Origin of the sequence: Myceligenerans pegani, from assembly GCF_014892515.1 — a bacterium.
GTDB classification, from domain to species: domain Bacteria; phylum Actinomycetota; class Actinomycetes; order Actinomycetales; family Cellulomonadaceae; genus Myceligenerans; species Myceligenerans pegani.
Genome location: NZ_JADBGR010000077.1, coordinates 1 through 56,361, shown reverse-complemented (window position 1 = coordinate 56,361; position 56,361 = coordinate 1). Strand labels below are relative to the sequence as shown.

Below are 56,361 nucleotides of genomic sequence, written 5' to 3'. Positions count from 1 at the left end.
CCGCGCTCGGCGACCGCGCCGGAGCCGAGTCCGGCGACCACGTCCTTGCCGCCGCCGGCGTACGTCCGGTGCCGCGCGGGGCCGAGCGCCGTCTGCAGCACGACCTGGTTACGGCGGAACGTCGTGTCCCCGTCCCAGAACCCGGGGCCGGCGTAGACCTGCGGGGGCGGCGGGACGACCGCGGGATCGGTCCGGTAGAACTCCCGTGCCGCGTGCTCGACGGCGGGCAGCCGGGGATCGGCGGGATCGGACGGCGACACGCGCGGCGTCGTGGCACCGACGGGCGTCGTGGTGTCGTCCTGCGCCGTCGTGACGTGGGCGCTGAAGTCCGGGCCCAGCGCCGTCGGCCTGATGTCCGAGGTGTAGATCACGAGCTTCGACACGGTCACGTCCTCGTCGATCACGTGCAGGCGCAGCACGTGCGCCCCCTCGCCGAGGTGGGGGAGCCGGACGGTCAGCCGCTCGACGTTGTCCTGGATGCCGCGCTCCCAGTCGCCGCGGTGCTCGTCGGTGATCGGGCTCGACACGACCGTGGGGGAGTGTCCGTCGACGCCGACGCCCACACGGATGGTGCCCGTTGCGTTCAGCGTGGGCAGGCGATGGAGCTCGAGGAGGTGGGCGCCCGCGGTGCGCAGGTGGAAGCGGTGCTCCAGCCGGGCGGGCTCGCCGTCGTCCCCGGGCGTCGTGCGACGCGCCTCGACCGCGGCGTTCCCGTACCGTCCCAGGTGCGGCACGACGGCCCACGCCGAGCCGGTGCCGTCGACGACGGCGTCGGCTCGGGACGGGTCCAGGCTGACCCAACCGTCCGCCTCGACCGCGCCGGTGAAGCCGTCCTCGAGCGCCGGGGCGGAGGCGACCGCGACCGTGACGGTCACCTCGTCGCCCGTGTCGGGGCGGCGGACCCGCACGGTGCCCGAGCGTCCGGCCTCCTGGGCGGGGGCGGGGACCCGCACGGCGATCCGCTGCTCGGTGCGGGTCGCGCCCGATCGGGGCGACACCTCGATCCACGGATCGGCGTCGATCGTCCAGGCGAGTTCGCCGCCGCCGGTGTTGAAGACGTCGATCCACTTGTCGGTCACGCCGTGCGGCCAGAACGTCAGCGCGGGCGCCGGCGAGGGCAGGTCGTCGCCCCACACGGCGACCCCGAGGCCGGGCGCGTCGTCGAGGCGCAGCGCCGGCGTGGCCGGGGGATGGAGCGGCATGACCGGGGGTGGGAAGTCCTCGGGCGTGAACATCCCGTCCCACGCGCCGTCCGACATCGTGCGGTTGTAGTAGTGGATGAGCGCGCGCTTGTACTCGTCGAACCGGCGCGAGACCTCGAGATGGTGGTCGGCGGCCGCGAGTCGCCCCTGGCGGTGGGCGAGGGTGCTGCGATCCGCATGGGCGAACTGGGCGTTCAGGAGGTACGCCATGTGGATCTTCACCGCGAACAGCTGGAAGAAGGCGTCGCGCTGCTCCGGTGGCAGCGCCGCGAGGATGTCGTTCGTGCGGTCGAACAGGTCGCGCAGCGCATCCAGACGCCGCTGCGACTCGTCGCCGTACGCGGTCTGGGAGAACACGCCGGACGTGAGGTGCTCGATCTTGCGCTGGTTGTTCAGCTGGTAGTAGGCGGTAGAAATGGCTGCGGCGGCGCGCCCGTGCCCGCCGGTGAACTTCTCGTCGATCCAGGCCGCCGTGAACTCCTGGACGTCCGCGGTGCGCGACTCCTTGCCCGCCTCCCACGCACTGCGCAGGAAGAACTCCGTCTCGAGCTCGAGCGGCTTGAGCCCGCCGATGTTGTCGACCCACAGCGTGCGGATGCCGCGCTGCCATGCCTTGCGCAGTTCGGACTTCATCAGTGCCGGCGGTGTCGAGGACGTGGCCAGATAGCTCGTGGTCATGTTCGACCAGTACGACGAGTGGTAGTAGAGGCCGTGTCCGCCGGACCGTGCCCGCTCCGCCTCCGACGGGAACCGGCGGATGTAGCCGAAGTTGTCGTTGGTCCACACCAGCGTCACGTCGTCGGGGACCTGGAGGCCGGCGTCGTACAGCGGCAGGACCTCCTTGTAGGGGACGAACAACTGCGGAGGCGAGGCCGGATCCGTCTGCAGGACGTCGCCGAGGAGGGAGCGCTGGTCGTCGATGACGGTCTGCAGCAGCTCGACGCGCGCGCGGAACTTCTGCTCGTCGTCGAGCGAGTCGTCCCCGTCGATGGCCGCGGTCCGGAAGCCGGTGTCGTGCACGCCGCGCATCCCGACGGTCCACGTGACCTCGTAGTCGCGATTCTGCTCGACGCTGCCGCGCCAGTACTCGCGGAGCTTCTCGCGGTTGCGTCCCGGCAGGGAGTAGTCGTACTCGACCGGCTCCGGCTGCCGTGCGGCCCACGGCCGGAACTCGTGCTCGTTGCTGCGCAGCAGCATGTCGCAGTGGCTGGTCCCGATCACCACGCCCATCTCCTCGGCGAGGCGGCCGTTCTCCGGATCGTGGTTGAACGCGCCCACGTGCATCGCGGGCCACAGGTAGTTGCCCTTGAGGCGCAGGATCAGCTCGTACACGCGCCGGTAGGTCTCGGGGCCGATCGTGCCGTCGCCGGTGTGGGCGCGCGCCCAGTGGAACAACTCCTCCTCGTCGTTCAGGAACACGCCCCGGTACTGCACCGACGGCCAGTCGGCGTGGTGCGTGCCAGGGGCGACCGTGACGTGGTCACGGCGTCGTGGCTCCACCTTCCCCCACCAGTGCCACGGCGACACCCCGACGCTCTCGGCGAAGTCGTAGATCGCGTAGATCGTGCCGCGCCGGTCGGATCCCACCAGGTAGAGCACGTCGTCGCGCACCGTGACGAGGAAGGCCTCCCAGCGCGGTGCTCCGTCGCGGTCGCGCAGCGCGGCGACGTCGATGGTGCCGTCCGCCACCGCGGCGTCCACGGCCGCCGATCGCCCCAGCGTGCCCACGACGACGCGTGCGGACGAGGGGTGGTCGACGACGGTCGCGCGGGCACCGCAGACGGTGGCGAGATCGGCCGCGAGATCCTCCGCAGCCCGGTGAACTGCGGCGGTCTCGGCCCCGTCGACGGCGATTCCGACGGCGTGCCCGCGCTCGGCGACGGTCACGCCGCCGCCGGCGTCGTCCATCAGGTACCCGCGCGAGGAAGAAGAAGGAGGGATCATGGCCTGCTTTCAGGTGCTTCGCCCGCAGCGGGCGACCGTGACGGGTCGTCGACAGGAAAAGTGTGATCGTTCACTATAGCGTAGTGATCGATCACGTTTTGTGTCAATCGCGGTGGATCGGGCGCGTGCGGGCACGCGCGCGGGGCAACGCCCGCGCAGGTTGTCAGCGCGGCGCGGCCGTCGACTCGCGCCAGATGATCCGGTTCAGGGGCTCGTCGTCGAGCCGTGGCTCCTCGTCGCGGAGGGTCGCGATGAGGCGCGTCATCGCGCGTGCGCCGATCTGCTCGAGGTTGACGTCGACGGTCGTCAGCGACGGCGTCATGAACAGGCCGATCTGGTTGTTGTCCCAGCCGGTGACGCTCACGTCTCCCGGGACGTCCCAGCCGCGCTCGACGGCTCCGCGCATGACGCCCGCCGCGACCAGGTCGTTGGCCGCGATGATGGCGGTCGGGGCGCCGCGGGCCGGCAGGGAGCGCACGGCCTCGATGCCGGATTCGCCGGTCCAGTCGCCCTCGTGGACGCCGACGTTCTCGAGCCTCAGGCGCTCCACCGACTCGCGGAACACCTCGGCACGCGCGCGGGCGGACGCGAACTGCGCCGAACCGCTGACGTGGAAGAAGCGCCGGTGCCCGAGTTCGGCGAGGTGCGTGACCATCTCGGTCACCGGGGCCGCGTCCGCCAGCACGCCGATGCTGCGCATCTCGTCGTCGAAGTCCTCCGAGACGACGACGGGGATGTCGGAGGCCAGTTCCTCGATCCGGGCGCCGTGCACGGGGGACAGGGAGACGATGCCGTCCACCTGGCGCGTGTCCGCGAGCTCCAGGATGCGATCCGTGCGCGCGGCGGCGCCGCCCTCCGGGCTGATCACCTCGACGCTGTAGCCGGCCTCGTGCGCGGCCGAGGTGGCGCCGGCGAGCATGCGCGCGGGGTTGAACGCCGGCGTCGGGATCAGGACCGCGACCCGGCCCGTGGTCCGGGTGCGCATGGAGCGCGCCAGCAGGTTCGGGCGGTAGTTCAGCTCGTCGATCGCGGCCTCCACCCGCTCGCGGGTGACGGGCTTGAGGCCCTCGCCGTTGAACTTCAGGTACCGCGACACCGTCTGGTGCGAGACACCCGCCAGGCGCGCGACCTCCATGATCGTGGCTCGCCGCGTCGAAGATCGTGTCACGTCGCTCCCTGTCCTCATCGCTTCTCGGTCGGCCTTCTCATCGCTCATGTTGACACACGTGGTGATCGTTCACTAAGTTGACCGGCAACCTGATTAGTGAACGATCACTAGTCGCGCTGATCCGACGGAGTATCACGTGTCGAACCTTATGCCAGCCTCCGCCGTACCCGCGGCATTTCTGCCTGTTCCCGCGGCGCCCGAGCTCGCGGCCCGGTCCAGGGACGCCGGACGCTGATGGCCGTCGTCGAGGAGTTCCGGCATCTGCGCGACGCACGCGGCACGCGCGGCCCCCGCCGCCGGCGCACGGACGCGGAGCGCAAGGAGGAGCGCGCGGCGTGGAGTTTCCTGTTCCCCTGGTTCGTCGGCATGGTCCTGATCACCCTGGGCCCGATGATCGCCTCGCTGGTGCTCTCGTTCACCGACTACAACCTGCTGCGTGAACCGTCGTGGGTCGGAGTGGAGAACTACGAGCGGATGCTCGGCGACGCCCGGCTGCACAAGTCGCTCGGCGTGACCTTCACCTACGTCCTGGTCGGTGTTCCGCTGCAGCTCGCGACCGCGCTGTTCCTCGCCATGGTGCTCAACCGCGGCCTCAAGGGGCTGGCGTTCTACCGCTCCGTCTACTACCTGCCCTCGCTGCTCGGCGGATCCGTCGCGATCGCGGTGCTCTGGAAGCAGCTCTTCGGCGTCAACGGCCTGATCAACCAGGTGCTGGGCTTCTTCGGCGTCACCGGCCCGGGCTGGATCTCGAACCCGGAGACGGCCCTGGGCACGCTCGTCCTGCTGCACGTGTGGACGTTCGGCTCGTCGATGGTCATCTTCCTCGCCGGGCTCCGGCAGATCCCCGACATGTACTACGAGGCGTCGGCGATCGACGGTGCCGGCCGCTGGCGGCAGTTCCGCAGCATCACGATCCCGCTGCTGACCCCGGTGATCTTCTTCAACCTCGTGCTGCAGATCATCAACGCCTTCCAGTCCTTCACCCAGGCGTTCGTGGTCAGCGGCGGCACCGGGGGGCCGGTCGACTCCACGCTCTTCTACACGCTGTACCTCTACCAGCGCGGCTTCACCGACTACCAGATGGGGTACGCGTCCGCGATGGCCTGGCTGCTCCTCCTCATCATCGGGGCCTTCACCGCGATCAACTTCCTCGTCTCGAAGTATTGGGTCCACTATGACGACTGACGTCAAGAACACCGGCAGCGTGGTCGCGCCCCGTCGTGCGCCCGGAGAAAGCCTGCGGCAGGGACGACGGCGGCGGGGCGGGGTGCGCAAGGTCCTCCAGCACGCGTTGCTGGTCGTCGTCGGCGTCCTGATGATCTACCCGCTGCTGTGGATGCTGGTCGGATCCTTCAAGCCGAACGACCTGATCTTCCTCAGCCCCGGCCTGATTCCCGAGGAGATCACGCTCGAGCACTACACCAACGGCTGGAACGGGCTCACCTACCCCTTCGGGCGGTACATCCTGAACTCGGCGATCATCGTTCTCGGCGCCCTGATCGGAAACCTGGTGTCGTGCACCACGGCCGCCTACGCGTTCGCGCGGCTGAGCTTCCGGGCGAAGCCGGTCCTGTTCTCGGCCATGCTGCTCACGCTCATGCTGCCGATCCACGTGCTCATCGTGCCGCAGTACATCATGTTCACGTCGATCGGCTGGGTGAACACCTTCCTCCCGCTCATCGTCCCGAAGTTCCTGGCCGTCGACGCGTTCTTCGTGTTCCTGATGGTGCAGTTCTTCCGCGGCATCCCCAGGGAGCTCGAGGAGGCGGCGCGCATCGACGGCGCGGGCTACTGGCGTACCTTCCTCCAGGTGATGCTCCCCCTCACGGTCCCGGCGCTCGCCACGACCGCGATCTTCACCTTCATCTGGACGTGGAGCGACTTCTACACGCAACTGGTGTTCCTCACCAAGCCCGAGACGCAGACCGTCTCCGTCGCGCTGCGGAACTTCGTCGACGCCACGTCCGAGTCCAACTGGGGCGCGCTCTTCGCGATGTCGGTCGTCACGCTGATCCCGCTCTTCGTGGTCTTTCTCGTCGGTCAGCGATTCCTGGTCAAGGGCATCGCGACGACGGGCCTCAAGTAGACATGCCGGCCCTTCCGGCCGGCGTCAGGAAAGGAATACAGAGTGTCACGGAACAACATGCAACGAGGCATCCGGGCGGCGGCGCTCCTGACCAGCGTCTCCCTGGCGCTCGCCGGGTGCGCCGGCGGCGACGAGGGGACCGGCGAGGGTGGCGACGACGGGCAGGTCACCCTGCGCTTCGCGTGGTGGGGAGTCGACTCCCGGCACGCCATGACCGAGGAGATGATCGACCTCTTCGAGGAGCAGAACCCGGACATCACGGTCGAGACCGAGCCCGGTACCTGGGACGCGTACTGGGATGCGCTGGCCACGAAGGCCGCGACCGGCGAGATGCCCGACGTCGTCCAGACGGTCGACCCCTACGTGCTCGAGTACGGCCGCAACGGCCAGCTCGCCGATCTCACGCAGTTCGGCGACGTGCTCGACCTGTCCCCCTACGGCGAGGCGATCCTCACCGACAGCTCCGAGGACGGCAAGGTCTGGGGCGTGCCCGGCGGCCTCACGACCTACTCGGTCTGGACGAACCCCGACGTGGTCGAGGAGGCGGGCCTCGAGATGCCCGACGACGACACGTGGTCGTGGGAGGACTACGCCGAGCTCACGACGGAGGTCCCCGAGGCCGTGCCGGACGCGGTGGGCTCGGGCCAGATGTCGTTCTACGCGGAGCCCTTCACCCTCTTCGCCCGCCAGCACGGCGAGCAGTTGTGGAGCGACGACGGCGGGCTGGGCTTCAGCAAGGAAACCCTCGTCGAGTGGTGGGAGTACGTCGCCGACCTCACGGAGAGTGGCGGCATGCTGTCGCCCGAGCGCTCGATCGAGGAGAACACCCACGACGGCGACGCGTTCGCGCGGGGCGAGATGGCGTTCAAGCCGGGGTGGGCGACCCAGCTCGGCCAGGTCGGCGCGCTCAACGACGAGGTCGACCTGCAGCTGCTGCGCATGCCGGGGGAGGACGGCGCGGAGGCGCGCGGCGACTGGGTGAAGCCGTCGATGCACTACTCCATCGCGGAGAGCTCCGAGCACAAGGAGGCCGCGGCGAGGCTGATCGACTTCATCGTCAACTCGCCGGAGGCGGGCGCGATCCTCGGCGCGGACCGCGGCCTGCCGCCGAACCCCGAGGTGCTCGCCGAGATCCAGGGCGACCTGGGCGTGGCCGACCAGAAGGCCGCGGCCTACCTCGCCGAGCGGCTCGCGGAGCCGGAGAACCCGCGTCCGCTGCCCCCCGAGGGGGCGAGCGAGATCAACGCCATCTTCCTGCGCCTCTCGCAGGAGGTCCTGTACGGCAACCTGTCACCCGACGCGGCGGCCGACCAGCTCATCGCCGAGACCGAGGCGGCCATCGGCTGACCTGCCCCCTCACGAACACGTGGTGCCGGGGTCCCGGATCCCGGCACCACACCCTGACAGGAAGGCTGATCCCCGCATGACCGGCAGCCCGGACGAGGCCCTGATCGTCAACGGCGTCCCCTGGTTCGACACCGACGGCCGTCCCGTCAACGCGCACGGCGCGTGCATCGTCGAGGAGGGCGGCGCGTACTACCTCTTCGGCGAGTACAGATCCGACGACTTCAACGCCTTCATCGGGTTCAGCTGCTACTCCTCCACGGACCTGGTCACCTGGAAGTTCGAGCGGATCGTGCTGCCGCAGCAGCCCGGCGGGCTGCTCGGGCCGGATCGCCTCGGCGAGCGCGTCAAGGTGATGCGGTGCCCGTCCACCGGCCGGTTCATGATGTACATGCACACCGACGACCGCACCCACACCGACGCCTGGATCGGCCTGGCCAGCTGCGACTCGATCGCCGGGGAATACACGTTCCACGGCGCGCTGCCCTTCGAGGGAGCACCGCTGCCCGGCTGGGACATGGGCACCTTCCAGGACGCCGACGGTACCGGCTACCTGCTGCTGCACGAGGGCGACGTCTTCCGGCTGAGCGACGACTACACGCACGCCGAGGAGAAGGTCGTCTCGGGAGTCGCCGAGGGCGGCGAGTCCCCCGCGATGCTCACGCACGACGGAACCTACTTCCTGCTGTTCTCGAACAAGACGAGCTGGGAGAGGAACGACAACTACTACCTCTCCGCCCCCGCGATCACCGGGCCGTGGACGTCTCGCGGACTCCTCGCGCCCGCCGGGTCCCTCACGTTCAACTCGCAGTGCACCTTCGTGCTCGACCTGCGCCTCGACGGCGCCGTCGTCCACCTGTACATGGGCGACCGCTGGTCGTTCCCGCGTCAGGGATCGGCGGCCACGTACGTGTGGCAACCCCTCACGGTCGACGGCGACACGCTGACGCTGGGCTCCTACCTGCCGTCCTGGTCGCCGCGGACCGGCGCGCCGGCCGACCTGGCGGGCCGGGCCGCGCCGCTGGCGTTCCGGAGCAATCGTGCCGGGAATGCCGCCGAGGCCGTCTTCACGGGCCACCGCGTGGCCGTGGTGGGCGACTCGGACGAGCGGGGCGGCTACGGGCGGGTCGAGATCCTGGACGGAGAGCGGGGACAGGTGCTGCATTCCCTGCTGGTCGACTTCTACAGCAAGGCTCCCGACCACGGCCTGCGCTACGTCAGCCCGCCGCTGCCCGCCGGGCGCAAGGTCGTCCGGGTCACCGCCACCGGAACGTACCCGGAGTGGTTCGACAAGGCGCGCCACCGCTACGGGGCACTCGACGCGTTCGTGACGACGACGGAGGTCATCGACCTCGGCTGAGCGGGCGACGGGCCCGCCGCCCCGGCCGGCGAGAACAGTTCTCCGATAATGTCGGACGCGCAGCCCTTGTGCCGGCGTCGTGACGGAGGAAGCGTGTTCGATATCAGCCCACTCACCTGGGCCCTGACCATCGGTCTGATCATCGTGCTGCTGGCGGTGGATCTGGTCCTCGCCGCCGCCCGCCCGCACCACGTCGGGTTCAAGGAGGCCACCGCGTGGTCGGTGTTCTACATCGCGGTGGCGATCGGGTTCGGCGTCTGGTTCGGACTGCAGTACGGGAACGCGGCGGGCACGGAGTACTTCGCGGGCTACATCATCGAGAAGAGCCTGTCGGTCGACAACCTGTTCGTGTTCGTCATCATCATGAGCACCTTCGCGGTCCCGGACGTGCACCAGCACAAGGTCCTCGTCTTCGGCATCGTGCTCGCCCTTCTCATGCGCGCCGTCTTCATCGCCCTCGGCGCGTCCCTCATCAGCCTGTTCTCGTTCACGTTCCTGCTGTTCGGGCTGCTGCTGCTCTACACGGCCGTGCAGTTGTTCCGGCACCGGAACGAGGACCCCGACATCGAGAGCAACCTCATGGTGCGCGGCGCCCGGCGCTTCCTGCCCGTCAGCGACGGCTACATCGGGGGCAGGCTCTTCGCCAGGGAGAACGGCCGCCGGGTCGTCACCCCGCTGTTCATCGTGCTGATCGCGATCGGCAGCGTGGACCTGTTGTTCGCGCTCGACTCGATCCCCGCCGTCTTCGGCGTCACCGAGTCGGCGTACGTCGTCTTCACCGCGAACGCCTTCGCGCTGCTGGGGCTGCGGGCGCTGTTCTTCCTCGTCAAGGGCCTGCTCGACCGGCTCGTGTACCTCTCGGCGGGACTCGCGCTCATCCTGGCGTTCATCGGCGTCAAGCTGATCCTGCACTGGGCTCACGTCGACATCGACGAGTCCATCCCGGAGATCCCGACCTCGCTGAGCCTCGGCGTCGTCCTCGGCATCCTGGCCGTGGTGACCGTCGCGAGCCTCGTCAAGACCCGCGGTCTCGCGTACGAGAAGGCCCACGCCGGATCGCTCAGCATCACGAGCGTCAGGAAGAAGGACGAGACGCCGCGATAGCGGCGCCCCGTCGTCCCACCGACAACGGAAGCAGGGGCGCACATGTCCGCACTTCGCGTCGGCGTCGTCTGGAACCCCGCCAAGACGAACCGGGAGGACCTCGAGCGCGCGCTCGGGGCAGCGGGCTCCTCGGCGTCGCCGGCGCCCGCAGCCCTGTGGGTGGAGACGAGCGAGGACGATCCCGGCCAGGGCGCCACGGCGCGAGCGCTCGAGGAGGGTGTCGACGTGATCGTCGCCGCGGGCGGCGACGGCACGGTCCGGGCGGTCGCCGAGCGTCTCGCGGCGGCGGACGCCGAGGTGGCGCTGGGGATCGTGCCGCTCGGCACGGGAAACCTCCTGGCGAGGAATCTCGGCGTGCCTCTCGGGGACGTCGCGGGCGCCTTCGCCCGGGTGCTGGCCTCCGAGCCGCGGGCCGTCGATCTGGGCCGGCTCGAGATCGACCTCCCCGGTGGCACCGAACGTCACGCGTTCGCCGTCATGGCCGGCTTCGGCCTCGACGCGCACATGATCACCGAGACCGACGACGACCTGAAGGACAGCGTCGGCTGGCTGGCCTACGTGGAGTCGATGGGGCGTGCGCTCTCCGCCAGCGACACCCTCGACGTCCGGATCACCGCCGACGGCGGGCGGCCCCGCCACGAGCACGTGCACACGCTCCTCGTCGGCAACTGCGGAACCCTTCAGGGCGGGATCAACCTCCTCCCGGAGGCCGACCCGGGCGACGGTGAGCTCGACCTGCTCGCCCTGAGCGCGGCCGGCGCCGCCGGATGGGCCGACACGCTGCGCAACATGGTCTGGGACAACGGCATCAAGCGGCTCGTCACGGGACGGTCGGCGGCCGAGAGCAGCGCCAGCGCCGTGCACGTCCGCCTGCGCAGCCTCGAGCTGGAGCTGGCGGAGCCGCGGGTGGTCGAGATCGACGGCGAGGAGCTCGGCGAGACGACCCGGTTCCGCGTCACCGTCCAACCAGGTGCGGTGCGCGTCCACTGAGTTCGCAGGCAGGCCCGCCCGGTCGCGGCGGGATCAACCGATCGGGCGACACGGGATCATCCGATCGATGCCCGTCTGGTTGATCCCTGTTCGCCCGGGCGCGGCCACGCTGGACGCCATGACGACACCCCCGGACCAGGTCCTGCCCGCCCGCACGGCCGTGGCCGCCCCTCCCGTCGCCGGTCCGCCGTCCGCCGCCGCTGCGCCCGCGCCGCGTCTGGCGTGGATCGACAACCTCCGCATCTGGCTCACCGCGCTCGTGGTGCTGCACCACGCCGCGTTCACCTACGCCCCCTTCCCGGCCTGGCCGTACCGGGAGCCCGATCACGGGCCGGGCGGTGACCTCCTCCTACTGTTCGGAGTGCTCAACCAGATGTGGTTCATGAGTGCCTTCTTCTTCGTGTCCGGCCTGTTCGTGCCCGGTTCCTACGAACGCAAGGGCGCTCGCCGGTTCGTCGTCGACCGCCTGTGGCGGCTCGGCCTGCCGTTGCTGCTGGTCGTCGTGGCGCTGCGCCCGCTCGTGGACGGGCAGAGGTACCAGGCGGCCCGGGACGCCGCCGCGGCGGGGACCGAGTTGTCGCCGGCCGCGTTCTACCTGGAGACGGCTCGGCCGATCTGGATGTGGTTCGTCGAGGTGCTGCTGATCATGTGCGTCGTCTACGCCGCCTGGCGAACGGCGCGCGCTCGCCGCGCCTCCGCCGAGCCGCACGCGGCCGGTGCGCGTTCCCACGGGCGTGCGCCGGGAACTCCCGGCCCCGTCACGCCCGAGCCGGGTGCGAGCAGCGCCGTCCCGGGCGCGTGGACGGTCGTCGCACTCGGCGCCGGCCTGGTCGTCGTGACGTATCTGTGGCGCATCGTGGTGCCGTCCGGCACGTACTGGCCGGTCGCCGGGCTCCCCACGCCGGACCATCTGCCGCTCTACGTCGCGTTCTTCGTGCTCGGCACGCTCGCGCTGCGTCGCGGCCGGCTCGCCGCCCTGACTCCCCGTGCGGGCTGGATCGGTGCGGGGGCCGCGGTCGCCGGCGCTCTCGTCCAGCTCGCCGTCATCGCCGCTCCCGAGGCGTCCGGCGGCGGGACGTGGCAGTCGTTCGTGGTCGCCGCCGGGCTCGTCCCCACGGCGATCGGGACGACGGTCGCCGCCCTCGCGCTGTTCCGCTCCCGGTTCGCGAGGCAGGGAGCCTTGCTGCGGTTCCTGTCGGCGCACACCTATGCCGTGTACGTCGTGCACGGCCTGGTCCTCGTCGCCATCGGCAGGCTGCTCGCCCCGCTCGATGCGCCGGGACCGGCGAAGTTCGTGCTGCTCGCCGTCGCCGCGCTCCCGGTGTGCTGGGCCGTCGCCTGGGCGGTCCGGAGCATTCCCGGGGCCAAGCGGGTGTTCTGAACGGTGTGCCCGCGCGGCAGGATGGGACGGTGAGCGACACGACGGCACCCGACGCCCCGGCCGTGTCCGCGGCGCCGGCCTGGCCCACCGACCGGGCGGCGCCGCGGCGGTGGTCGGTGCGGCAGTGGCGTGCGGACCTCACCGGTCCCGACTGGAGCGTGCGGTTCGAGGCCGCACTGGTCGCACTCCCGTGGATCCTGCTCGCGGTTCCGCTCGTGCTCGACCAGACGCTCACCGGCGGCGACCTCACCACCCGGCTTCTCGGCGCGGGCCTGACCGCCGCGGCCGGCGCATGGGTCTACCTGGGCCACACGCGGGTGGACCCCTCCCGGCGCACCGTGCCCGGTGCCGCCGTCCATCTCGCCGGGCTGCTGGCGCTGTCCGCGGCCCTGATCCGGTACGACGACCTCTACGTGATCTTCGCCATCACCGGCTTCTTCCACAGCTACCACCTGCGTCCATGGCCGCTCACCGGGGCGGCCGTCCTCGCCACCTCGTTGGTCGTCAACGGGATGACCTTCTCCCCGCTGGATCCGGTGCCGCATTCCGTCGGCGTGTTCGTGACCGTCGTCCTGGTCCAGTCCGCCGCGATCACCGGGGGCTACGTCTTCTCCGCCAAGGAGCTCGAGCGCCACGACCGGCAGGCCGACACCGTGCGCCGGCTCGCGGCGGCGCTCGCCGAGAACGAGCGCCTGCACGTGCTGCTCGTCGAGCAGGCCCGGGAGGCCGGCGGCGCGGACGAGCGCCGGCGTCTCGCCGGGGAGATCCACGACACGCTGGCCCAGGGCCTGACGGGTATCGTCACCCAGGTGCAGGCCGCGCAGCGCGTGTGGGAGGACCCGGGGCGTGCCCGGCCGCACGTGGACCGGGCGCTGGCTCTCGCCCGCGAGTCCCTCGGCGAGGCGCGCCGGTCGGTCCAGGCGCTGCACCCGGCCGAGCTGGTGGAGAGCCGGCTCCCGGAGGCACTGATGTCGCTGACGGACCGCTGGTCCGCGGACCACGACCTCCCGGCCGCATTCGAGGTCACCGGGACGCCGGTGATGCTCCCGCCCTCGGCCGAGATCGCGCTGTTCCGCACGGCCCAGGAGTCTCTGACGAACGTGGCCCGACACGCCCGCGCGGCCCGGGTAGGGGTCACCCTGAGCTACACCGAGGACACGGTGCTGCTGGACGTGCGGGACGACGGTACGGGGTTCCGTAACGCGGACACGGCCCGGCCGGCGGAGCCCGGGGAGGCCGGCGGCTTCGGGCTCGCCGGGATGCGGCGACGGCTCGCCGGCGTGGGCGGCTCCCTCACGGTCGAGACGGCGCCGGGCGAGGGCACGGCCGTCAGCGCGGCCGTCCCGGCGGGCCCGGGGAGTCCCGGCGGGGCATCATGACGGACGCCGACGCCGACGCCGACGCCGACGCCGACGCCGACGCCGCGCCGCGAACGCCGATCCGCGTCCTGATCGCCGACGACCACCCCGTGGTCCGCAACGGCCTGCGCGGGGCGTTCGCGGACGACCCCGGCGTCACCGTGGTCGGCGAGGTGTCCGACGGTCGCCAGGCCGTGGCGCGTGCGCGCGAGGGGGACGTGGACGTGGTGCTCATGGATCTGCGCATGCCCGTGATGGACGGCGTCGAGGCGATCGCCGCGCTGCGCGAGCTGGCCCCCGACATCCATGTCCTGGTGCTGACCACGTTCGACGGCGAGGCGGACGTGCTGCCCGCCGTCGCCGCGGGCGCCACCGGCTACCTGCTCAAGGACGCCTCGACGGACGACCTGGCGCGCGCCGTGCGCGCGGCCCATCGCGGCGAGGCGGTGCTCGCGCCGTCGGCGGCGGGCCGGCTCATGGGGCAGGTGCGACGCCCGGCGGCCGCCGTGCTCTCGGCACGTGAGCTGGAGGTGCTCGCCCTGGTCGCCGACGGCGCCTCCAACCGGGAGGCCGCCCGGCGCCTGTTCATCAGCGAGGCCAGCATCAAGACCCACCTGCTGCACGTGTACGACAAGCTCGGGGTGCGGGACCGGGCGGCGGCGGTCGGCGAGGCGTACCGGCGGGGGTTGCTCCCGACGCGATGAGCCCGGGACGCCGGTCGGCCTCGGCGGCCGGGCCGGCGCGCGGCCCTCGCCAGCTTACGTGACGCATGTTAACGCAAACATCGTGACCATTTCGTGACCCCAGGCTGTTGTCAAGCGATTTTCCCGACGGTTAGTTTTAGCCGCATTGCAACCAGGCGGCGCCGGCGACGAGGCCGGTGCCCGACCGCAGAGAGGCGGCTTGCCGTGGTGATGCAGGCGAGCGCGGCGACGCGCACCGACGTCGAGGAGCACGACCCCGTGCCGACCCGGCCGCGGGCGTCGCTGCTGCGACGGATCGGCCGGAACCGGACGCTGCTCCTCATGTGCCTTCCGGCCATCGCGTTCTTCGTCGTCTTCAGCTACGCCCCGATGCCGGGCGCGTGGATCGCGTTCACGAACTTCAACTACCGGGACGGCATCTTCGGGAGTCCGTTCGTGGGCCTGAGGAACTTCGAGTTCCTCGTCCAGTCCGGACAGCTGTGGCTGCTCACCAGGAACACGGTCCTCTACAACCTGGCCTTCATCGTGCTGGGGAACATCCTCCAGATCGCGCTGGCGATCATGCTGAACGAGATCAGGGCGAAGTACTTCAAGAAGATCAGCCAGGCCGTCATGTTCCTGCCGTACTTCATCTCCGTCGTCCTCATCGGCGTCATCGCCTTCAACCTGCTGAACTACGACACCGGGTACGTCAACGCGCTCATCCAGCAGACCGGCGGGGATCCGATCAAGATCTACAGCATCGCCGGCGCCTGGCCGATCATCATCGTCCTGTTCCAGCTGTGGCAGAGCACCGGGTACGGATCCATCGTCTACTTCGCGGCGATCATGGGCATCGACAACTCGCTGTTCGAGGCAGCGGCGATCGACGGCGCCTCGGCGTGGCAGCGCATCCGGTACATCATCCTGCCGAGCCTGAAACCCACGTTCATCATCCTTCTGCTGTTCTCGCTGGGCGGGATCATGAACGGCAACTTCGGGCTGTTCTGGAACCTGATCGGGAACAACGCGGCGCTGTTCTCCACGACCGACATCATCGAGACCTCCGTGTACCGGATGATCCTGTCCCAGAACAACTTCACGTCCTCCACGGCGGTCGGGCTGTACCAGTCCCTGTTCGGGTTCGCGCTCGTGCTCCTGGCCAACTGGATCGTGCGACGGATCAACGAAGACTATGCGCTCTTCTGACACCATGCGCTCTTCTGACGCAGAAAGGCACGAGATGAGTCACGTCGCCGCGGCAAGGGCGCCGCGCAAGGTCAGGCTCGACCGGAGCGACTACGTACTGCGGGGCATCTCGTACCTCACGGTCACGCTGTTCGCCACCTTCTGCACGCTGCCCTTCGTCCTGATCCTCTCGGCGTCGCTGTCCAGCGAGACGGCGATCATGCGGGACGGCTTCGGCCTGCTGCCCAAGGAGTTCACGTTCGCCGCCTACGAGTACATCTTCCGGGCTCCGCGGCAGATCATCGGCTCGTACGTGGTCACGATCGTGATGACGGTCTCGGGCACAGCCATCGGGCTGTTCATCATCGCGATGACGGGGTACGCCCTGAACCGCAGGGACTTCCCGTTCCGCAACGGGATCTCCTTCTTCATCTACTTCACGACCCTGTTCTCCGCGGGGCTCGCCCCCACGTACATCTGGGTCTCGCGCTACCTCGAGCTGAGGGGCAGCTATCTGGCGGTGTTCCTCCAGCTGCTCATGACCCCGTGGCTGATCATCCTGATGAAGAACTTCATGCGCTCGATCCCGTACGAGATCGTCGAGTCCGGGAAGGTCGACGGGGCGGGGGACTTCCGGATCTTCCTCCGGCTCGTCCTGCCGATGATGAAACCGGCGCTCGCCACGATCGGGCTGTTCCTGGCCCTCGCGTACTGGAACGAGTGGTACCTGTCCTCCCTGTACCTCGGCAGCACGGTGGAGTTCAAGCCCCTGCAGTACCACCTGTACAACATCATCAATACCGCGAACGCACTGAGGAATTCCGTGGCCGGCTCGAACGTGAGCATCACGGAACTGCCGAGCAACACGCTGAAGATGGCGAGCGCCGTGGTGGCGACAGGGCCGATCGTGCTCGTGTACCCGTTCGTCCAGAAGTACTTCGTCAGCGGGATCACGGTCGGGGCGGTCAAGGGCTGACCGGCACTTCAAGGAACATTTCGACGAACCTTTCGGATCACGTTTCGAGCAATATTTCAAGGAACGCAGTACCCAACACATCGATGGAGTCTCAATGATGAGAAATCGACTCGCCAGGGCCGCGGCCGCGGCCCTCGCCCTGGCCGTGACCACGACGACCCTCGCCGCGTGCGGCCCGAGCGACGGCACCGAGTCCGGGGAGCCGACGACGATCACCATGCTCGTGCTCGGTGACAAGCCCACCAACGGTCGCCTCGAGGCGATGCTGGAGGAGCTGAACCCGCTGCTCGAGGAAGAGGTGAACGCCAACCTCGACCTGTTCTACGTGGAATGGGCCGACTGGCAGACCCAGTACAACACCCAGCTCCTGGCGGGCGACGACAGCATCGACCTGATCACCACGGCGACGGACTGGCTCTTCGCCTGGGAGAACGCGGAGAAGGGTGCGTTCCTGCCGTTGTCCGAGGAGATGCTGCAGGAGCACGCGCCGCGCACCTGGGAGCAGGTGGACGCCGAGGGGCACTGGGAGCTGACCAAGCTCGACGACGGCCAGATCTACTTCATCCCCGAGGACAACTTCACGCAGTGGACGAACCACGGCTTCTTCTACCGTGGTGACTGGGCCGCCGAGGCCGGCTTCGAGGACGGCACGATCACGAGGTTCGAGGACTTCACCACCTACTTCGAGTGGGTCAAGGAGAATCAGCCGGACGCCTACCCCTGGGACGTCGCGGGAGCCAACGAGGCCGCCCTGATCGGGTACCTCCAGGGCCACACCGACGGCCAGACGATCGGACAGCTCACCGCCGGCAACTACTTCCCGTTCCAGACCACGGAGGCGGACCCCTACACGGTGACGTCCTGGTACATGGAGGGCGACGAGCTCCTCGAGGCTGCCGAGCTCGCGAAGGAGTGGAACGAGATCGGTGTCTGGCGCGAGGACGCGCTGAACTACGACGGCCAGACACGTGAGCAGTTCTTCGCGGGCCTGTCCGGCGTGGACCAGCACCACACGCAGACGTACGTCGGCACGATCGTCGACAACATGACGAAGAAGCAGCCCGGCTCGGACCCGAAGTTCTTCTACTGGGGCCAGGAGAACGGGAACGTCTTCCGGGACATCCTCACGCACGGCGCCATGGCCGTGAACGCCACCTCGAACAACCCCGAGAAGGCGCTCGAGGTGTACGACGTCATCCGGAACGACCAGGAGGCCTACATGCTGCTCACGGCCGGCATCGAGGGCACGGACTACGTCATCACGGAGGACGGCGAGCTCGGCTACCCGGAGGGCTACGACTCCTCCACGGACGCCCTGGGGTCGAACTTCTGGGCGGGCCGCATGGACGAGTTCGAGCTGGACCGGGTCACCGATGCCCCGAACAAGCAGGAGATCTACGACGGGCTCGACGCGGTGGCGAAGGAGTACCCGTACTCGACGTTCGTGCCGAACAAGGACCTGATCGATCCCACGCTGGCGGCCATGGGGGGCGTGCTGTCCGAGTACATCCCGCAGCTCCAGTACGGCAAGTTCGACGACCCGGCGGCCGCGATCGACGAGATGCGGCAGAAGCTGCTCGACGCGGGCTACGAGGACGCGCGGGACTCCATCCAGTCCGACATGGACGCCTGGGCCGAGGAGCGCGGTCTGAAGTAACCGACCGGTTCAGCCGTGCGGGCCCGTGCGCAGAACGCCGGGCCCGCACGGCCCCGTCCGTGAGAGAAAGGGGGAGGCGTGAGCGGGATCTTCCACGCGGACTCGCCGCTCCTGCGGTTCCTGACCAGGGTCGCCGACCTGATGATCCTCAACGTGGTGTTCCTCGCCACGTCCCTCCCGGTCGTCACCCTGGGCGCGTCGCTGACCGCCCTGAACTACACCGCCATGAGGATCGCGGCCGACGCGCACGAGTCGGTGACCGGTGACTACCTCCGGTCGTTCCGCGAGAACTTCCGGCAGGCGACCCTGCTGGGCCTGGCCGTGGGATTCCTCGGGCTGGTCCCCGCCGCCTGGTACGTGGCGGTCGAGGTCCTCGACGTCTCCGTCGTCGTCCGGTTCGTCCTGCAGGCGACCTGCTACCTGATGGCGTTCCGGGTGGTGCTGGTGGCGCTGTACGCGTTCCCCTACCTGGCGAAGTTCGAGAACACCGTGCCGGAGGTGCTGAACAACGCGCGCAAGATGTCGATCCGGCACCTGTTCGCGTCGCTGGCGATCCTCCTCGTCACCACGCTGCCCGTCGTCGTCACGGTCTTCTACCCGGCGGCCACGGCCTACGGCCTGGCCTGGTTCCTCATCGGGTTCGCGGGGATCGCCTTCGTGAACGCCCGCGTGTTCACCAGCGTCTTCGGCACCTACATCCCGCCCGCCGACGCCGAATCCGCCGCTGCCGCCGCACCCGCCGCGGCCGACCCCGTGGAAAGCGCAGGTACGACGTGACCGAGACGACCGCGACCGCCGTCTCCCTGGGCCCCTCCGGGCTCGTGCTCGACGGCGGCGAACGGGTGCGCCTGTGCGCCTCCCTCTTCTACTTCCGCGTCCCCCGCGAGTCGTGGCCCTCCCGCCTGGCGGCCGTGCGCGCGTCGGGCTACGACCTCGTGGACGTCTACGTCCCGTGGAACTTCCACGAGATCGCCCCGGGCCGGTGGGACTTCGAGGGGCGCCGCGACGTCGCGGCGTTCCTCGACCTCGCGCACGCCGTCGGGCTGAAGGTGGTCGCCCGCCCCGGCCCGTACATCTGCTCGGAGTGGGACGGCGGCGCCCTGCCCGCGTGGCTCGCCCTCGAGGAGGGGCTGCGGCTCCGGCAGCACGAGCCCCGCTACCTCGCCCACGTGGAGGCGTGGTTCGACCGGATCCTGCCGCTGCTCGCCGCGCGCGAGCACGGCCGCGGCGGCGCGGTCGTCGCCGTCCAGCTCGAGAACGAGCTCGACTTCTTCGACTGCGAGGACCGCGCCGGGTACGTCGGCCGGCTGCGCGACCTCGCCCTGCGGCACGGCATCGGCGTCCCCCTCGTCGCGTGCGCCGGGCAGGGCGACCTGACCGGCGCCACCGGCGACGTGGACGGTGTCGTGCCCGCCGTCAACTTCTACCCCGACGACCGCTCGCCGTTCGTCGAGCCCGAGGTGCGGCGCTACGCGGATCTCACCGCCCGCCGCAGGCTGCCGCTGCTCGTCACCGAGACGAACCGGCGCCACGCCACGCTCCGGCGGCTGGTGGTCAGCGGCGCGAAGGTCGTCGCGCCCTACCTGCAGGCGTCGGGCTACGACTTCGGCTGGACGCCCTCGGTCGGCAACTGGGGCGACCCCGGCGGCTTCATGTCGCACGACTACGACTTCGGCGGCTACCTCGACCCCGTCGGCGCCCCGCGCCCCGAGCACGCGGAGGCGCGCGTCCTGTCCGCGGTCCTGCGGACGCTCGGCCCGGCGCTCGCCCGGGCCACGCCCGAGGCCGCACCCGGGGCGTACACCACCGACGTCGCCACGAGCGCGTCGCCGTCGCGCCTCGTGCTCGACGGCGGCGGCGAACTCCTCGGCGTCCCGAACCTCACGGAGGAGTGGGGGACCGTCACGCTGCCTGCGCCTGCGGAGGGGGACGCGGCCCGGAGCATGCCGGCGTCGGAGAACGGTTCGGCGCCGGTGGCCGAAGACGGGTCGGTGACGGTCCCGCTCCCGCCGGCATCCTGCCTGCTCGTCCTGCGCGACCTGCCGCTGGCCGGCTTCGGCCTGCCCGGCACGCTCCGCCTCACCACCGCCGACCTCGTCGGCGCCGGCCCGGACGGCCTCACGCTCTCGGCCCGCGGCACCAGTGCCCTCGTCCTCGATGCAGTCGAGGCGGTCGAGACGCTCGATCGCGGGACCCGTTCGGCGTGGCGCCGTGCGGCGACCCCCGGCGCCGCCGCGTCCGCCGAACTCGCCGCCCCCGCTCCCGGCACCCCGGTCCGCACCACGCTCACCGCCGCGGGCGCGACCTGGCCCGTCATCGTCCTCCACCCCGACGACGTCGGCGAGGCGTCCGCCACCGCGCCCACCGGGAGCGACCCCACCGTCGTCGAGACCGCCACCCGGCTCGACCTCGCCACCCGGACCGGCACGACCACCCGGCACGACCTGCCGCCGTCGTCCGAGGCGCTCGGCGTCTTCCGGGGCCGCACGCACTACGGCGCCGACATCGGCGGCCTGGCCGAACTGCTGCTCCAGGGCACGTCGGACATCGCGGACCTCACGCTGGACGACGACGCCCGGCCCGCCCTCGCACGATTCGGCGCCACGACCCTGGTGCCCGTCGCCGGCGCGCGCCGGCTGGAGGCCACCGTCGAGACCTGGGGCCACGCCAACTTCGACGACGTGCGACTGCCCGCGCTGCGGATGGGCTCGCTCCGCGGGATCGGGCGGGTGTGGTCCGTCACCGGGCGCACCGACGTGTCCGCGCTGTGGGAGGTGACAGGGCCGGGAACCTGGCCCGGCGACCCCGCGCCCCTGCGCGGCCTCGCGGGCTGGAGCAGCACGCGAGCCGGCACACCCGTCACCTACCGGCGCGGCCTGCCCACGGACGGCGCATCGCACCACGCGCTGCGGCTCGACGGGCTCGACGGCCCGGCCGACGTCGCCGTCGACGGCGTCACGCACCTCGTCACGGCCGACGAGCCCTGGCTCACCCTCGCCCCCGGCGAGGGCTCCGACGTCGCCGTCACCGTGCCGCACCGCCCGGGCGCCGCGCTGCGCGCCGAACTGCTCCGGCTCGAACCCGTGCGCGGCTGGGACGTCGAGCCGCAGCCCGACGACGCCCTCCTCGCCCTCGCCGCGACCGCCGCCACCGGCGAACGGGTGCGCCTCCCGCTCGACCTCGCCCCCGGCGACGAAGCCTGGTTCGACGTCGAGGTCCCCACCGGCGGACTCTCGCTCCGCCTCGAGGGCCGGCAGATCCGCGTCAGCGCCTTCGCGGCCGGCGAACTCCTCGGCCGGGTCTGGCTCGACGACCCCGCCCGGCCGCGCTTCACCGGCGGCGACTCCACCCGGATCTGGCTGCCCGCCGCATGGAATACTGGGGCGGTCCGATTCATGGTCCGCGCGACGCGAGGGGAGGAGTCCCCGCAGCTCGGACGCGTGCGAGCCACCGCGGTGAGTGAGTGAACATGACTACCCCCAGGCGGACGTCGCGCGACATCCGCAGCGAGTCCCGGCTCGACGTCCTCCACGCGGTCCTCGTCGCCGGAGAGACCACACGGAACGAGGTCACCAGGGTCACCGGGCTCAGCCCGTCCACCGTCGCCACCGTCGTCGGCGAACTCATCACCGAGGGCATCGTCGCCGAGACGAAGCGGACCGCCGGACGAGTCGGGCGGCCCACCGCGACCCTCACCATGAACGCCGCCCGGGGCCGGGTCGTCGGCATCGACGTCGCCGAGACCTACGTCCGCGCCGTCCTGTTCGACGCCGCCCTCCACCAGGTCGCGTCCGTCGAGGAACCCCGGGACGAACACGTCCTCGACCCCGGCACCGTCCTGGACGGGATCGCGGGCGCCCTCGACCACGTCCTCGAGCAGGGCGGCGTCACCCGCGACGACGTCCTCGGCGTCGGAATCTCCCTCCCCGGGCTCGTCCGCGGCACCTCCGGCACGTCCGTCGTCGTTCCCCACTGGACCTGGCACCGGGTCGAGCTCGAACGGCTGCGGGAACGCGTCGGCCTGCCGCTCATCGTCGACAACCCCCTCAAGGTCATGGCCACCGCCGAGCTCTGGCTCGGCCGCGGCCGGTACTGCTCCAGCATGGTCACCATCAACCTCGGCACCGGCGTCGGCGCCGGCATCGTGCTCGAGGGCCGCATCCTGCGCGGTGCGACCAACTCCGCCGGCGAATGGGGCCACTCCCTGCTCGTGCTCGACGGCCGCGAGTGCCGCTGCGGTCGGCACGGCTGCGTCGAGGCCTACGTCGGCGCACCCGGCATCCAGCAGACCCTCCGCGAGATCCAGCCCGCCCACCCCCTCGCCGACCTCGCCATGCAGCGCGACGTCATCGAGGCCATGGCCGAGGCCGCGGCCCGGCCCGGTGCCGACCCCGCCGTCGAGCGCACCATCGAGCGCACCGCCTACTACCTCGGGTCGGCGCTCGCGGACCTCGTCGCGGTCATCAACCCGGAGGTCGTCACGCTGACCGGCTGGACCACGTGGGCGCTCGGCGAGCACCTGCTGCCCGCGACGCGCGCCCGGCTGGTCGATCAGGCGCCCGGCCGGTCCGCCGACGACGTGCGCCTCGAGGTCTCGACCGTCCGCGGCAACATGGTCGCGACGGGCGTCGCGGCGATCGCGCTGGAGCGGTTCCTGACCGACGTCGGCCTCCTGACGACGCGGATCCCGATCACGCTCTGACCGTGGTGGATCCCGTGGCGGCGCCGGGTCCGGCGTGCGTCGCGCGCTCCTGGCCGACGTGGCCGCCGGCGGGGGCAGGAACCGCGTCAGGGCACGTCGTGCTGGAGGCCGCGGATGGCGGAGCGGGCGTGGGCGCGCATGAGCCGCTCGGCGGCGTCCTCGTCCCCGGCCTCCAGCGCGTCGGCGATGGCGACGTGGTCGGCGAGGCGTGCGGAGATCCACGCGGGGTCGTCGGCATGCGCCTCGGCCCGCGCGAGGCGGTAGTCGCCGTAGATGGCGTAGCTGTCGATCAGGCTGCGGAGCGCGGCGTTGTCGGCCGCCCGCGCGATCTCGGCGTCGAAGAGCTGCGCGAGCTCGAACCGTTCCCGCAGGGTCAGGTCGTCGCCGCCCGCGAGGTGCTGGTCGAGGTATCCCCGCAGCCGGGCGACCCCTTCCGGGGTGATCTTGCGCGCCGCGAAGCGCGCCTCCGCCCCGCGCAGCATGACCTCGACCTCCATGAGCTCCTGGAGCGTCTCGGCGGGGTGGTCGACGACCTGCAGGCGGCGGGCGCCGACCCGCTCGAGGAGTCCCTCGTGCTCGAGCTTGCCGATCGCCTCGCGCACGGGCGTCGGGCTGACGTCGAGCGCCTCGGCGAGCTGCCGTTCGGTGACCCGGCTGCCCGGAGCGAGCCGCCCGTCCGCGATGCTCGCCCGGACGGAGTGGTAGACCTGCTCGGCGAGCGAGCCGACCCGGGACACGCGAGGCAGTGAGTCCTGAAGGTTCACGGTCCTCGCTCTCTCGTCCGCCCGGCGTCGTCCGCCGTCCGTCGCTGTTACCTTACCTCCGGCCGCCTCCGCCCCCTGCCGAGACCCTTCCGGGACGGCTGCCCGCCACGACGTTCCGGGGCGGTTCGCCGGCGCGCAGGCGGCGTACCTGCTCGACGACGACGCGGTCGATGCGTTCGTCCATCGCGTCGGCGTCGCCACCGGCATGCGGGGTGATCAGGACGCCGGGCAGGTCCCACAGCGGATGGCCGGGCGGGAGCGGTTCGGGGTCCGTGACGTCCAGCGCCGCGCGCAGTCGCCCGCGTCGCAGCTCGGCGACGAGCGCGCCGGTGTCCACGACCTCGCCGCGGGCCACGTTGACGAGCAGCGCCCCGTCCCGCATTCTCGCGAGGAAGCCGGCGTCGACCAGCCCTCGTGTCTCCGCGCGGAGCGGGACCGCGATGACGACGACGTCCGCTCCGGCGAGGAGTCCGGGCAGGTCCGCCGGGCCGTGGACCCCGGCGCGGGGCGTGCGGGCGACCAGGTCGACGTGCGCGTCGAACGGCGCCAGGCGCCGGGCGAGCTCGGAGCCCACGCCGCCGGCGCCGACCACCAGCACGCGCTTGCCGGCGAGCCCGGGACGGCGGCGATGGTGCCACCGGCCCCGATCGGCGTCGCGGACGGCCTCCGGGATGCCGCGCTGCGCCGCGAGAACGAGCGCTACCGCGAGCTCCGCGGTGGAGCCCTCGTGCACGCCGACCGCGTTGCAGTACGCGATACCGGCCGGCAGGTGCTCCGCGACGTGGTCGTACCCCAGGGTCTGGCTCTGCACGACGGACACACGCAGCTCCGCGAGGGCCCGGAGCTCGGCGGCCGGGATCATGTAGGGCAGGACCAGCAGGTCCACGGGGTCGGCAGGCGGCCGGGGCGCGCCGGGCCGCCACACCTGGATCCGGGTGTTGTCCAGGCGCGGCTCGAGTCGCCGTCGCAGGTCCTCGGTGGGCAGGACGAGTGACATCATCGCGGGCTCCTTCTCGGGTCGTGGTCCGGTGGGACGGGCGGGTCGCCCGGCGGACGGCCGCGCCGCAGCGCCGGGTCGGTGGCGGTCAGCAGCAGTGCCGCCGCGGCGAGTGCGGTGATGATCCAGCCGACGACGTGCAGGTCCGCGTCGGTGGCACCGCGGCCGAAGAGGGGGCCGATCACACTGGAGGCCGCGATCGCGCCGAGCTGGACGGCGGTGCGGGACATCCCGGCGGACACGCCCATCTGCCTGTCCGGCGCCTGGCGGTACAGCGCCACCTGGTTGGACACGGCGGCGAGGCCCTGCGGCGGCCCGAACAGGGCGATCGCGGCGAGGATCACCCAGGTCGGCGAGTCGTGGGAGAGCGTCGTGAGGAGCAGCCCGCCGGCGGCCGGGATCGCGGCGGCCAGCAGCAGCGGGAGGCGGATGCCGCGGCCGCGTGACACGAGCGCGGCGGCGACCCCGGCGAGGACCACGGCGGGCAGCTGCATCCAGCCGGCGGCGTCGGCGGTGTAGCCCGCCGTGGCCTGCAGCCACTGCGTCATGCCGTAGATCACGAGGTACATGCACGAGTACACGAGGAAGAGCCGCGCGTACGTGCGCACGAGTGCCGGGCGGGCGGTCAGCGTACGGACGTCCAGGAACGGCTCGGGATGCCGTCGTTCCCAGAAGACCAGCGCGGCGACCGCCACGGCGGTCACGGCGGGCAGCCAGTACCGGCCGGGCCACAGGCCGAGGGCGAACACCAGCGCGGTACCGACGGCCACGGCGAACAGCACCAGTCCGGAGACGTCGAGGCTCCCGCGGCCCCCCGCGCCGCCGTCGGCCACTCGCGGCCGATCCCGGTCCCCGGGCAGCCACCGCAGCGCGAACGCGATCGCGGCGACGCCGTACGGCGCGTTCACGACGAAGATCGCCGGCCAGCCGAACCCGGCGACGAGGACACCACCGAGAACGGGCCCGACCGCGGCGCTCGTGAGGCTCGAGACCGACAACGCCGAGAACAGCTCACGCGGCGGTTCGCGTCCCACGCGCGTCGCCTGTACCCGGATCGAGGCCATGGCCGCGGGATAGGCCGCCGACGTGCCGACGCCGACGACGATCCGTGACACCAGCGCCCCCGCGAACGTCGGTGCGAACAGCGGGACGAGACCGGCGAGCGCGGCGAGGGCCATCCCGGTGACATAGATCTTCCGGGGGCCGTAGAGGTCCACGAGCTTGCCCATCACGGGCTGCGCGACCGCGCTGGCGAGGTAGAGGCCGGCGACGAGCAGCACGACCTGGGAGACGGAGGTGCCGGTCGCGTCCGCGATGGGCACCAGCGCGACCGAGATCATCGTCGTGTTGATGGAGTTCAGTGCGGGCCCGAGGACGAGCGGGAGCGCGAAACGGGCGCCGAAGCCGTCTGCCGGACGGTTCATGCCGTGAGCTCGCCGGCTGTGGGGTGATCGTTCCCGGAGCGGGCACGAGCTCCTCGGCGTCGGCGGCTCACCGGGCCGGTGCGGCGGGGCCCGCGTCGGCGGTGCCGTAGGTGCGCTGCCGGCGGTAGCCCGCCAGGGTGAAGTCCGGGCCCTCGATGTACGCGAGGTCACGGGCCTCGCCGTCCCGTACACGTTCCACCGCGGCCGGCAGGTCCGCCAGCGCGTCCCACGGCACGACGACGAGGCCGTTCGCGTCGCCGTGCAGGATGTCGCCGGTCGCGATCCGCTCGCCGTCGAGGAGCACGGGATCGCCCACCCGGGTCAGCTCGAAGTTGGCGTGCGAGGCGACGGTGTAGCGCGAGAAGTAGTGGATGCCCTTGGCGCGGACCTCGGCCACGTCGCGGAGCGCGCCGTCGGTCACGAAGCCGACCGCGCCGAGGCGCTGACCGAGCGTGGCCATGATCTCGCCCGCGTAGGCGACCCGGCTCGGGGTGGTGCTCGCGTCCTTCATGATGATCACGACGGGTCCGGTCATGGCGTCGAGGCGTTCCCAGAGCTCCCAGTAGCCGTCCTGTCGCGCGGGCCGGCCGATCGCGTCGGACACGGTCACGGTCAGTGCCCGGCCCACCATGGTCCCGAGCTCGGGGAAGTCGCACCGCACCCGTCCGCCGACGTAGCCCGTGCCACGGTCGCGCAGTTCGAGTCGTTCGACGGCGTTGGCGATCGTCGGGCTGTCGACCCCGGCGAGGAAGTCCAGTTCGGTGTCGGTCAGTGTGCGTGCGTCAGTGGTCATGATGGCCCGGGCCTCCGGCGTCGTCGCGGTCGGTGGGGGCGAGCCCGGCCACTCGTGGGACGGGTGGTTGCCTTCGGGCTGCGCCTGACCTACGTTACGCTATAGCAAATAGCAAAGGCGGACAAGGAAGTCCGCGGACAAGGGAGTCTGATGAACACCGTGATCCCGGAGCGGCCCGCCGTGCGCACGAGGCTGAACACGCGCGCCGCGATGCTGGTCGCGCTGGCCGTCTTCGCGCAGGAGTCGGTCTGGAACTTCTACGACGCGCAGGTGCCGGCGTCGATCGCCGAGTACACGACGAGTGCCGCCCTCATCGGGCTGCTGATGGGCGTCGACAACGCGCTCGGGATCGTGCTGCAGCCACTGGTCGGCCATCTCTCCGACCGGACGCGCACACCATGGGGGAGACGCGTCCCCTACCTCGTCATCGGCGCGCCCGTCGCGGCGGTGTTCTTCGCCCTCATCCCGTTCGCGGGCTCGTTCGGCGCGCTGATCGTCTGCATGTTCCTCTTCGCCGTCGTCGCCAACGCGTTCAAGCCGCTCACCGATGCGCTGACCCCCGACTTCCAGGCCCCGGCGCGCCGCAGCCTCGCGAACGGCATCGCCAAGATGGCGACGAGCCTCACCATCATCGTCTCGGCGCTCATCAGCCTGCTCGTGGTCGACCGCAGCCTGGAGCTGGCCTTCGCGATCCCCGCGGTGATGATGGTCTGCGCCATGGTGATCGTCGCCCTCACCATCCACGAGACACGTTCTCCCGGGTACCGCCGCGCGGTCGCGGAGGGCGAGGCCGACGACGGCGGCGGATGGAGCTTCCGTCGTGTCGTGGGCGAGCTCTTCCGCGACGCGGACCGCAGCAGGATCTTCCTGCTGTTCGGGATCGTGGCGACGTCGGGCACCTGGGCGGCGATGCGCTCGCAGCTCACGCCCTACGCCATGGAGGTGCTCGACGTCAGTCGCGGCACCGCCGGATCCCTCACCCTCCCCGCGGGCCTGGCGTTCATCGCGGCGGCGCTCCCGCTCTCGTTCGTCTCGGACCGGGCGGGCCGGCGCAGGATGATCCGCCTGGGCCTGATCGTCATGATCGCCGGCTGCCTGATCGCCTTCACGCTGCCCAGCCTGCCCACGACGATCGCGGGGATCGTCATCGCGTCGATCGGCTACGCCGCGTTCTCGGTCAACGGCGTCGTGCTGATGTGGAACCTCGCCCCCAGCGGTTCGGTCACCGGTGCCTACAGCGGGTTGTACGCGGTGGCCGCCGCCGTCGGCGCGTCGGCCGGTCCGGCCCTGATCGGCGGCCTGGTCGACCTGACGGCGTGGAGGTTCCTCTTCCTCCACTCCAGCCTGGTCGGCGTCGTGGCGCTCCTGCTCTTCCTGCTCGTCCGCCGGGAGATCAGCGACGGGCAGCTGGCCGAGGGAGGGACGGCATGAGACCGGTGCGACTCGACGACTTCCCGCCCGGGCATCCCGCGTGGGACCTCCTGCTCGGCGCGACCCCCTTCCAGGCGAGCGCCGCGGAACCGCGGCTCTCCTTCACCACCTACGTCCCGGCGTCCTACCGCGACCGCACGGAACCGCTGCGCCTGCTCGTCGCCGTGCACGGCACCGGCCGCCGCGTGGAGGAGACCCGCGACCGGTACGCCGCACTCGCCGACGAGCAGGGCCTGGCGGTCCTCGCGCCCCTGTTCCCCTGCGGACTCGGCGGTCCGGACGACGTCCACAACTACAAGGAGCTGCACCACGGCGGCCTCCGGTTCGACGAGGCACTGCTCGCGATGGTCGACGAGGCCGCGCGGCGCTGGCGGATCGACACCGAGAGGTTCCTGCTCGCCGGCTTCTCGGGCGGAGGGCAGTTCGCCCACCGGTTCGCCTACCTCCACCCGCACCGGCTGCGGGCGGTGTCCGTCGGGGCTCCGGGGCGCGTGACCCTCCCGGACGACGCGCCGTGGCCCCTCGGCCTCGGCGGCGTCCGCGACCGGCTCGGGACCGAGGCGTCTCCCGCGGGTCTGGCGGACGTGCCCTACCAGGTCGTCGTCGGCAGCGCCGACCTCGCCGGGGACCTCCTGGCCGCCGTCGCCGACGACCCGCGCGAGGCACGCGCCGGAGCCACCCGCGTGGACCGGGCGCTGCGCCTCGCGGGGGAGCTCATCGAGCTCGGTGTCCCCGTTGAGACGGCCGTCGTGCCCGGCGCGGGCCACGACGCGGACGCCGTCGCTCCGGCCGTGACCGACTTCCTGCGCAGGGCGCTGCACGCGCCGGACCCCGCCCGCTGAGAACCGCCCAGAACCGCCCGTCCAGAACCGCCCACCGAGAAGAACCGAGAAGAAGAGAGCAGACGTGTCGACCACCACCACCGGATCCACCCGCGAGTCGGTCAGGGTCTTCGTGCCGATCGGAATGCTGGGCGGAGGCTTCGCCGAGTCCGTCGTCGAACGCGGCCTCGAGCTCGGCCCCGACGTCATCGCCGTCGACGGCGGTTCCACCGACTCCGGACCCCACTACCTCGGTTCCGCCACGGCGAAGTCGCCGGCGGCGTCCATCGCGCGCGACCTGCGGCTGCTCCTGCGGGCGGCCGCCCGCGCCGACATCCCCCTGATCGTGGGATCGTGCGGGACCAGCGGCACGGACGCGGGCGTCGACTGGGTCGCCGGGATCGCCGCCGCGATCATGGCCGAGGAAGGGCTCGACCTGCCGGTCGCGCGCATCTACAGCGAGCAGCGCGCCGAGGACCTGCGACGGCATCTCGCGGCCGGGCGCATCCACCCGCTTCCGCCGCTCGGCGAACTGGCGCCGGAGACGCTGGACTCCTGCACCCACATCGTCGGGTTGATGGGACACGAGCCGATCGTCGAGGCCCTGGAGAACGGGGCGCAGGTCGTGCTCGCCGGCCGGGCCACCGACACCGCCGTCGCCGCGGCCGTCCCGCTCCTGCGCGGTATGCCCGCCGGGCCGACCTGGCACGCGGGCAAGATCGTCGAGTGCGGCGCGCAGGCGACGACGAACCCCCGCACCGGGGGCATCTTCGCCACGATCGACCATGCGGGCTTCACCATCGAGGCCGTCGACCCGGACACCGCCTGCACGCCGACCTCCGTCGCCGCCCACATGCTCTACGAGAACGCCGACCCGTTCCTGCTGACGGAGCCCGACGGCGTGCTCGACGTCCGGAACGCGACCTACCGGGCCCTGGACGACCGGCGCGTCCGCGTCGAGGGCTCGGAGTTCCACCACGTCGACCAGCACACGATCAAGCTCGAGGGCGCGCGGATCGCCGGATACCAGACCGTGTCGTTCGTCGGGGTCCGGGAGCCGCTCGTGCTCGCCGACCCCGAGCAGTGGGTGGAGGTCCTGCGCAAGTACCTCTTCCTGCGGGTCGAGCAGGCGCTCGGGATGACCGAGGAGCAGTTCGACTTCGACCTGCGCCTCTACGGGCACAACGCCGTCCTCGGCGAGCTGGACCCGGGCCGCGGCGCCCCGCGCGAGCTCGGCGTCATGCTGATCGTCAGCGCCGCCGACCAGGAGACCGCGACCGCCGTCGCCAAGGCCATGAACCCCTACCTGCTGCACATGCCGACGCCGGACATGGACTACCTGCCGAGTTTCGCGTTCGCCACCTCGCCGTCGGAACTGGAGCGCGGCGCCGCCTACGAGTTCGTCCTCAACCACGTGGTCGACAGCCCGACGCCGACCGCGCTGTTCCGTATCGAGAACGGAGCCCCCGCCCATGCCTGAGAACACGCTCACCCTCGCCGACGTCTGCCACGAGGTCCGCTCGAAGAACGCCGGCCCGTTCTGGGTCACGATCGACATCTTCGTGAAGGACGGCGAGATGTTCGAGGTCGTCGCCGACGAGTCGTTCCTGAACGAGCGGACCGTCGCCGACCTCTACCGTGTCGACCTGGCGACCATCCGCATGTTCCGGCTGCCCGACCTGAACGTCGTGAAGATCTCCTTCCCCCGCCCGGTGCCGCAGGGATCGCTGCACGACCGGGACATCCACGCCGGCCAGCACCACGTGCCGCTGGCGGTCCTGCCCGTGCCGCACGGTCGTTGACCCCGGTTCCGCCTCACCACCTCTCGCCGCGACGGTTGGGTTCCTCGACGGGTGCGGCGTCGACGAAGGTGCGTGCCCGCACGGAACCGTCGTCGTCGACCAGCCAGAGCCGGAGCCGGGCCGGGCCGCCCGGTGCCGGCACCGTGACGGAGACGGCCGGACTCAGCACGAACGGCTTGGCCTCGACCGGTCCCGACGCCCCGTGGTGCGCCACCGGCGCGGCGCCGAACGGGGCGCCGGCGGGGACCCATGCCGCCCGGATCCGCCCCGTCACCGGGCCGGATCCGTGGTGGGAGACGTGAACGTCGAGGGTGAGCTCGTCGTCCGGCACCGGGAGGTCCGCGCCGGCGTGGCGGGGGACGAGGTCGACGACCAGGACGGTGTCGGCGTTGACGTCCCGGGGGTCGAGCCCGCCGCGGTCCTTCGGTCGCCGGTCGGCGTCGAGCAGCCCGGCCATCTCGTGCTCGACGTCGGTGAGCTCGGTGTAGACGTAGCCGGCGAACCGGTCGTGGCGGCGGAGCTCCTGGGTCTGCCACCGCAGGTGCCAGGCGCGCTCGAGGCTGGTGAACCCGGCGCCGTACTCGCTGTTGAGGAGCGGGAGCCCGGTGCGGGGGTGGGCGTCGGTGGCGTAGAGCGCCTTCCTGGCGAGGAAGTCGGGGGCGAGCCGGACGGGAAAGTCCTCCCGCGTGCCGTCGGCCAGCGCCGCGACGTTGGCGGCCCAGGCGGCGGGGTCCTCGTCGTAGTAGTGCCAGTCGACCAGGTCGGTGCGCACGTGGGCCCAGCCCGAGTTCTCGACGACGGGACGCGTGTCGTCCTCGCGGCGCAGCAGGTCGTAGGCGGCCCGGGCGGCGTCCGCCCGTTCCGGGCTGCCCGGGATGTCCCAGTCCAGGCCCCACTCCTCGTTGTAGAGGCCCCAGATGACGACGCCGGGATGGTTCGCGTCGCGCTCGACCATGGCGGGGAGCTGCGCCTCGAACGCGGCGGCGGCCTCGGTGCCGAACCTGCTCGGGCCGGGCGGCTCGGCCCAGACGAGCATCCCGGTGCGGTCGGCGTGGTGGAGCCAGCGGGGCTCCTCGAGCTTGAGGTGCTTGCGCACCAGGTTGTAGCCGAGTTCCCGGGCGTGGTCGAGATCGGCGACGAGGGCGTCGTCGTCGGGTGCGGTGAGGCCCGACGTCGGCCAGTAGCCCTGGTCGAGGACGCCGCGCAGGTAGATCCGCTCGTCGTTGAGGAACAACTGCTCGCCGCGCGCCTCGAACCGGCGCAGGCCCGCGGTGACGTGCACGACGTCGGGGGCGGCGTCGTTCCCGGCGGCCGCGACGGTGACGGTGACGACGTACAGATGGGGGTCCGCCGGGCTCCACGGCCGCGGCTCGGTGAGGGGGAGGCGTCCGACGGCGGTGCCGCGGCCGTCGGCGACCAGGTCGATCCGCTCGTGCGCGCGGGACCCGGAGGTCACCTCGACGGTGATCGTCGCGCCCGCCGGGGCGTCACCGGACAGCTCGACGCCGACGTCGAACCCGGTGAGCGAGTCGCCGGTGAGGTCGATCCGGCGGGCGTACGTCCGGCCGCGGGCCTCGAGCCACACCGGCTGCCAGATGCCGGACGTGGGGGCGAAGGACACGCCGTCGTAGTCGTCCCGCGGGATGGACCGCTGCTTGCCGTGGGGGATGGCGCGCTTGTCGGCGGGCGCGTGGACCTCGACCTCCAGCAGGCCGTCGGCGCCCGGTTCGAGGACGCCGTCGAGGTCGGCCTCGAACGGGGTGTGGCCGCCGGTGTGCTCGGCGATCACCCGCCCGTCGACCCGGACGACGGCGTGGTGGTGCACGGCGCCGAAGCACAGCACGGCGCGGTGCCCGTCCCAGCCGGCGGGGACGGCGATCCGGCGTCGGTACGTGGCGTGCTCGAGCCACGTGCGGCCGACTCCGGAGGCGGCGGTCTCCCACGCGAACGGGACGGTGACCGGCACGACGCCGTCGGGCAGGTCGAGGTCCCAGGTGCCGTTGAGGGACAGCCAGCGGGCCGACCGGTCGCGGTCGGGTCGGGGGTACCCGGCGCGCGGGACGGCGGGACGGGTCTGCTCCGGGCCGGAGTTCTCGGTGCCGGAGTTCTCCTGGCGTGGCAGCGGGGCCGATGTCATGGAGATGCCTTTCGGTGGTGGGAGGGCTCAGCCCTTGACGCTTCCGGCGAGGATGCCGTTGATGAAGTGCTTCTGGAGCGCGATGAAGAGGATCAGGAGCGGGACGAGGGCGACGGACGCGGCGGCCAGGAGCTCGCCGGTGACGGTGGCGTAGTCGGCGCCGATGCGGTTGCCGGTGATGTTCTGCGCGAGGGTCGACAGCACGACCTGCAGCGTGGCCATCCGCTCGGAGCTGGCGGCGACCACCGGCCAGACGAAGTCGTTGTAGATGTTCATGACGGTGAGCACCGCGAGACCGGCCATGGCGGGGCGGATCACGGGCAGCACGATCCGGGTGAAGATGCCCAGCTCGCCGCACCCGTCGACCCGTGCCGCGTCGATCAGTTCGTCCGGCACGGCGGCGATCACCTGGCGCATCCAGAAGATCGCGAAGGCGTCGACCGCCCCGGGCAGGATCAGTGCCTGGTAGGTGTTCACCCAGCCCAGCGCCTTCATCTCCAGCAGCAGCGGGATGATGAGCACGATGGTGGGGAGCATGAGGGTGATCAGCACGGTCCCGAAGAGCAGCTCGCGGCCGGCGAACCGGTACTTCGCAAAGGCGTAGGCGGCCAGCGGCGCGCAGAACAGGGTGAGGCTGCCCTTGGCCACCAGAACGACGGCAGTGTTGAGGAAGCCCTGCCCGATCGGGACGTCGGCGAACATCCGCCGGTAGTTCTCGACCGTGAGCGTCGTGACGTCCAGCCCCAGGGGGTCCGAGACGATCTCGGCGGCCGGCTTGAAGGCCGAGACCAGCGCCCACGCGATCGGGGCGAGCGCGGCGACGGCCAACAGGAGCAGGAAGCCCTGGGCTCCCGCGGCCCTCAGGACGCGGCCCATGAGCGGGGCGGGGGCACGCGGCGGGGCGACGCGGGGCGCGACGGCGGGGTCCCGGCGGGCCGTGGTCGTGGCGGTCATGTCAGTCCTCCGTCCGCAGCAGCCGGACGAACATCAGGGAGAGCGCCATCACGATGATCACCAGCAGGAACGAGTTCGCCGATCCGGTGCCCAGGTCGGCGCGCGTGATGTGCTCGTACAGGTAGAGGCCGGCCGTGGTCGTGGAGTTGTAGGGCCCGCCGTCGGTGACGACGAACGGCTCCGCGAACATCTGGAAGACGGCCAGGGTCTGGATCACGATCGAGAACATGAGGGTGCGCCGGACCAGCGGAACGGTGATGCTCCACAGCTGGCGCGCCCGCGAGGCGCCGTCGATCGCCGCGGCCTCGTAGACCCCCGCGTCGATGGACTGCAGGCCGGACAGCAGGATGATCACGATGAACCCGGTCGTCTTCCAGCCGAACAGCAGCGCCAGGGTGGGTTTGGCGAACTCGCTGGTGGTGAGCCAGCCGACGTCGGGCAGGCCGACGAGGTTCAGCAGGCCGTTGACGGCGCCGTAGTCGCGGTCGAAGACGACGACCCAGATCTGGGCGACCGCGACGAGCGGCGTGACGAACGGGACCAGGAAGGCGATCCGGTAGAACGACCGCATCCGGATCCTCGCGCTGTTCAGCAGCACCGCGACCAGCAGCGCCAGCACCATCTGGGCCGGCACGACCAGCAGCCACATCACCCCGGAGTTGGCCAGGGAGCCCCAGAACATCTCGTTGCCCAGCAGGTAGGCGTAGTTGTCCCAGCCGACCCAGGTGGCCGCGCCGGAGCCGCGCCAGTCGGTGAAGCTCAGGCGCAGCGTGAAGAGCATCGGGTAGACGCCGAAGGCGCAGAACAGCGCGACGAACGGCGCGACGAACAGGTACGGGGCGACGCGGCGGGGCAGCCGGGGCCGCGTGAGCACACGGCCCCGGCTCGGTGGCGCACCCAGGACGAAACTGCTCACGGCCGGATCGCTCACTGCCGGTCGACGAGGTTCGTCCGGATGTCCGCGTCGGACTGCTCGATGACCTCGTCCGGGGTCATGTCGCCGTCGTACATACGCTGGAGGTTCGTACCGAGGTAGTCGACCGCCCCGGCCCACCAGGACGGGGTCGGGGCGCCGCCGGGGATCTCCGCGCCCGCCTCCACGGCGGTGGTCCACAGGTCCTGGCCGCCCAGCCCTTCGACGGGGCCGAACAGCGGCGTGGCGGGATCGGCCGCCGGGATGTAGGCGGGGATCGACGTCGCCAGGCCGTTCGGATAGGTGTCGTTCGCGCCCCACACCGCCGACCAGCCGTCCTCGTGGAACATGAGGAACTCGTAGAACAGCCAGGCCAGATCGGCGTTCTCGCCGGCCCGGGGCAGCACGAAGGACGAGCCGCCCATGGCGCCGGACCGGGCGCCGCCCTCCTCCCACGCCGGCAGGGGCATGGCGCGCCAGTCGCCGCTCGTCTTCGTGAGCTGCTGCTCCGGGGCAAAGCTGAACCAGATCGCCCACGGGTAGAAGACCTGGTCGCCGGACTCCAGGGCGCCGACGTCGCTGGGGGAGAGGTACTCGGCGCGGGTGCCCAGGCCCTCGTCGTCGACGGTGTCGAGCCAGCCGAGGATCTGCCGGTACTCGTCGCTGTCGAGGCGCAGCTCCCCGTTCTCGTCGGCGAGGCTCGTGCCGAGCTGGCTCGCGTACATCTCGAGCTGGAGCTGGCCGAGGAACGGGCTCTGCTCCAGGTGGATCGGCGCCGAGCCGGGGTTCTCGTCCTGGTAGGCGCGGGCGGCGTCGAGCAGGTCGTCGTAGGTCTCGATCTCCGTGGCGTCGATGCCGGCCCGGGTCAGCGCCTTCTCGTTGTAGTAGAGCAGCCCGGGGTCGAGATCGAACGGGACGCCGTAGATGCCGCCGTCGAGCGAGTTGACGTCGACCTTCTGCGGCGCGATGTCATCGAGGTACGGCGCCATGACGCCGGACAGGTCCCAGAGGTGGTCGGCGAAGCCGGCGACCTTGGCGTCGTCGAGGAAGACGCCGTCGGGCACGTCGGTCTCGGTGATCAGGGTGTTCTGCAGCTTCGCGTCGATGTCGACGGCCTCGTGATGCACGACGACGTCCGGGTAGACCTCGTTGAAGTCGTCGATGACGGCGTCGAACACGTTGAACAGGTCGCCTGAGCGGTCCCAGATCGTGATCTCGCCCCGCGGCGACTCCTCGGCCGGAGCCTGGAGCCGGTCCGCGGCGGCGGTGTCCGACGCCGTGCCCGGCTCGCCGCTGGAGATGGCGGGGCCGCAGGCCGTCAGGGCGGACGTCGCGGCGAGGATCCCGGCCGCGACACCCGCCGCGCGTCGCCGGGTGGCGGCTGCGCGCCGCCGGGGGGTCTTCGGGTGCATGGGCACTCCCTTGTGCGTGCCCGGCGCGGCGTGCGCCGAGCGATTTGCCAACGTGTGCAAACTAGCCCTGTTTTGCGCACGTTGCAAGGCCTATCCTTGGAACACGTCGACACGAGGAGGGAACGTGCCGGTCACACTGCGCGACGTCGCTCAGAGGGCCCAGGTCTCGGTGAGGACCGTTTCGAACGTCGTTGCGGGGTACACGCACGTCAGCGAGCGGACGCGGCGCCGGGTCGAGGAGGCGATCGCGGAGCTCGACTACCGGCCCAATCCCGTGGCGCGCACCCTGCGCACCGGGCGGACGGGCGTTCTGGCGCTCGTCGTGCCGGAGATCGACGTGCCGTACTTCGCCGAGCTCGCGCGCGAGGTGATCGAGGCGGCGGCCGCGGTCGGATACCGCGTCATGATCGACCAGACCGGCCACGACCACGAGCGCGAACGGCTCCTCCTGACCGGGGCGGACCGCACGATGCTCTTCGACGGCATCCTGTTCAGCCCGCTGGTCACGCCCGACGAGCTCGGCCAGATGGAGCCGAGCACCTCGATGCCCCTCGTGCTGCTCGGTGAGCACGACTTCGACGGCCGGTACGACCATGTCGCCATCGACAACGTCCAGGCCGCCTACGACGCCACCGCTCACCTCGTCGCGACCGGCCGCACCCGGGTCGCGGCCATCGGTGCGCAGCCGGCCGAGGACTACAGCACCCCGCGCCAGCGGACCGTGGGTTACGAGCGCGCGCTGCGCGACGCCGGGCTGACGCCCGACCCCGGACTCCTCCGGCCCGCCGCCCACTACAGCCGCGCCGACGGGTACGCCGCCACGACCGCGCTGCTGCGGCTGCCCGATCCGCCCGACGCGATCTTCTGCTACTCCGACCTGCTCGCCATGGGTGCGATGCGCGCCGTCTTCGACGCCGGCCGCAGCGTGCCGGACGACGTCGCCGTGATCGGCATCGACGACATCGACGAGGGCAGGTACGCCCACCCGAGCCTGTCCAGCGTCTCGCTCGACACGCCGTTCATCGCGCAGCAGGCGATCGCCCGGATCTCGGCCCGGATCGCCGAGCCCGACACCCCGGCGATCCAGGTCAAGGCGCCGCACATCGTGGTGGAGCGGGAGAGCACGAGCCGCCGCTGAGTTCCGTCCTGGGTCTTGCAACGTGCGCAAATGCCTGCGACAGTTCTTTGCAACGTCCGCAAACGGACGGTTGTCCCCTGCGCATACGCACGACGAGGAGGTCTTGCGAGATGACTTCGCACGACAGGACCAGGCGCCTGCTCGCCACCCTGGCGGCCCTGGCGTTCGCGGTGGTGGGCGTGCCCGCCGCCACCGCGGCGCCCGAAGCGGCCGCCGCGGAACCGGGCGACGTGCTCTACAGCCCCGACCTGAACCAACACCCCTCCGGCACGGCCGGGTACCCCCGGGCGATCCGCCTCGACCACGACCAGAGCCCCGACCCGACGATGCTCGCGACGTTCGCCCGGGCGGGGGTCGAGCCGAACACGGTGCTGCCCGTCTACCGCAGCACGGACGGCGGCCAGAGCTGGAACCACGTCTCGACGCTCGGCTCGAACACCCCCGGCTGGGACCTCGAGGCCCCCACCCTCTACGAGGTCCCCCGCGACATCACCGGACTGAACGCCGGCGACATCCTGGCGGCCGGCACGGCCTGGGACGTCGGCGACTACAGCGCCCAGAAGGTCGAGGTCTTCCGCTCGACCGACCAGGGCGCCACCTGGCAGTACCTCTCGGTCTGCACCCAGACGTCCGGACTCCCGGACACCTGGGGACACGGCATCTGGGAGCCGGTCTTCCTCGTCACCGACGACGACCGGCTGGCGTGCTTCATCTCCGACGAGCGCCCCGCCGGCAGCCCGACCAACAACCAGGTCATCGGCCACTACACGTCGTCGGACGGCGGTGTCACCTGGAGCCCGGACATGACCGTCGACGTCTCGTTCCCTGGTGACAACCTGCGCCGGCCCGGGATGCAGACCTTCGCGGAGCTGCCGAACGGCGAGTACGTCATGGCGTACGAGATGTGCCGCGACGCCACCGACCCGGACCATGCCTGCGAGGTGTACGTCAAGCGCAGCGCGAACGGCTACGACTGGGGCGCCGCGGGAGACGCCGGAACCATCGTCCGGACCGCCGACCAGCGCGAACTGCTCCACACGCCGTACATCTCCTGGATCCCCGGCGGCGGGCCGGACGGGACGGTCCTTCTCTCCGGCCAGCGGGTCGTCTCCGGCCCGACGGGCGGCAAGACGGTGCTCGAGGAGTCCGGGACCGTGCTGTTCGCGAACACGGCCCTCGGGACGGGGGCCTGGACGGAGGCCGCCACGCCGGTGACCGTCGACCCGACCGGCGGCTACGCGCCGGGCGTGCCCTCGTGCCCGGGATACTCCACCCCGGCGATCCCCCGCGAGGACGGCACCAGCTACCTGTATCTCGCCGCCACCTGGCTCGGCACGGGCAACCAGTGCGAGGTGCGCTTCGGGATCGGCGCCCTGCCCGGTCCGACCGGGCACATCGAGGGCCCGGACGGTCTCTGCCTCGACGTCGACACCAACACGGCCGCCAACGGCAACGCGGCACAGCTGTGGACCTGCAACGAGGCGACCGGGCAGTCGTGGTCCATCGGCGGGGACGGAACCATCCGGGCGTTCGGCAAGTGCCTGGACGTGGACGCCAACGGCACCGCCAACCACACCCCGGTGCAGCTGTGGGAGTGCAACGGCTCCGGCGCGCAGCAGTGGCAGGCGGGCGACAACGGCTCTCTCGTGAACCCGCAGTCGGGCCGCTGCCTCGACATCCCCGAGGGCAACGCCGTCGTGGGCACCGACCTGCAGATCTACGACTGCAACGGGCTCTGGACCCAGACCTGGACCCTTCCGGCGCCCTGACCCGGCACACTCCGGACAAGTCCTCGCGGGACGTCGCCGGGCGGGCTGTCACCCGCCCGGCGACGTCGGCCCCGCCGTCGTGGCGCCGGGCCGTCGCCGGGGCCACAGTGCGATGACGAGACCGGCCACGGCACTGAGAGCGTGCAGCCAGTTGTCGGCGGTGTTGATGTTGAGCACGTTGATCGCCGGGTCGTTCACCGCGAACAGGCCGTAGACGAAGGCCGCACCGTAGCCCACGGCGAGCAGCCAGCCGAAGGTGCGTGCCCCGCCGGGACTCACCCACAGCGTGACCCCCAGGAGGCCGATCAGCAGGTGCACGATGTTGTGCAACGGGTTGATCGCGAAGCCGAGCAGCGTCTGGCCGTCCTCGTGCTCGGCGAATCCCTCGAATCCGGTGACGAAGAATCCCGCGATGCCCACCAGGAGATAGACCGCGCCGATCGCCAGGGCGAGCCACTGGAACGGTGCTCGCGTACGCGTCGTGTGCATGGATTGCGTCATGGCGCTTCTCCATTCTGAGTGGTGGTCGTACGACCAGCCTTCGGGGGAGGAGATCCACTCGCAACCGCCCGCGCGATCCACCGGCGACGGCCCGGGCGGTCGCGGGCGAGTTGCCAGTGGGCGTCGTCTCCCTACGGTGGGAATCAGGTCCAGAATCAGGCCGACGCGCGTGAAGCGACGCCGCGCGCCGCGGACCTGTGCGCGACGGCGTCGGCCCGAACGGAGGATCGACATGACGTCACGCGAGAAGATCATCGACTGGCTGAACGACGCGCACGCGATGGAGCTGGCCCTCGAGGAGAACCTGACCCGCCACGCCAAGGACGCCGAGGGCGACGCGGTGGTCCAGGCCAGGATCGAACAACACGTCGAGGAGACCCGGCGGCAGGCGGAGACCGTGCGCGGCTGCATCGAGACGCTCGGCGGCGAGCTCTCCGCCGGCAAGGACCTGTTCGCCAAGATGTTCGGGGCGATGCAGGGCATGGCCAACCGGCCGATGGCCGACACGATGGTCAAGAACGCCATCGCCGACTACGCCGCCGAGCACTTCGAGATCGCCTGCTACCGCGCCCTCATCGACGCGTGCGAGGAGATCGACGCCCAGGACGTGGCCGTCCGCTTGACCGAGATCCTGCGCGAGGAGGAGGCCATGGCGAAGTTCCTCGAGCAGAAGCTGCCGGGCGCCGTCCGCACGGCGCTCGCCGACGCCGCATAGTCCAGTGTGCAGTCCGCTGCGTAGACCGGGAGGCATCATGGCTGACAAGTCCCAGAGCAGAACCACCACCGACCACGACGAGATCCGCGGCTGGGTCGAGCAGAACGGCGGGAGCCCGGCGAGCGTGCGCGGCACGGCCGAGGGCGGTGACGCCGGCGTGCTGCGTATCGACTTCCCCGGCGGTGCCGGCGAGGAAGAACTCGAGCCGATCAGCTGGGACAGCTGGTTCAAGAAGTTCGACGACGCCGGGCTGGCGTTCCTCTACCAGGCGGAACGCTCGGGAGGCGGCGACAGCACCTTCTTCAAGCTCGTCCGGGAGGGTGCCTGAGACGCCCGCGAGCCCGCGACCGGCATGGCCTTCACGTTCTCGTGGTTCTAGGCTGGGCGTGTCCCTCGTTCTACGACGACGTGGCGGTGGCGAGTCATGGCGTGGACCTTCCGGACGCGGACCAGGCGGGCGCCGGACCCGCTGGTCACTCTGCGGTTGCAGACCCGGCTCGGAGATCTCGCGTCCGAGCTGCGCCATGTCGAAGAGGATCCTGGTCTGTACGCGCGCGCCCATCATTGGCACGCCGTGCAGAGTGCGTACGACGCACTGCTGCGCGAGGCCTGCCGCCTTGCCGGAGTCCCGACGGAGGCTGCACCTCTGCGGGCGACCGAGCACTCCGTGGCGGACGAGCGTCTGCGGGAGGAGCTGGAGCTCAGCTCGCGCGGCTGGTCGTGGTGAGGGAGGCCGGCTCCGTGAGGACCTCGGCGCCGTCGTCGGTGATCGCGATCGTGTGCTCGCTGTGCGCCGTCCGGCAGCCCGTCGCGCTGCGGAGCGTCCAGCCGTCGGCGTCGGTGACGAGCTGATCCGTGTCCGCCATGACCCACGGCTCCAGGGCGAGCAGCAGCCCGGGACGCAGCTTGTAGCCGCGGCCGGGGCGTCCCGTGTTCGGGATCGAAGGCTCCTGGTGCATCCTCGAGCCGATCCCGTGACCTCCGAACTCGGTGTTGATCTGGTACCCCGCCGCGCCGAGGACCGTGCCGATGGCGTGGGAGACGTCACCGAGGCGAGCGCCGGTACCGGCGGCGGCGATCCCGGCGGCCAGGGCGCGTTCCGTGGCGTCGATCAGCGCGACGCTCTCCGGGGACCCCGAGCCGCCGACGACGAAGCTGATCGCGGAATCCGCGGCGACGCCGCCAAGGGAGACGGCGAGGTCGAGCGTCAGGAGATCGCCGTCGGCCAGTGCGTAGTCGTGGGGCATTCCGTGGAGTACGGCGTCGTTGACGGCCGTGCAGATGTAGTTGCCGAACGGCCCGCGCCCGAAGGACGGGGCGTAGTCGACGTAGCACGACGTCGCGCCCGCCTCGACGATCATCTCCTTCGTCCAGCGGTCGATGTCCAGGAGGTTCGTGCCGGCCGTGCTGCGGCCCCTGAGGGTCTGCAGGATGTGGGCGACCAGGGCGCCGGTTTCCCGGGCACGGGTCAGCTCGGCGGGGGTGAGGATCTCGATCATGCGGGGCACCTTCCCGTGCGTCCAATAACTATACCGGGAATACTATACCGGTACTAGAATCGGACCCATGGTCAGGTTGCCGCTCACCCCCGCCGACGTCGAACGCGGCCAGCGCCTCGGTGCCCTCCTGCGACGCGCGAGGGGAGCGCGCTCGATCCTCGAGACCGCGCTCGACGCCGGTGTCTCGCCGGAGACCCTCCGGAAGATCGAGTCGGGCCGCGTGGCCACCCCCGCCTTCCCGACCATCGCGGCGATCGCCGACGTCCTCGGCCTCTCCCTCGACGCGGTCTGGGCCGAGATCAGCCGGGCCGAACCGGATGCCGCGCCGGCCCGCTCCGGTACCGGCGCACCGGAGCGGCTGGCCTCCTAGGATTCGACGGCGCGGGCCGTGCCACCGCTCACCCGCCCGCCCGGCGCGTGGTGACCGCGAGGTTCCGGGCCGCCTCCGTCTCCTCGGCGGGACGGCGTGGACCGCGAGCGACGACGTAGAGGAACAGCGCGGCCATCACGACGACGCCGGCCCACATCGCCTGCTGCCAGCCGTCGACGAACGATTCCTGGGCGGCGCGTATCAAGGCCTGGGCGTCGGGGCCGGCGTGGCGTGCGGCGTCCAGGGCGTTGGCGACGCCCTGCCGCGCGGCGTCGGCCTGTTCCAGGGGGACGCCGGTGAGCCGGCCGTCGACGGCGTCGCGGTAGCCGGCGGAGAGGAGTGCCCCGAGCAGGGCCACGCCGAGGGCGGTGCCGAGCTCGCGGGTGATGTCGTTGAGCGCGGAGGCGACCCCTTGCCGGTGGCGGGGCAGGGCGCTGGTGATGGCCTCGGTGGAGGGCGTCATGGCCAGGCCCATGCCGGCTCCCATCGCGAGCATGCCGGGAAGGATCGAGGGGTATCCGCCGTCGACGGAGACCCCGGAGGCCATGAGGGCGAGCCCGGCTCCGGCCAGTGCGACCCCGGCGGCCATGGTCGCGCGGGCGCCGATGCGCGCGGCCAGCCGGGGCGCGAGGCCCGACGTGACCATCATCAGCACGGCCATGGGCATCAGCGCCGCGGTGGATACCAGCCCCGACCAGCCGACGACGACCTGGAGGAACGGGAACAGGACGACGAAAATGCCCGCCTGGACCCCGAAGACCGCCAGCAGGGTGATCGATCCGCCTGCCAAGGCGCGCTCACCGAACAGGCGCACGTCCAGCAGTGCGGCGTCCCGCCGTCGCCGTTCCCACAGCACGAAGCCGACGGCGGCGGTGACGCCCACGAACAGGCCGAGCAGCGTCGTGGGATCGGACCAGCCTCGTTCCGGCCCTTCCTGGAGGGCGACGATGAGCCCGGTCGCCGCCACGGCGGACGTCACGGCGCCGCCGATGTCGAAGCCGTACGTGGAGGTCTCACGGGAGTCGGGAACGGACCGGATCGCCATGGCGGCCGAGGCGACGACGAGGACGACGGGCAGGGCGAACAGCCAGCGCCAGTTCGCCAGGTCCACCAGCGCGGCCGACAGGAACATGCCCAGGATGCCGCCCCCGCCGGCCACGCCGGTCCAGATGCCGATGGCCTGCCCGCGCTCCTCATCGGGAAAGGTCGACGTGATGACAGCGAGGGTGATCGGCATGATCATCGCGGCGCCGACGCCGGCGAACAGGCGAGCGGCGAACAGGATCTCGGCGGAGGGCGCCAGTGCCGCCGTCGCGTTGGCGATGCCGAAGACGGCCAGGCCGGCCAGCAGCACGGGCTTGCGGCCGAGGCGGTCACCGACCGCGCCGAGGGGCAGGAGAAGCGCGGCCAGGGCGAGCGTGTAGATGTTGATGATCCACAGGACGGTGCTCTGGGAGACGCCGAAGGTGACGGCGAGGTCGGGCTGGGCGACGTTGAGCCCGGAGACCGACGCGATGACGGCCATCAGGGCGAGGCAGACGGTGATCAGGATCGTGCGGCGCTGTCGCGCGTCGGGCGCTTTCGGGCGGGGAGCGGTGCTGTTCGTGGTCATCGGGTCCTCTCATGGCGTGCGGGGACGGCGCCGGAGCGGGCGCTGCGGCGCCGGGCAACGGGACAGGACGCTAACCACGGATTGCTATGCAGGCATACAATATTGCTTATGACGCAAGAAGATGGCGGGCTGGACGGCCTGGTGCGCAAACGCATCCGCGCTCTGCGCGTGGCCCAGGGCTGGTCCCTCGAAGAACTGGCCGCCCGCGCACGCGTGAGCCAGTCCACGCTCAGCCGCATCGAGAACGGCCGGCGACGTCTGGCCCTGGACCAGCTCGTCACCCTGGCCCGGGCGCTGGACACGTCCCTCGATCAGCTCGTGGAGACCGAGGTGGACGACGTCGTCTCCAACGCGACGAGCGAGGGGGCGCACGGCGGACTGCGCTGGCCGATCAAGGCCCAGCCGGGCATGACCGTGGTACGCCAGCGCATGACCGATCCGCCGCCCGACAACCCCTCCCGCATGCGCGCCCACCCCGGCCGCGAGTGGCTGGTCGTCATCTCGGGCACGGCGACGCTGCTCCTGGGCAGTCGGCGCCTGCGCATCGAGACCAACCAGGCGGCGGAGTTCCCCACGATGCTCCCGCACGCCATCGGAGCCGAGGGCGGACCGTGCGAGGTACTCGGCATCTTCGACCGCGACGCCCGGCGCGGCCACCAGCGCGGGGGAGAGGCCGGGAGGTCGGATCGCTTGCGGCAGTGACCTGGATGGGGCCTCGGGACCTCAGCTCGCGAGGAGTCGTGTCCAGGCGTGCCTGCGATCACCACGTGCGCCGCACCGCTGCCTTTGTGCCCGTCACGAGAGTCCGCGCCGGGACGTCGTCGGCCACGATCGATCCGGCCGCGATCACGGCGTCGCGGCCTATGCTCACGCCGGGCAGGATCGTGGCACCGGCACCGATCCAGACGTTCTCCGCCACGTCGATGGGGCCGCCGGTCAGCCAGACCTTGCGGTCGTCGGTGTCGACCGGGTGGCCCACGGTGACGAACGTGACCTTCGGCGCGACCATCACGCGGTCGGCCAGCCGGATGCCGGCGTAGTCCAGGAAGGTGCAGCCCTGGTTGATGAAGACTCGCTCGCCGAGGTCCAGGTTGAGGCCGTGATCCGTGTAGAACGGCGGGTAGATCGTGGCGCGCGGCGGCAGCGGTCGGCCCAGGATCTCCGTGAACAGCGCGGCCTTGCCGGCGTCGTCGTCGAACGGCAGGACGTTGAGCCGGGAGGTCAGTTCCGTGGCTCGCAGGACCCTCTCGGACATGGCCTGGAACTCGGGGCTGTGGATGCGCATGAGGAAGTCGCTGGGCATCTGGTGATCTTGCCCTACCCGGGTGACTACTCCGGCGGCGCGGCCCGCCTGCTCAGTGGGCCGCGCCGTCCGTGTTCCGGGCCGGTCCGGGTCACGTCAGCAGGAGGAACACTCCTCCGGTGAGGATCACGGCGGCCGCGATGACGGCGATCGCGAGTCCCTTCGGGCCGAAGCGGCGGCGGATGAGCTTGGCGTTGTGGGTCATGGCGTCTCCAGGTCTCGTGCGGTCAGTTCACGTTCGCGGCGCAGCAGCGCGGCTCGCCGTCGTCGGGCACGGACGAGCAGCGTGGCGGCGACGACGGTCAGCGCCGCGCCGACCAGGAGCGGCGCCCAGGGACCGGCACCCCGCTGCACGGTCACGACGACGAGCAGGGCCGACGTGGCGAGCGACGCGACCAGGCCGATCCACGCCGCCACCACCTGGTCGGCGGCGAACAGCGGCACCTTCCTGCGCAACAGCCAACTTCCGTAGCCCGCCCACGCCAGGCAGACGGCGCTCAGCAGCGCGAATCCCACCTGGGTACGCACGGGCAGCGGCCCCGGCTCGGTCCACCACAGCGCGGTCACGAACACCGCCCCGGCCAGGCCGAGCACCAGCATGGCCACCGCCCGGACCCGGGCGCGGGCCGACAGCGCCGGCCCCAGTCGTGCCACGACCTCGTGGGCCGGCACGCCGGGCATCTCCTGTGTCATGCCTCCATTCCCTTCTCCTCCAGCCGTTCGCGCAGCAGCCGCCGCGCGCGGTGCAACCGGGACTTCACCGTGCCCACCGACACGTCGCACACCCGTGCGCAGTCCGCGACCGAGAGGTCCTCCAGGTAGTGCAGGACGAGCACCTCACGCTCCGGCACGGGGAGGTCGGCGAGGTGTGCGACGGCCTCCGCCCGGTCGAGCAGGCCGCCGATCGGGTCGTGGAGGGCGGTGTCGGACAGGGTGTCGGACGGATCGAGGTCGTCGAGATCCCGCACCGTCTGGTGCGTCCGCGAGGCGTACCGGTCACGCAGGTGGTTGGCCACCGCACGCCGCACGATCGTGAAGAGCCACGGGGCGAACCGCTCCGGTTCCCGCAGCCGCGGCAGCGCGCGCACGATCGCGAGCCAGGCGTCCTGCGCGACGTCGTCCGCGCGCTGCGCGTCCAGCATCCGCCGCACGTACGTCCATACGGGCGTCTGCCACCGCGCCACGAGTTCCTCCAGAGCGGACCGGTCGCCCAGCTGGGCCCGTACCACCAGTAGCTCGTCGCTCATCTCGCCTCCCCTCACCCGTACAGTCGCGCGGCGTGCCCGCGAGGTTCACGCCGAGCCCTCCGAATGTCCGCGCGGCGGCCGGTCACCGGCGAGACACCCCGAAATGCGTCGGAAACGCCACGTCTTCATCGATATAACGGCACCTCCCTACCCTCCCCCGAAAGCGGCCGCCCGGCCGCTCCGAGTACCGGGAGGTCCCATGCAGGCCTGGAGAAACCCTGCCTTGCAGATCGGTGTCGCGGCGGTGGCCGGAGTCGCCTTCGGGCTCCTCGCCGGCGAGTGGGCGGCCAACCTGAAGTTCGTCGGCGACCTCTTCATCCGCCTCATCCAGATGTCGATCGTGCCGCTCGTGATGGCGTCGGTGATCGTCGCGACGGGCTCCATGAGCGGCAAGGGCGCGGGCCGGCTCGCGGCGCGCACCTTCGCCTGGATGATCTCGCTCTCCGTCGTCGCGGCGGTGCTCGCCTGGATCCTGAGCGTCCTGATCCGGCCGGGGGCCGGGATGGTGTTCGACGGCGAGCTCGACCCCACGCTGCAGGACTCCGCCGCGGAGGCCTCGGGGTGGCAGGACACGGTGCTCGGCTTCGTGTCGACCAACGTCGTCGAGGCGATGTCGACGGCCGACATGGTGCCGATCATCGTCTTCTCATTGCTGTTCGGAGCGGCGCTGAACGGCTATGTCGCCAGGACGGGCAACCGGCTCGTGCTCCGATTCTTCGACCAGGTGCAGCAGGTCGTCCTGGCGATGATCCGGCTCGTCATGCACATCGCGCCCGTCGGCGTGTTCTGCCTCTTGGCGGCGCTCACCGGCGACGTCGGGTTCGCCGTCGTGACGACGGCGCTGAGCTACCTCGGCACGACACTCCTCGGCGTCGTCATCCTGATCGTGCTGTTCGTCGCGATCGTCGCCCTGCGCACCCGGCTCAGCCCGTGGAGGCTGCCGCGCAAGCTCGCCGAGCAGACGGCGATCGCCGTCACCACCACGAGCTCGGCCGTCACCTTCCCGACGGTGCTGCGCAACGCCGTGGCAAAGGTCGGCATCAGCCGGCGCGTCGCGAACTTCACGCTGTCCGTCGGCCTCACGATGGGCTCGTACGGCGCCGTCCTCAACTACATGATCGTCGTGATGTTCCTCGCCCAGGCCGGCGACGTCGACCTGACGGCCGGTCAGATCGTCCTGGGGATGGCGCTCGCCGTGCTCCTCAACATGGGCACCATCACGGTCCCGGGCGGGTTCCCCGTCGTCGCGATGTTCCTCGCGACGTCGCTCGGGCTACCGTTCGAGGCCGTGGGGCTGCTCATCGCCGTGGACTGGTTCACCGGCATCTTCCGGACGTTCCTCAACGTCAACGGCGACACGCTCGTCGCCATGCTCGTCGCGAACGCGAGCGACGAGCTCGACCGGGAGGTCTACGACGACCGCAAGACCGTCGCGGCGGCGCACGTCGACACCTCCGACCTCGAGGAGGAGTTCGCGCGGGCGGACGACGCGGACTGACCGCCGCCTGAGAGGATTTCGGCATGACACCCCGAGCCCTCGTCCGCCGCCCCAGCCCTCGCCTCGCCGAAGGCCTGGTCACCCACATCGACCGCCGGCCGGTCGACGTCGACCTGGCCGGCCGCCAGTGGGAGGCGTACGTCGCGGCGCTGCGTGCCGAGGGCTGGGAGACCATCGAGGTGCCGCCGGCCGACGACTGCCCCGACTCGGTGTTCGTCGAGGACACCGTGCTCGTGTACGGCGACCTCGCCGTGATCTCCCGGCCGGGAGCCGACGAGCGCAAGCCCGAGACCGCGGGCACGGAGCGCACGCTCCGTGACCTCGGCTACCGCATCGCGCACATCGAGGCGCCCGGCACGCTGGACGGCGGGGACGTGCTCAAGCACGGCGGCACGGTCTGGGTCGGCCTCGGCGGGCGGACCAACCAGGAGGGCGTCGACCAGCTCGCCGTGCATCTCGAGCCGCTCGGGGCCACGGTGATCGGCGTGCCGCTCACCAAGGTGCTCCATCTCAAGTCCGCGGTGACGGCGCTGCCCGACGGCACCGTCGTCGGCTACGAGCCGCTCGTCGACGATCCGTCCGTGTGGCCGACGTTCCTGGCGGTGCCGGAGGAGGAGGGTGCGCACGTCGTGCTCCTCGACGAGAGGACCGTGCTGATGTCGACGAGTGCGCCCCGGACGAAGGAGCTCCTCGAGGCGCGCGGCCTGCGGGTCGTCGCGGTCGACATGACCGAGTTCGAGAAGCTCGAGGGCTGCGTCACGTGCCTCTCGGTGCGGCTGCGCGGTTGATCGAAGGGCCGCCATCGTGCGCTGAGCCGGTGCGGGATACGTTGGCATCCGTGACCGAAGTTCTCGAGACCGACCTGACCCCCGACGAGACGGGCGGCGAGGCGACCTGGTGGCGCCAGGCCGCCGTCTACCAGATCTACCCGCGGGCCTTCGCCGACTCGAACGCCGACGGCATGGGGGACCTGCCGGGCATCACGAGCCGCGTGCCGTACCTGCGCAGCCTCCGGATCGACGCCGTCTGGCTCAGCCCGTTCTACCCGTCCGCGCTGGCCGACGGCGGGTACGACGTCGACGACTACCGGGACGTGGACCCACGGCTCGGCACGCTCGACGACTTCGACACGCTGGTGGCGGCGCTGCACGACGCCGGTATCAAGCTGATCGTCGACCTCGTCCCCAACCACACCTCGGACCGACACACCTGGTTCCGGGAGGCGCTGGCCTCGCCGAAGGGCTCGCCCGCCCGCGATCGGTACATCTTCCGGGACGGCAAGGGCCCGGACGGCGCGGAGCCGCCGGCGGACTGGACGTCGGTGTTCGGCGGGTCCGCCTGGGAGCCGGTGGGGGACGGGCAGTGGTACATGCACCACTTCGCCGTGCAGCAGCCGGACCTGAACTGGAACAACCCCGAGGTGCGCGAGGACTTTCTGCACACGCTGCGCTTCTGGTCGGACCGCGGCGTCGACGGCTTCCGCGTGGACGTGGCGCACGGCCTCGCCAAGAACCTCGGCCCGACGCTCCCCAACCAGGCCGAGCTCGACGCCCTGCCCAAGGACGGCAACCACCCGCTGTGGGACCGGGACGACGTGCACGAGATCTACGCCGGCTGGCGCAAGGTCTTCGACTCCTACGACCCGCCCCGCACCGCCGTCGCCGAGGCCTGGGTGGCCGCCGACCGTCGTGCGCGCTACGCCAGCGCGCACGGGCTCGGGCAGGCGTTCAACTTCGACCTCCTCGAGGCGGACTTCGACGCCGCGCAGTTCCGCGAGATCATCACGTTCAACCTCGAGTTGGCCAAGGCGTCGGGCTCGTCGACCACGTGGGTGCTGTCCAACCACGACGTCGTCCGGCACGCGACCCGCTACGGCCTGCCACCGCGCGGACCCGGCGCGGGAGGCGGCGACCACACCGCGGAGAAGCAGGGCCGGCAGTGGCTGCTCGCCCGAGGGGCCGAGCCCGTGCTGGAGCGTGCGCTCGGGCTGCGCCGGGCGCGCGCCGGGACCCTGCTCGAGCTGGCGCTGCCGGGGTCGTCCTACCTCTACCAGGGCGAGGAGCTCGGGCTGCACGAGGTGCCCGATCTCCCCGACGAGGCCCGCCAGGACCCGACGTTCTTCCGCAGCGGCGGCTTCGACGTCGGCCGGGACGGCTGCCGGGTCCCCCTGCCGTGGACGCGCGACGGCGTGTCGTTCGGCTTCGGCGACGCGCCCGCCGACCTGCCGCAGCCCGCCTGGTTCGCCGACCATGCGGTAGAGGCCGAGGACGGCGACCCCGCCTCGACGCTGACCCTCTACCGCCGGGCGCTGGCCCTGCGCCGCGAGCTGCAGACGGCCGAGAGGCTGACGTGGCTCGACGTCGACGGGGACGACGTGCTCGCCTTCGGCCGCCCGGGCGGGTGGCTGTGCGTCACGAACTTCGGCGCCGACGCTGTCGAACTGCCCGCCGGTGAGGTGCTGCTCACCAGCGCCCCGCTGGACGACGACGGCCGCCTCCCCGGCGCGACGACGGCCTGGCTGCGGGAGTGATCGCCGGGGCGACCGGTCGGGATCATCCGTCTACGTCGTGCTGTCACGGCTCCACCGCGCGCCGAGCTCTCGCATGAGCGGCGGGTACACGAACAGGTAGCGGAACGGCTTGATCAGCGCCATGTAGAAACGCCCGAACCAGCCGTTCGTCCGCACGAGCACCGCGATGCGCGTGACGTGGCCGCGATCGTCCGGCGCGATGCTGAGGTGCAGGACCCCGTGAACCGTGGCGTTGGCGAGCTCGGCCGCGTACTCGTCGTCGGTGAGGTAGAGCGGTGTGAAGGGCGACGCCGGACCGGCCTCGGGGGGTGTGCCCCGCAGCTCCGCCGGAACGCGTTCGGCCAGGCTCGCGACGCGCCCGTCGGTGCCATGGCCGTCGTCGTCCCATCCGAGGAGTTCTCCGAGCCGCCACCGGACGGCGAAGAGGAATCGCGAGATGGCCGACGGCGAGCGGTTCGGGTCTCCGTCGGCCATGTCCCGGACGGCGCGAGGGAACGTCTCAGGGGTGAGGCGGGCCGGGATCTCCCAGACGTCCTCCACCTCGAAGTCCGGGGCGATCTCGTGGATGAGCCAGTTGCGCTCGGTGTGGGTGCTCACGGGTACGCGCATCGCGGTCTCCATATCCATACGGTTCCGTATGGATCCGAGCGTAGACTTGGCGGCTGCTGCCGCCCCACTCCGACCTCGAGACCGCGGCCGCCGTGCGGCGTGCGCACCTGGCCCTGCTGCTGACGTCGTGACGAGTTCACGTGGCACGATGCCCGGCATGAGTTCTCCGGACCTGCCCCGCCTCCGCCGCGTCGCCGGATCGGACCTGGAGCACCTGACCGGCTTCCTCCACGACGTCGACCTCACGCTGAGCGGGCTCGACTCCCCGGCGGTACGGCTCTGGATCGACCGGGACGACGACGGCGCCATCACCGGCAGCACCGGCTTCGAGCTCAGCGAGGACGGCCGGCATGCCCTGGTCCGGAGCGTCGCCGTGCATCCGAACGCCCGGCGCGCGGGCTACGGCAGCGCCCTCGCGCGGTTCGCGCTGGAGGCCGCCGCCGATGCCGGCGTGGTGCGGGCCTGGCTGTTCAGCCGCCGGTCTGGGCCGTTCTGGCAGACGCTGGGCTTCGAGCCGGCCGACCGCGAGGAGCTGGCCGCGGTCCTCGCCGGGACCCACCAGGTCCGGCTGTTCCAGGAGTCGGGCCAGCTCGCACGCGAGGTCGCCTGGTCGCGGGCGCTTGCCGGAGCACGACCGGCTCCCGAGGCGGTCGCGCGGTAGCGCTTCCCGGCCGCCGCTCCGACGTCCGCCCGTGTCAATCCTCCGAGCGGCGATGCTTCCGCCGGGCCCGCCGGTCCGCGGCGTCCTTGGTCAGCGCGCTCGCCAGCGAGGCCGCGACCAGGACGTACAGCCCCACCGACAGCAGGGCGTAGAGCACGGTGAAGATCTTCGAGACCGGTCCGGTCGGGACGAGGTCCCCGTAGCCGATCGTCAGCCCGGTGACGATCGAGAAGTAGACCGCGTCCAGAACAGGCCAGCCCTCGGCGAGCGTGTAGAAGATCGTCGCGCTGACCAGGAGGATCAGAATCCCGCTCACCGCTCCGCGAAACGTCCCGTCCCGCCACGCGGTGCGGGCTGCGGCGACGAAGCGCCGGATCATGACCACGAGCCCCAGCATGTCAGGACACTATGTCGCCGCCGTCCGCCCGGCCACCGTGACCGACGGCGGCCGCGGCAGGTCCGGTGCAAGCGCGCGGTCGTGCCGCCGGCCCGGCGCCTTTGCCGGCACCGCCGTCAGCGCCTCCGGAACCGGTCCGTCGCCTCGATCAGGTGGTGCAGGATCCCGGGTTCGTCGAACGCGTGGCCCGCGTCCGGCACCACGGTCAGTTCCGAGCCCGGCCAGGCCCGGTGCAGCTGCCACGCCGTGACGGGCGGGCAGACGGCGTCGTACCGCCCCTGGACGATGGCGCCCGGGATGCCGTCGAGCTTGCCGACGTCGCGGATGAGCTGGCCCTCCTCCAGCCAGCCGCCGTTCGTGAAGTAGTGGAGCTCGATCCGGGCGAACGCCGCCGCCGTTCTCGGCTCGACGAAGTGCGCCACGAGCTCGGGCCGCTCCACGAGCGTCACGGTCTTCGCCTCCCAGCGGGACCAGGCCGCGGCGGCGGTCTCCCGGACGGCCGGGTCGGCGTCGTCGACCAGCTCGGCGAACGTCCGGAGCAGGTCGCCCGTGTCGCGGCCCTCCGGGACGGCGGCGAGGAGTTCCTCCCAGGCCTCGGGGAAGAGCGACGCCAGCTGCCCGCCGTAGACCCAGTCGAACTCCCGCCGGCGGAGGGTGAAGACGCCGCGCAGCACGAGCTCGGTGACCCGTTCGGGGTGGGTCTCGGCGTACGCGAGCGCGAGCGCGGAGCCCCACGACCCGCCGAACAGCTGCCATCGCTCGATCCCGAGCCGCTCCCGCAGCAGCTCGAGGTCGGCGACGAGGTGCCACGTCGTGTTCGCCGCGAGGTCCACGTCCGGATCGCTCAGGTGCGGTGTGCTGCGGCCGCATCCGCGCTGGTCCAGCAGCACGATCCGGTACGCGTCGGGGTCGAACAGGCGCCGGTGGTCCGGTGTCGTCCCGCCGCCCGGGCCGCCGTGCAGGAAGACGACGGGCTTGCCGTCCGGGTTGCCGGAGGTCTCCCAGTAGACGTGGTTGCCGTCGCCGACGTCGAGCATTCCGGAGTCGTACGGCTCGATGGCCGGGTAGAAGTCACGCATGGACTCATCCTCACGCAGGTCAGCGCGCCCCAGGGACGACGGCGAACGTGGCGGGCCGGGCGTGGGCGCGTGGCGGCGCCCGGGCCTCAGGACCTTCGGTCCACGTAGGCGACGACGCCGTCGATGATCCGCGCCAGTCCGAACTCGAGCTCCGCCGACGGGTCCGCCGACGCCTGGTACGCCGTCCCCGCCGCCGCGCCCACGCGGGCGGCGATCGGGTACTCGCGCCCCGCCATCAGCGTGCCGAGCTCCGCGGCGTTCGCCTCCCACCACTCGGCCTCGGACATGCCCGACTCCCGCTCGGCCTGCCGCATGCGCTCCTGCGAGCGGGCGATGTTTCCCGCGAACCCGATGAGCACGGCGACCGTCTGATCCATCTCCAGGTCGTCGAGGCCGATGTCCTCGATCCCGGAGAGCTGCCACTCGTACAGGTCCGACACCCCGGGCCCGATCCCGTTCTGCAGCGCCATCACGTCCGGCATCCACGGGTGCTCGCGGCAGATCTCGTAGTGCGTCCGGGCGATGAGCGCGAGGCGCTCGCGCAGGTCCGCGGGCATCGGCGGCAGCGTCCGACGCCGGAACACCTGGTCGGCCATCAGTGCCAGGAGCTCCTTGCGGCCGGGGACGTAGGTGTAGAGGCTCATCGCGCCGATCCCGAGCTCGGTGGCCAGCAGCCGCATCGTGAGCGCGTCCAGGCCGTCGCGGTCGGCGATCTTGATCGCGGCGTCGACCACGTCGTCCACGGTGAGGCTCTGCTTGCGGCCGCGCCGGGGTGCGGGCGGTTCGTCGAGGCCGTGCCGCCACAGGAGGCGCAGGACCGGGTCGGGCTGGTGTGCCATGCCCACCACGATAACTTTCGCGTACGACGTACGGAATAAGTGCTAGGGTGGGCGTGTTGAAAGCCGTACTGTGTACGAGAAAAGGAGCTTCGGCATGCCCGCACCACCTCTGATCGCCCGCGGCCTGCGCAAGAGATACGGCGACACGGTCGCCCTGAACGGATTCGACCTCGAGGTCGCCCCCGGCGCCGTGCACGCGCTGCTCGGCCCGAACGGGGCGGGCAAGAGCACCGCCGTGGGCGTCTTCGCCACGCTCACCCGCTGCGACGACGGCGAGGTGCGCGTCGCCGGCCACGACGTGCGCCGGGATGCCGCGGCCGTACGTGCCGCCATCGGGCTCGTCGGCCAGGGGACGGCGCTCGACGAGGTGCTGTTCGGGCGCGAGAACCTCGTGATGTTCGGGCGCCTCCACGGTCTGTCGCTCCCCGCCGCCCGCGAGCGCGCCGACGAACTCCTGGAGTCGTTCGGTCTCGCCGACGCGGCCGATCGGAAGGTGTCCACCTACTCCGGCGGGATGCGCCGCCGGCTCGACATCGCGGCCGGCCTCATCCGCCGCCCGGTGCTGCTGTTCCTCGACGAGCCGACGACGGGACTCGATCCCCGCGCCCGCAACGAGGTCTGGCAGACCATCCGGCAGGTCGTCGCCGCGGGGACCACGGTGCTGCTGACCACCCAGTACCTCGACGAGGCCGACCAGCTCGCCGACCGGGTCACCGTGATGAACCACGGCAAGGTCGTCGCCGAGGGGTCGCCGGCCGAGCTGAAGCGGCGCCTGGGCGGCGACCGGGTGCTCGTGACGGCCCCGCTGGGCGCGGACCTCGAGGCGCTCGCCACGAAGCTCGGCGGCGTCGCGGAGCACGAGCTGCGGCAGGTGGTGATCGAGGCCGGGCCGGAGGGCGGGGCCGCCGCGGTCACCGCTGTCGTGCGGGCGCTCGACGCCGAGGGCGTCGTCGTCGACGACATCCTGCTGCGCCGCCCGACCCTCGACGAGGTGTTCCTGAGCCTCACGGGCGCGGGGACGACGGCGCCCGCTCCGGCCGCTTCCACCCCGACGACCGAAGGAGGGCAGCGATGACCGCCATCGCCGCGACCCTGCAGCAGAGCTGGATCATCACCCAGCGTGACCTCAAGCACTGGCAGCGGGAGCCGTGGGCGCCGATCTTCTCCGTCCTGTTCTCCGTGATGCTCGTGCTGATGTTCGGGTACCTCCTGGGCGGGGCGATCACGATCCCGGGCGGGGGCGACTACCTGCCCTACCTGCTGCCCGGCGTCTTCGCGCTGTCGATGATGTTCGGGATCGAGGCGACGATGACCGCCGTCGCGAACGACTCGAAGAAGGGCGTCACCGATCGCTTCCGCTCGATGCCGATCAGCGGGGCGGCGGTGCCGCTCGGCCGGGCGGGGGCGGACCTGCTCAACTCCGCGGTCGAGCTCGCGGTGCTTCTGGTGGGCGGACTGCTGATCGGGTGGCGTGCCACCGGGGGCGCCGGGGGAGCGCTGCTGGCGGTCGGGCTGCTGCTGTGGTTCCGCTTCGCGATGCTGGTCGTCGGGGTGTTCCTCGGGCTCACGATCCGCGGCGAGGGCGGTGTGACGGCCGTCCAGGTGCTGGTGTGGCCGGCAGGCTTCCTGTCCAACGCGTTCGTGGCGCCCGAGTCGATGCCCGCGTGGCTCGGGTTCCTCGCGGAGTGGAGCCCGCTGTCGGCGACGGCGGCCGCGAGCCGGGAACTGTTCGGCAACCCGGCGGGCACATCGGGCGGGTTCCTCGCGGACAACGCCGTGCTGCTCGCGGTGCTGTGGCCCGCGGTGCTCGTGGCCGTGTTCGCGCCGCTCGCGGCGCGGGCCTACCGGAGGCTGTCGCGATGAGCGGCGGCTGACGGCGGGGCCGGGGCCAGGCGCCGGTCTGGGCGGCGCTCGGGCTGCTCTGACGGGCCTCGCCCTGATGGCCGTGCGCGCGAGGCTCCGGGCGAACCGGGACTGAGCGCGGGAGCGCCGCGCAGCGGCGT

The 56,361-nt window shown here is 71.5% G+C and carries 52 protein-coding genes (1 of these 52 only partly in view); 32 read left to right on the top strand and 20 right to left on the bottom strand.

The genetic code is table 11. The annotated features are described in order from the left end of the window. Together IIE03_RS10275 and IIE03_RS10270 are read right to left on the bottom strand one after the other, a co-directional pair. A protein-coding gene (locus tag IIE03_RS10275; protein ID WP_192862657.1) for a glycosyl hydrolase 115 family protein crosses the window boundary here: on the bottom strand, positions 1-3,146 show its 5' portion. 565 nt of this gene lie to the left of the window's left edge; 3,146 of the gene's 3,711 nt are visible here — the first part of the coding sequence; it begins with the start codon at positions 3,144-3,146; its stop codon lies beyond the left edge, outside the window. 163 nt (positions 3,147-3,309) lie between these two features. Next, positions 3,310-4,314 carry a LacI family DNA-binding transcriptional regulator gene (locus tag IIE03_RS10270; RefSeq protein WP_318842911.1) on the bottom strand — a complete coding sequence of 335 codons (1,005 nt, stop codon included), beginning with the start codon at positions 4,312-4,314 and terminating at the stop codon, positions 3,310-3,312. 234 nt (positions 4,315-4,548) lie between these two features. Here IIE03_RS10270 and IIE03_RS10265 point away from each other — a divergent pair, with 234 nt between their 5' ends. The 15 genes from IIE03_RS10265 to IIE03_RS10195 all read left to right on the top strand — a co-directional run bounded on the left by IIE03_RS10265 (position 4,549) and on the right by IIE03_RS10195 (position 23,143). Continuing rightward, on the top strand, positions 4,549-5,499 hold the full coding sequence (locus IIE03_RS10265) for a carbohydrate ABC transporter permease (RefSeq protein WP_192862656.1): 951 nt from the start codon (positions 4,549-4,551) through the stop codon (positions 5,497-5,499). Further along, entirely contained in the window at positions 5,489-6,400 is a 912-nt protein-coding gene (locus IIE03_RS10260) for a carbohydrate ABC transporter permease (RefSeq protein WP_192862655.1), read from the top strand. The genes IIE03_RS10265 and IIE03_RS10260 overlap by 11 nt, the downstream gene beginning before the upstream one ends. 42 nt (positions 6,401-6,442) lie before the next feature. Continuing rightward, a complete protein-coding gene (locus IIE03_RS10255; protein WP_192862654.1) occupies positions 6,443-7,747 on the top strand; it encodes an ABC transporter substrate-binding protein in 1,305 nt (434 codons plus the stop codon). 76 nt (positions 7,748-7,823) lie between these two features. Further along, the gene (locus IIE03_RS10250) at positions 7,824-9,104 is read left to right on the top strand and encodes a family 43 glycosylhydrolase (protein WP_192862653.1); all 1,281 of its coding nucleotides are present in this window, start codon (positions 7,824-7,826) and stop codon (positions 9,102-9,104) included. 93 nt (positions 9,105-9,197) lie between these two features. Further along, on the top strand, positions 9,198-10,208 hold the full coding sequence (locus IIE03_RS10245) for a TerC family protein (RefSeq protein ID WP_192862652.1): 1,011 nt from the start codon (positions 9,198-9,200) through the stop codon (positions 10,206-10,208). A 42-nt stretch (positions 10,209-10,250) separates the two neighbouring features. After that, positions 10,251-11,198, top strand: a complete 948-nt coding sequence (locus IIE03_RS10240; RefSeq protein ID WP_192862651.1) for a diacylglycerol/lipid kinase family protein — start codon at positions 10,251-10,253, stop codon at positions 11,196-11,198. A gap of 118 nt (positions 11,199-11,316) precedes the next feature. Next, positions 11,317-12,579 (top strand): acyltransferase family protein, encoded by a 1,263-nt coding sequence (locus IIE03_RS10235; RefSeq protein WP_192862650.1) that lies wholly within the window; start codon positions 11,317-11,319, stop codon positions 12,577-12,579. Positions 12,580-12,608: 29 nt separating this feature from the next. Further along, positions 12,609-13,958 carry a sensor histidine kinase gene (locus IIE03_RS26710; RefSeq protein ID WP_318842910.1) on the top strand — a complete coding sequence of 450 codons (1,350 nt, stop codon included), beginning with the start codon at positions 12,609-12,611 and terminating at the stop codon, positions 13,956-13,958. Then, entirely contained in the window at positions 13,955-14,641 is a 687-nt protein-coding gene (locus tag IIE03_RS10225; RefSeq protein ID WP_192862649.1) for a response regulator, read from the top strand. The genes IIE03_RS26710 and IIE03_RS10225 overlap by 4 nt, the downstream gene beginning before the upstream one ends. 210 nt (positions 14,642-14,851) lie before the next feature. Continuing rightward, entirely contained in the window at positions 14,852-15,829 is a 978-nt protein-coding gene (locus tag IIE03_RS10220) for an ABC transporter permease (protein ID WP_192862738.1), read from the top strand. Between the two features lie 34 nt (positions 15,830-15,863). Further along, positions 15,864-16,784: a carbohydrate ABC transporter permease gene (locus IIE03_RS10215; RefSeq protein ID WP_192862648.1), complete on the top strand. Its 921-nt coding sequence runs from the start codon at positions 15,864-15,866 to the stop codon at positions 16,782-16,784. A 97-nt stretch (positions 16,785-16,881) separates the two neighbouring features. Next, positions 16,882-18,441: an extracellular solute-binding protein gene (locus tag IIE03_RS10210; RefSeq protein WP_192862647.1), complete on the top strand. Its 1,560-nt coding sequence runs from the start codon at positions 16,882-16,884 to the stop codon at positions 18,439-18,441. A 78-nt stretch (positions 18,442-18,519) separates the two neighbouring features. After that, complete coding sequence (locus IIE03_RS10205) at positions 18,520-19,218, top strand: YesL family protein (protein ID WP_192862646.1); 699 nt, start codon at positions 18,520-18,522, stop codon at positions 19,216-19,218. Beyond that, positions 19,215-21,908, top strand: coding sequence for a beta-galactosidase (locus IIE03_RS10200; protein ID WP_192862645.1), 2,694 nt, complete (start codon positions 19,215-19,217; stop codon positions 21,906-21,908). Before IIE03_RS10205 ends, IIE03_RS10200 begins: the two co-directional genes overlap by 4 nt. 2 nt (positions 21,909-21,910) lie before the next feature. Then, positions 21,911-23,143: an ROK family transcriptional regulator gene (locus IIE03_RS10195; protein ID WP_192862644.1), complete on the top strand. Its 1,233-nt coding sequence runs from the start codon at positions 21,911-21,913 to the stop codon at positions 23,141-23,143. A gap of 86 nt (positions 23,144-23,229) precedes the next feature. Here IIE03_RS10195 and IIE03_RS10190 read toward each other — a convergent pair whose 3' ends face one another. From IIE03_RS10190 to IIE03_RS10175, 4 genes are all read right to left on the bottom strand, one after another. Beyond that, entirely contained in the window at positions 23,230-23,907 is a 678-nt protein-coding gene (locus tag IIE03_RS10190; protein WP_192862643.1) for a GntR family transcriptional regulator, read from the bottom strand. Between the two features lie 52 nt (positions 23,908-23,959). Then, positions 23,960-24,907: a 2-hydroxyacid dehydrogenase gene (locus IIE03_RS10185; RefSeq protein ID WP_192862642.1), complete on the bottom strand. Its 948-nt coding sequence runs from the start codon at positions 24,905-24,907 to the stop codon at positions 23,960-23,962. Then, positions 24,904-26,328, bottom strand: a complete 1,425-nt coding sequence (locus tag IIE03_RS10180) for an MFS transporter (RefSeq protein ID WP_192862641.1) — start codon at positions 26,326-26,328, stop codon at positions 24,904-24,906. Before IIE03_RS10180 ends, IIE03_RS10185 begins: the two co-directional genes overlap by 4 nt. Positions 26,329-26,395: 67 nt before the next feature. After that, positions 26,396-27,121, bottom strand: coding sequence for an RraA family protein (locus IIE03_RS10175; protein WP_192862640.1), 726 nt, complete (start codon positions 27,119-27,121; stop codon positions 26,396-26,398). Positions 27,122-27,271: 150 nt separating this feature from the next. Here IIE03_RS10175 and IIE03_RS10170 point away from each other — a divergent pair, with 150 nt between their 5' ends. The 4 genes from IIE03_RS10170 (at position 27,272) to IIE03_RS10155 (ending at position 31,175) form a co-directional block, all read left to right on the top strand. Beyond that, on the top strand, positions 27,272-28,552 hold the full coding sequence (locus IIE03_RS10170; protein ID WP_225997554.1) for an MFS transporter: 1,281 nt from the start codon (positions 27,272-27,274) through the stop codon (positions 28,550-28,552). Further along, complete coding sequence (locus IIE03_RS10165) at positions 28,549-29,394, top strand: alpha/beta hydrolase family protein (RefSeq protein ID WP_192862639.1); 846 nt, start codon at positions 28,549-28,551, stop codon at positions 29,392-29,394. Before IIE03_RS10170 ends, IIE03_RS10165 begins: the two co-directional genes overlap by 4 nt. A 64-nt stretch (positions 29,395-29,458) precedes the next feature. Beyond that, complete coding sequence (locus IIE03_RS10160) at positions 29,459-30,853, top strand: acyclic terpene utilization AtuA family protein (RefSeq protein WP_318842909.1); 1,395 nt, start codon at positions 29,459-29,461, stop codon at positions 30,851-30,853. Then, positions 30,846-31,175, top strand: coding sequence for a DUF4387 domain-containing protein (locus IIE03_RS10155; protein WP_192862638.1), 330 nt, complete (start codon positions 30,846-30,848; stop codon positions 31,173-31,175). The genes IIE03_RS10160 and IIE03_RS10155 overlap by 8 nt, the downstream gene beginning before the upstream one ends. Positions 31,176-31,188: 13 nt before the next feature. Here IIE03_RS10155 and IIE03_RS10150 read toward each other — a convergent pair whose 3' ends face one another. The 4 genes from IIE03_RS10150 to IIE03_RS10135 are packed head-to-tail and all read right to left on the bottom strand — an operon-like array spanning position 31,189 to position 36,591. Further along, positions 31,189-33,312 (bottom strand): glycoside hydrolase family 2 protein, encoded by a 2,124-nt coding sequence (locus IIE03_RS10150; protein ID WP_192862637.1) that lies wholly within the window; start codon positions 33,310-33,312, stop codon positions 31,189-31,191. A gap of 27 nt (positions 33,313-33,339) precedes the next feature. Next, positions 33,340-34,266 (bottom strand): carbohydrate ABC transporter permease, encoded by a 927-nt coding sequence (locus tag IIE03_RS10145; protein WP_225997553.1) that lies wholly within the window; start codon positions 34,264-34,266, stop codon positions 33,340-33,342. 1 nt (position 34,267) lies between these two features. Further along, positions 34,268-35,182: a carbohydrate ABC transporter permease gene (locus tag IIE03_RS10140; protein WP_318842908.1), complete on the bottom strand. Its 915-nt coding sequence runs from the start codon at positions 35,180-35,182 to the stop codon at positions 34,268-34,270. A gap of 11 nt (positions 35,183-35,193) precedes the next feature. Continuing rightward, positions 35,194-36,591 carry an ABC transporter substrate-binding protein gene (locus IIE03_RS10135; RefSeq protein ID WP_192862636.1) on the bottom strand — a complete coding sequence of 466 codons (1,398 nt, stop codon included), beginning with the start codon at positions 36,589-36,591 and terminating at the stop codon, positions 35,194-35,196. Positions 36,592-36,715: 124 nt separating this feature from the next. Between IIE03_RS10135 and IIE03_RS10130 the strand changes: the two genes are divergently transcribed. Together IIE03_RS10130 and IIE03_RS10125 are read left to right on the top strand one after the other, a co-directional pair. Further along, the gene (locus tag IIE03_RS10130) at positions 36,716-37,729 is read left to right on the top strand and encodes a LacI family DNA-binding transcriptional regulator (RefSeq protein WP_192862635.1); all 1,014 of its coding nucleotides are present in this window, start codon (positions 36,716-36,718) and stop codon (positions 37,727-37,729) included. 110 nt (positions 37,730-37,839) lie between these two features. After that, positions 37,840-39,498 (top strand): sialidase family protein, encoded by a 1,659-nt coding sequence (locus tag IIE03_RS10125; protein ID WP_192862634.1) that lies wholly within the window; start codon positions 37,840-37,842, stop codon positions 39,496-39,498. Positions 39,499-39,546: 48 nt separating this feature from the next. On the opposite strand, the gene IIE03_RS10120 is transcribed toward IIE03_RS10125, so the two are convergent. Next, positions 39,547-39,999: a DUF4383 domain-containing protein gene (locus IIE03_RS10120; protein WP_192862633.1), complete on the bottom strand. Its 453-nt coding sequence runs from the start codon at positions 39,997-39,999 to the stop codon at positions 39,547-39,549. 232 nt (positions 40,000-40,231) lie between these two features. Here IIE03_RS10120 and IIE03_RS10115 point away from each other — a divergent pair, with 232 nt between their 5' ends. From IIE03_RS10115 to IIE03_RS10105, 3 genes are all read left to right on the top strand, one after another. Further along, positions 40,232-40,714: a DUF892 family protein gene (locus tag IIE03_RS10115; RefSeq protein ID WP_192862632.1), complete on the top strand. Its 483-nt coding sequence runs from the start codon at positions 40,232-40,234 to the stop codon at positions 40,712-40,714. A gap of 37 nt (positions 40,715-40,751) precedes the next feature. Next, entirely contained in the window at positions 40,752-41,042 is a 291-nt protein-coding gene (locus tag IIE03_RS10110) for a hypothetical protein (protein ID WP_192862631.1), read from the top strand. 96 nt (positions 41,043-41,138) lie between these two features. Beyond that, on the top strand, positions 41,139-41,441 hold the full coding sequence (locus IIE03_RS10105) for a hypothetical protein (protein WP_192862630.1): 303 nt from the start codon (positions 41,139-41,141) through the stop codon (positions 41,439-41,441). Here the strand turns inward: IIE03_RS10105 and map are convergent. Next, entirely contained in the window at positions 41,416-42,213 is a 798-nt protein-coding gene (map, locus tag IIE03_RS10100) for a type I methionyl aminopeptidase (RefSeq protein WP_192862629.1), read from the bottom strand. The two genes, IIE03_RS10105 and map, sit on opposite strands and share 26 nt — an antisense overlap. A 67-nt stretch (positions 42,214-42,280) precedes the next feature. Here map and IIE03_RS10095 point away from each other — a divergent pair, with 67 nt between their 5' ends. Beyond that, a complete protein-coding gene (locus tag IIE03_RS10095; RefSeq protein WP_192862628.1) occupies positions 42,281-42,583 on the top strand; it encodes a helix-turn-helix domain-containing protein in 303 nt (100 codons plus the stop codon). Between the two features lie 28 nt (positions 42,584-42,611). On the opposite strand, the gene IIE03_RS10090 is transcribed toward IIE03_RS10095, so the two are convergent. Then, the gene (locus tag IIE03_RS10090; RefSeq protein WP_192862627.1) at positions 42,612-44,195 is read right to left on the bottom strand and encodes an MFS transporter; all 1,584 of its coding nucleotides are present in this window, start codon (positions 44,193-44,195) and stop codon (positions 42,612-42,614) included. A 108-nt stretch (positions 44,196-44,303) separates the two neighbouring features. Here IIE03_RS10090 and IIE03_RS10085 point away from each other — a divergent pair, with 108 nt between their 5' ends. Further along, the gene (locus IIE03_RS10085) at positions 44,304-44,897 is read left to right on the top strand and encodes a helix-turn-helix domain-containing protein (RefSeq protein WP_192862626.1); all 594 of its coding nucleotides are present in this window, start codon (positions 44,304-44,306) and stop codon (positions 44,895-44,897) included. A 58-nt stretch (positions 44,898-44,955) separates the two neighbouring features. On the opposite strand, the gene IIE03_RS10080 is transcribed toward IIE03_RS10085, so the two are convergent. The 3 genes from IIE03_RS10080 to IIE03_RS10070 form a co-directional block, all read right to left on the bottom strand. Then, positions 44,956-45,498, bottom strand: coding sequence for a sugar O-acetyltransferase (locus IIE03_RS10080; protein ID WP_192862625.1), 543 nt, complete (start codon positions 45,496-45,498; stop codon positions 44,956-44,958). A 201-nt stretch (positions 45,499-45,699) separates the two neighbouring features. Then, positions 45,700-46,191 carry a hypothetical protein gene (locus IIE03_RS10075; protein ID WP_192862624.1) on the bottom strand — a complete coding sequence of 164 codons (492 nt, stop codon included), beginning with the start codon at positions 46,189-46,191 and terminating at the stop codon, positions 45,700-45,702. Continuing rightward, positions 46,188-46,745: an RNA polymerase sigma factor gene (locus IIE03_RS10070; RefSeq protein ID WP_192862623.1), complete on the bottom strand. Its 558-nt coding sequence runs from the start codon at positions 46,743-46,745 to the stop codon at positions 46,188-46,190. Before IIE03_RS10070 ends, IIE03_RS10075 begins: the two co-directional genes overlap by 4 nt. A 199-nt stretch (positions 46,746-46,944) precedes the next feature. Between IIE03_RS10070 and IIE03_RS10065 the strand changes: the two genes are divergently transcribed. The 3 genes from IIE03_RS10065 to IIE03_RS10055 are packed head-to-tail and all read left to right on the top strand — an operon-like array spanning position 46,945 to position 50,773. Beyond that, on the top strand, positions 46,945-48,243 hold the full coding sequence (locus IIE03_RS10065; protein ID WP_192862622.1) for a dicarboxylate/amino acid:cation symporter: 1,299 nt from the start codon (positions 46,945-46,947) through the stop codon (positions 48,241-48,243). A gap of 23 nt (positions 48,244-48,266) precedes the next feature. After that, positions 48,267-49,031 (top strand): dimethylargininase, encoded by a 765-nt coding sequence (gene ddaH / locus IIE03_RS10060; RefSeq protein WP_192862621.1) that lies wholly within the window; start codon positions 48,267-48,269, stop codon positions 49,029-49,031. Between the two features lie 50 nt (positions 49,032-49,081). Beyond that, positions 49,082-50,773: a glycoside hydrolase family 13 protein gene (locus IIE03_RS10055; RefSeq protein ID WP_318842907.1), complete on the top strand. Its 1,692-nt coding sequence runs from the start codon at positions 49,082-49,084 to the stop codon at positions 50,771-50,773. A gap of 30 nt (positions 50,774-50,803) precedes the next feature. On the opposite strand, the gene IIE03_RS10050 is transcribed toward IIE03_RS10055, so the two are convergent. Next, on the bottom strand, positions 50,804-51,382 hold the full coding sequence (locus IIE03_RS10050; RefSeq protein WP_192862620.1) for a DUF2867 domain-containing protein: 579 nt from the start codon (positions 51,380-51,382) through the stop codon (positions 50,804-50,806). Positions 51,383-51,539: 157 nt separating this feature from the next. Here IIE03_RS10050 and IIE03_RS10045 point away from each other — a divergent pair, with 157 nt between their 5' ends. Continuing rightward, a complete protein-coding gene (locus IIE03_RS10045; RefSeq protein WP_192862619.1) occupies positions 51,540-52,043 on the top strand; it encodes a GNAT family N-acetyltransferase in 504 nt (167 codons plus the stop codon). A 34-nt stretch (positions 52,044-52,077) separates the two neighbouring features. On the opposite strand, the gene IIE03_RS10040 is transcribed toward IIE03_RS10045, so the two are convergent. The 3 genes from IIE03_RS10040 to IIE03_RS10030 all read right to left on the bottom strand — a co-directional run bounded on the left by IIE03_RS10040 (position 52,078) and on the right by IIE03_RS10030 (position 54,358). Beyond that, positions 52,078-52,440, bottom strand: a complete 363-nt coding sequence (locus IIE03_RS10040) for a potassium channel family protein (RefSeq protein ID WP_192862618.1) — start codon at positions 52,438-52,440, stop codon at positions 52,078-52,080. A 116-nt stretch (positions 52,441-52,556) separates the two neighbouring features. Further along, positions 52,557-53,519 (bottom strand): prolyl aminopeptidase, encoded by a 963-nt coding sequence (pip, locus tag IIE03_RS10035; protein WP_192862617.1) that lies wholly within the window; start codon positions 53,517-53,519, stop codon positions 52,557-52,559. 86 nt (positions 53,520-53,605) lie between these two features. Then, positions 53,606-54,358 (bottom strand): TetR/AcrR family transcriptional regulator, encoded by a 753-nt coding sequence (locus IIE03_RS10030; protein ID WP_192862616.1) that lies wholly within the window; start codon positions 54,356-54,358, stop codon positions 53,606-53,608. 94 nt (positions 54,359-54,452) lie between these two features. On the opposite strand from IIE03_RS10030, the gene IIE03_RS10025 reads away from it, so the two are divergent. Both IIE03_RS10025 and IIE03_RS10020 read left to right on the top strand, forming a co-directional pair. Further along, positions 54,453-55,433: an ATP-binding cassette domain-containing protein gene (locus IIE03_RS10025; protein WP_192862615.1), complete on the top strand. Its 981-nt coding sequence runs from the start codon at positions 54,453-54,455 to the stop codon at positions 55,431-55,433. Then, entirely contained in the window at positions 55,430-56,221 is a 792-nt protein-coding gene (locus IIE03_RS10020; protein WP_192862614.1) for an ABC transporter permease, read from the top strand. The genes IIE03_RS10025 and IIE03_RS10020 overlap by 4 nt, the downstream gene beginning before the upstream one ends. The last annotated feature ends 140 nt before the right edge of the window (positions 56,222-56,361 follow it).

Coding starts and splice junctions, on each gene's coding strand:
- IIE03_RS10265 (WP_192862656.1), top strand. CDS start 4,549: ATGGCCGTCGTCGAGGAGTTCCGGCATCTGCGCGACGCACGCGGCACG.
- IIE03_RS10260 (WP_192862655.1), top strand. CDS start 5,489: ATGACGACTGACGTCAAGAACACCGGCAGCGTGGTCGCGCCCCGTCGT.
- IIE03_RS10250 (WP_192862653.1), top strand. CDS start 7,824: ATGACCGGCAGCCCGGACGAGGCCCTGATCGTCAACGGCGTCCCCTGG.
- IIE03_RS10240 (WP_192862651.1), top strand. CDS start 10,251: ATGTCCGCACTTCGCGTCGGCGTCGTCTGGAACCCCGCCAAGACGAAC.
- IIE03_RS10235 (WP_192862650.1), top strand. CDS start 11,317: ATGACGACACCCCCGGACCAGGTCCTGCCCGCCCGCACGGCCGTGGCC.
- IIE03_RS10225 (WP_192862649.1), top strand. CDS start 13,955: ATGACGGACGCCGACGCCGACGCCGACGCCGACGCCGACGCCGACGCC.
- IIE03_RS10220 (WP_192862738.1), top strand. CDS start 14,852: ATGCAGGCGAGCGCGGCGACGCGCACCGACGTCGAGGAGCACGACCCC.
- IIE03_RS10215 (WP_192862648.1), top strand. CDS start 15,864: ATGAGTCACGTCGCCGCGGCAAGGGCGCCGCGCAAGGTCAGGCTCGAC.
- IIE03_RS10210 (WP_192862647.1), top strand. CDS start 16,882: ATGAGAAATCGACTCGCCAGGGCCGCGGCCGCGGCCCTCGCCCTGGCC.
- IIE03_RS10195 (WP_192862644.1), top strand. CDS start 21,911: ATGACTACCCCCAGGCGGACGTCGCGCGACATCCGCAGCGAGTCCCGG.
- IIE03_RS10185 (WP_192862642.1), bottom strand. CDS start 24,907: ATGATGTCACTCGTCCTGCCCACCGAGGACCTGCGACGGCGACTCGAG.
- IIE03_RS10180 (WP_192862641.1), bottom strand. CDS start 26,328: ATGAACCGTCCGGCAGACGGCTTCGGCGCCCGTTTCGCGCTCCCGCTC.
- IIE03_RS10175 (WP_192862640.1), bottom strand. CDS start 27,121: ATGACCACTGACGCACGCACACTGACCGACACCGAACTGGACTTCCTC.
- IIE03_RS10170 (WP_225997554.1), top strand. CDS start 27,272: ATGAACACCGTGATCCCGGAGCGGCCCGCCGTGCGCACGAGGCTGAAC.
- IIE03_RS10165 (WP_192862639.1), top strand. CDS start 28,549: ATGAGACCGGTGCGACTCGACGACTTCCCGCCCGGGCATCCCGCGTGG.
- IIE03_RS10155 (WP_192862638.1), top strand. CDS start 30,846: ATGCCTGAGAACACGCTCACCCTCGCCGACGTCTGCCACGAGGTCCGC.
- IIE03_RS10150 (WP_192862637.1), bottom strand. CDS start 33,312: ATGACATCGGCCCCGCTGCCACGCCAGGAGAACTCCGGCACCGAGAAC.
- IIE03_RS10145 (WP_225997553.1), bottom strand. CDS start 34,266: ATGACCGCCACGACCACGGCCCGCCGGGACCCCGCCGTCGCGCCCCGC.
- IIE03_RS10135 (WP_192862636.1), bottom strand. CDS start 36,591: ATGCACCCGAAGACCCCCCGGCGGCGCGCAGCCGCCACCCGGCGACGC.
- IIE03_RS10125 (WP_192862634.1), top strand. CDS start 37,840: ATGACTTCGCACGACAGGACCAGGCGCCTGCTCGCCACCCTGGCGGCC.
- IIE03_RS10120 (WP_192862633.1), bottom strand. CDS start 39,999: ATGACGCAATCCATGCACACGACGCGTACGCGAGCACCGTTCCAGTGG.
- IIE03_RS10115 (WP_192862632.1), top strand. CDS start 40,232: ATGACGTCACGCGAGAAGATCATCGACTGGCTGAACGACGCGCACGCG.
- IIE03_RS10110 (WP_192862631.1), top strand. CDS start 40,752: ATGGCTGACAAGTCCCAGAGCAGAACCACCACCGACCACGACGAGATC.
- IIE03_RS10105 (WP_192862630.1), top strand. CDS start 41,139: ATGGCGTGGACCTTCCGGACGCGGACCAGGCGGGCGCCGGACCCGCTG.
- map (WP_192862629.1), bottom strand. CDS start 42,213: ATGATCGAGATCCTCACCCCCGCCGAGCTGACCCGTGCCCGGGAAACC.
- IIE03_RS10095 (WP_192862628.1), top strand. CDS start 42,281: ATGGTCAGGTTGCCGCTCACCCCCGCCGACGTCGAACGCGGCCAGCGC.
- IIE03_RS10090 (WP_192862627.1), bottom strand. CDS start 44,195: ATGACCACGAACAGCACCGCTCCCCGCCCGAAAGCGCCCGACGCGCGA.
- IIE03_RS10085 (WP_192862626.1), top strand. CDS start 44,304: ATGACGCAAGAAGATGGCGGGCTGGACGGCCTGGTGCGCAAACGCATC.
- IIE03_RS10080 (WP_192862625.1), bottom strand. CDS start 45,498: ATGCCCAGCGACTTCCTCATGCGCATCCACAGCCCCGAGTTCCAGGCC.
- IIE03_RS10075 (WP_192862624.1), bottom strand. CDS start 46,191: ATGACACAGGAGATGCCCGGCGTGCCGGCCCACGAGGTCGTGGCACGA.
- IIE03_RS10070 (WP_192862623.1), bottom strand. CDS start 46,745: ATGAGCGACGAGCTACTGGTGGTACGGGCCCAGCTGGGCGACCGGTCC.
- IIE03_RS10065 (WP_192862622.1), top strand. CDS start 46,945: ATGCAGGCCTGGAGAAACCCTGCCTTGCAGATCGGTGTCGCGGCGGTG.
- ddaH (WP_192862621.1), top strand. CDS start 48,267: ATGACACCCCGAGCCCTCGTCCGCCGCCCCAGCCCTCGCCTCGCCGAA.
- IIE03_RS10050 (WP_192862620.1), bottom strand. CDS start 51,382: ATGCGCGTACCCGTGAGCACCCACACCGAGCGCAACTGGCTCATCCAC.
- IIE03_RS10045 (WP_192862619.1), top strand. CDS start 51,540: ATGAGTTCTCCGGACCTGCCCCGCCTCCGCCGCGTCGCCGGATCGGAC.
- IIE03_RS10040 (WP_192862618.1), bottom strand. CDS start 52,440: ATGCTGGGGCTCGTGGTCATGATCCGGCGCTTCGTCGCCGCAGCCCGC.
- pip (WP_192862617.1), bottom strand. CDS start 53,519: ATGCGTGACTTCTACCCGGCCATCGAGCCGTACGACTCCGGAATGCTC.
- IIE03_RS10030 (WP_192862616.1), bottom strand. CDS start 54,358: ATGGCACACCAGCCCGACCCGGTCCTGCGCCTCCTGTGGCGGCACGGC.
- IIE03_RS10025 (WP_192862615.1), top strand. CDS start 54,453: ATGCCCGCACCACCTCTGATCGCCCGCGGCCTGCGCAAGAGATACGGC.
- IIE03_RS10020 (WP_192862614.1), top strand. CDS start 55,430: ATGACCGCCATCGCCGCGACCCTGCAGCAGAGCTGGATCATCACCCAG.